Origin of the sequence: Paraburkholderia sp. MPAMCS5 (genome assembly GCF_036016995.1) — a bacterium.
Lineage (GTDB): Bacteria > Pseudomonadota > Gammaproteobacteria > Burkholderiales > Burkholderiaceae > Paraburkholderia.
In genome coordinates this window covers 113,578-170,316 of the sequence record NZ_JAYXBK010000010.1, presented here as the reverse complement: position 1 = coordinate 170,316, position 56,739 = coordinate 113,578, and the positions used below count along the sequence as shown (strand labels likewise).

Sequence of the window (56,739 nt, the reverse complement as noted above, 5' to 3'; positions counted from 1 at the left end):
GGGCCAAAGCCAAGATCGTTGCTGACGTGCAGGGGCAAAACGGGCAGTGCTACGCCGATGATGACGAAGCCGCAGAGCACTGCGACCATCACAGGAGCTAGCGTTGCGACGACGGATTGCTCCGCATGTTCCGTTGTGGGTATCACTTGATTTACATCCTGTAACCGGGCTTTTTGTAAAGCGTTTCGGGATGCGCCTTAATGTCCGGAAGGTAGACTTCGTCCCTCCATCGTTCCGACGCAACTTCTTCAAATGAGACGGAGACCGAGTCGGGGCCATAGCCGAGAATTTCCATCACATCACGGGTAATCGCCTCTGCGAGGCGCTGCTTCTGCTGCTCGGTTTTTCCGGGCCAGGCTTTGACAATAACGTGGGGCATCTTGAGATCCTTGATTCGTTCGTAGGCGGACGCGATCAATACGCTTGGCTCGTCGGCCTGAAAAGTATTTCGTTGACGTCAATGTCCTCCGGCTGGCTTATCGCGAAGGCCACCACACGAGCGAATGAACTGGCAGGGATCGCCTTCTCGTAGGTTTTTGCCATACCTGCAGCAATGTCTGCGTCCGTGATCGTGTCAATCAGTTCCGTCGCGACGGCCCCGGGGGAGACGATTGTTGTGCGAATGTTCCACGGCTTGACCTCTTGACGAAGTCCCTCGGAGATCGCCCGGACCGCCCATTTCGTGCCCGCATATACGGAGCCGCCGGGTCCAACCTTGTGACCTGCGACTGACGAGACGTTGATAATCTGGCCGGACTTCTGCGCCTGCATGTACGGCAGCGCGGCAGCTATGCCGTACAGCACACCCTTGATGTTCACGTCGATCATCCGGTCCCATGCAGACCGTTGCAACGCTCGAAACGGGCGAGAGTAGTTTCTTTTCCCATCGGGATCCGAAAATTGTTAGGTGGATGAGCGAACGCAAACTCGGTCTTTGATCGGTCGGCGGTCATCTGAGCGGGTGAAGCGAAGCTTCACCCATGCTTACCTGCTTACCTCGACGTCGCATCTCGCCTTCGATACGAAGCAGCCCGTCGAAAGGTCGGTGCATGCGCCATTGCGCGCACCCTGCCGATGTCGTGGCGCTGAAACCGCGCCTCTCGCCTGCAACCTTCTGCCTTACTCGCTTCAAGCCGCTTGTTGTTTGAATTCGGTACTTGAAAGCAGCTGGCGCCGTAGGAGTCCGGTGTCTCAAGCTTAGCGGCCATTTAGAGCGCTCATCGGCCTCTCAATCGAAGGGCCGCTATTGGCCGACTGCACGCATTCATGGAAGCCGCCCGAGAACTGCCGTTGAGGATTTCAACGGCAGTTCTACAGCACCTTCACTGAACTGGTGCTCTCGGCCAGGTGCGGTCAGTCGACGTGAGTGCCTGAATCGCCGACAATCCATCTGTTGAGATGGTTGATAAACAATTTGCTTAAGTACCGGGAATCTTAATGGCTACAGAATCGAGCCCTGTGCTGGTTCGCCCAACCCAGGAAGAGGACTGGGAAATTTTGAAGACCGTCCGCCTTGCCGCGCTGCGGGACAGCCCAACCGCGTTCGGGTTGAGCTACGCGACTGCGGCGGCGTATAGCGAGCAGCAGTGGCGCGACCGTGCTTCACATCAGACGCAGCCTCAATTTCTAGTTGCCACACACCGAGGTCAAGCAGTCGGTCTTATCGGCGATTCGATAAACCCGTCCGGCGAATACAACCTTATTGCCATGTGGGTTCACCCGACGTGCCGAGGCATGGGAATCGCAGGTCTCTTGGTCAATACAATCCAGGCGCGCGCGGTTGAACGCGGACATCGGAGAATCGTGTTGAGCGTCTCGCCAGACAACGCTCACGCTGTGGGTCTATATCGTCGGCACGGTTTCAAATTCTTGCCCGAATGGGAGCCGCTGGCCAGTCAGCCTGGCGTCAACGTGCAAAAGATGGAATGGACGAGCGGTCGCTGACTCCGGGCAACTAGCGAAATTGAACGTCCGCTATGGAGAAAGCTGAAGGTCCCTTGAGGGTCGGGAGGGTGAGTTCGCTGAGCGGGCGTTGCAGTCCTGCCGCGCGAAGCCGCCAACGTCAGCATTCCGCCAAACTGCTGACGTTGAACGCGACCCGCCCCAATGTCCGCATAGGCCGAAAAGCGGCCGTCCCGCACCCGGTAGTTTCCGAAAGGGACCGGCCATTCGAATGGCCACTGCAACGCTTGGGTCAACGGCCGAGAATCGCCGACTATTGAAGTTCACACAAAGCTAACCCGCCAGCGATCCTGGTTTTATGAGCTGTACCTGAACAAAAAAATACTGTATAAATGTACAGTAAATATCGGCGGCTTGCCGCCCGAAACAAAAGTAAAGTTAAATCTCACGTACTCGAAAGCGGCCTGCGGTATTAATAACAAGCTGTACTGCCGCTGAATCTTTAGCAAAGGCACACGTTGTGTCCCAAAGAATTTTACGACTCCTCGATATCTTACGCAGACGGGTATCGGTAATCATGTCGTTCTGTGTACTAGGCCGGACGCCGTGAGCAATCCGCCATCGCGTCGCATCGCGCATGTAGACATGGATGCTTTCTATGCCTCGGTCGAACTGCTCCGCTATCCTGAGTTGCGGGGCAAGCCTGTTGTAATCGGAGGTGGCCGCAACGCCATACCGGAAGTTCTCTCAGACGGTACGCGACGGTTCGCAAAACTCCGTGATTACGCCGGACGCGGTGTCGTGACGACCTCGACGTACGAAGCGCGTGCGTTCGGCGTGTTTTCGGCGATGGGCATGATGAAGGCCGCACAACTCGCCCCCGACGCAGTTCTTCTGCCAACCGACTTCGACTCGTATCGGCGCTACTCACGTCTATTCAAGGACGCGGTTCGAACATTCACAGACCAAATTGAGGATCGAGGAATTGACGAGATTTTCGTTGATCTCACACTGGTAGATGGCGAATCGCTTGCGCTCGGCTCCCGCATCAAAGATGCCGTTAAAGAAGCCACCGGCCTGACCTGCTCTATTGCGATTGCACCGAACAAACTACTGGCAAAGATCGGTTCCGAACTCGATAAACCCGACGGACTGACAATTCTCTTTATGTCGGACATTGAGTCACGAATCTGGCCGCTGGCTGCAAAGAAAGTTAATGGAATTGGGCCTCGCGCTAACGACCGCCTCGCCGGTCTCGGTATCGTGACCGTAGGTGACCTGGCGGCCGCTGACCTTGGACTACTACAGGAAAACTTCGGACGCACCTATGCCGCATGGCTCGCGCGAGCAGCGCACGGCTTGGACGACCGGGAGGTTGTCGTATTGTCTGAGCCAAAGTCAATGAGTCGCGAAACGACCTTTGAACGAGACATGCACGTCGAGCGAGACCGCGCATTCCTGACTCCCGCGCTGACTCAGCTTTGCGAAAGGGTCGCACAGGATCTAGATCGCAAAGGCTATTGCGGCCGCACCGTTGGAGTAAAGGTCAAATTCTCGGATTTCAAGATCGTCACTCGAGATATATCGCTGCCCGCAGGGATTCGCGACTCTGCTGCCATCCGGCGAGCCGTTAGCCAGTGTCTGAAGCGAATCGAGCTGGATCGGCGGATACGGCTGATCGGTGTGCGCGTCAGCGCACTGGAGCATGTCTCGCACGACCACGCGGGAATGGATCCCGTTCAAGGCGAACTCCCGTTCGACCCCTAATACCCGCCTCATTTCATCTGCACAGGATTGTGATTGCACCTAGGGTCCACATTGCGTGGATGGAATGGCCCGATGAACTTCGCAAACCTGTCTCGTGCACGATCACACAGCCCAAATGTATCCTAACCCCGAAAAACCTCGAAAATGAGCTGCTCAGGATACAGCCCTGGCTCTTTTTGTCTCCACAATATTTTTCTCTCGATAATTTTCTTATACATAACAATGACTTGCTAGATCAGACTGAAAAGACAGGCCTCCCACACTCGCCATACTCGATGTATATCGATCTCACCGGGTTACCGGATGAGCCGCGCGACATCGCCGCGCGCATCAAGCAGGCGGTGAATCGCGCAACCGGCCTCACCTGCTCGATTTGCGTCGCGCCGAACAAGCTGCTCGCGAAGATCGGCTCGGAACTCGATAAGCCCGACGGTCTCACGATTCTCACGCCCGCCGACGTGCCGCTGCGCGTGTGGCCGCTGGCGGTGCGCAAGGTCAATGGAATCGGCCCGAAGGCGGCGGAAAGATTGACGGCGCTCGGCATTGCCACGGTTGGCGACCTGGCTGCGGCGGACGCGGGCTTGTTGCAGGATCACTTCGGGCGCAGCTATTCGGCGTGGCTGATGCAGGTCGCGCAAGGCCACGACGAGCGGCCGGTCGTGGTGGAATCGGAGCCGAAGTCGATGAGCCGCGAAACCACTTTCGAGCGCGATCTGCATCCGCGCCATGATCGCCCGGCGCTGTCCAGTTCGTTTACCGGCTTGTGTGTGCGAGTCGCGGAAGATCTCGTGCGCAAAGGCTATGTGGGCAAAACCGTCGGCATCAAATTGCGCTACGACGATTTCCGCACGGTGACGCGCGACCTCACGCTCGACACGCCGACCGCCGACGCTGCGGAAATACGCCGCGCGGCCACGGAATGTCTGCGGCGTGTCGAACTGAACCGCAAACTGCGCCTGCTCGGCGTGCGCGTGAGCGCCTTGTCTCTCGCGAGCGCGCAGCCTCCGGCGAGGCGTCTGCCGGTTCAGGCAGACTTGCCTTTTACGAGCGACGAATAAGCCGCCGCTTTCGGTTCGGACGTATTGGCTACATTTGTGGCTACATTTGCACCCGTGTTTGCGGGCGTATTTGCGGGCGTATTTGCGGGCGTATTTGCGGGCGTATTTGCGGGCGTATTTGCAACCGCGTTTGCAACCGCGTTTGCATCCCCACTCGCACCGGCATTCGAACGCGCCGGCGGCACGACGCGTTGCGCACGCGAAGCCGCAATCGAAAACGCAAAAGTATTGACGCCGTTCGCGCTATGCACGGACACACTGCCGCGATGCATCTCGGCAATCGCCTTCACAATCGCGAGACCGAGGCCGTGATTTTCACGGCTGTTCGTGCGCGATACTTCGGCGCGATAAAAACGGTCGAACAGATGTTCCAGCACGGCGGGCTCGATCTGCTCGCCGGGATTGGCCACTTCGATTCGCACCTGCTGCGCTTCCCGCACGATCCGCACGCTGATCGTGGCGCCCGGCTCGCAATGCTGGATCGCGTTGATCAATAGATTCGCGCACGCGCGGCCGAACAGCGAGCGGTTGACGTGCGCGGCGGCGTCGCCATGAAGGCGCGCATGCACGCGCGCTTCTTCGAGCGGAATCTCCAGAAACTCCAGCGTATGCGCGACTTCCGCCGCGAGCGACACTTCCACGAGACCGGTTGCGCGCTCGCCCTGATCGGCGCGCGCGAGGAACAACATGTCGTTGATGATCGCGCGCATGCGTTCGAACTCTTCCAGATTCGATTGCAGCGTGTGGCGCAAATCGTCGACGGAGCGATTGCGCGTCAACGCGACTTCGGTCTGGCCAATGAGGATCGTCACCGGCGTGCGCAATTCATGCGCGACGTCCGCATTGAACGATTCGAGGCGGCAATACGCGCCGTCCAGCCGTTCGAGCGCGCCGTTGAACGAGTTCGCGAGATCGTTCAACTCGTGCGGCAGCGACGCGGTGTTCAGCCGCTGCGAGCGATTGTTCGGACTGACGGCGGACGCGTCGCGCGTGAGGCGCGTGAGCGGCGCGAGACCGATGCGCGTCACCGAGTAACTGAGCAGCAGCACCGCGAGACTGCCGAGCGCCGACAGCGCGGCGAGCGCGAAGCCGAACGCGCGCATCGTGCGAATGTTCGGCGAATAGCTCGACGCGACCTGCAATTCCATGGGCGGACGCGTCGAATAGCCGGGGATGGACACCGTCGTGGTGAGCATGTCGTCGCCGCCGTTGGCCGGCTTCACGCGCGCGTAGCCGCCGGGCCATGAGTTCACCACCGATCCTTGAATCGGCTTGCCGTAGTTGTAAGACGGTTCGATGCTCGTGACCGCGTACATCGTGCTGCGGTCGTGCGGCGTCATGTCGGTGAGCTTCTCGCGCGCCATGCGCCATTTTTCGGGCGTGAGCCCGTGATTGCAGATAAGCCGCGCGATCTGCGCGCGGTCGTCGAGCGACTCGCGCAAATGATTGTCGAGCTGCGTGCGCAACACCGCGAAAAGTCCCGCGCCGACGAGCGTAAACACAGAAAGCGCGGCGAGCGCGAACATCAATGCAAGCCGCCGCGCGATGGAACGGTTCATGACTGCTCTGCCTCTTCGCGCACTTCGAGCACATAGCCCATGCCGCGCACCGTGTGCAGCAGCTTGGAGGGAAACGGGCCGTCGAGCTTCGCGCGCAATCGTTTGATCGCGGTTTCGACCACATTCGTATGACTGTCGAAATTGACGTCCCACACGAGTTCGGTGATCGCGGTTTTCGACAGAATATCGCCTTGCCGACGGGCCAGAACGCTCAGCAACTGGAACTCCTTCGCGGTCAGATCGAGGCGCACGCCGTCGCGCGTGGCGCGCCGCCCGATCAGATCGACAAACAGATCGCCGACGGAAATCAGCGTGGACTCCTGCGAGCGCGTGCGCCGCGCGAGAGCGTGCAGGCGCTCGACCAGTTCGAGAAATGAAAAGGGTTTGGTGAGGTAGTCGTCGGCGCCTTCGCGCAGACCGCGCACGCGGTCGTTCACATGGTCGCGCGCGGTGAGCATGATGACCGGCGTGGACTTGCGCATGCGCAGCGCCTTCAGCACGCTGAAGCCGTCGCGCTTGGGCAGCATGACGTCGAGCACGATCACGTCGTAATCGAACTCCGTGGCCAGATGCATGCCCTCCTCGCCATCGAGCGCGACGTCCACGACCCAGCCCTGCTCTGTCAAACCGGAGCGCAGGTAGTCCACCACCTTGTGCTCGTCTTCAACAATCAGCAATTTCATGCGCGTCCCCTAGTGTCTGCATTATACGAAACGCCTTGCGATGATTCGCCGCGCGCGAGCGCGCCTCACGGCGCGGCGGCGCCCACCTGAGTCGTGCCGTTGGACTGCATGCCGTGCTGCGCGACGCCCGACATATCGTGGCCCGCGGCCTCCCAGCCGCCGCCCAGCGCCTTGACGAGCGCCACGGAAAGCGTCATTTGCTGGCCGCGAATCTGCGCGTCCTGGCGCTTGCTGTTCAGCAACGACTGCTGCGCGGTGATCACGTCGAGATACGCGACGAGACCGCCCGAATAGCGGTCGTTCGCGAGGCCGAGCAGGTGCTCGGCGTCCGCGACGGCTTCTTCCGACTGCTTCGCCGCGCCGTCGAGCACGGCAAGCCCCGTGATGCCGTCCTGCACCTGCTGGAACGCGTTGAGCACCGTTTGCCGATAGTTGGCCTCGGTCGCCCGGTAGCCTTCGCTCGCGTACTTCACGTTGGCCGCGCGACGGCCTCCGTCGAACAGCACCTGGCCCGCTGCCGCGCCGAGCGTCCACATCAGCGTGGGCGCGCTCAGCAAGCTCGCGAACTGCGTGCTTTCCCAGCCGATGCCGGGGCTCAGCGTCAGGCTCGGGAAAAACGCGGCCTTGGCGACGCCGATCTGCGCATTGGCCGCCGCCATCGCGCGCTCGGCCGATGCAATGTCGGGCCGGCGCTGCAACACGTCGCTCGGCACGCCGAGCGCAATGGCGGGCACCTGGAAGCGCTGCATCTGGGGTTCGATCGCGAACTGCGGCGCGGGCACGCCGACGAGCGCGGCGATCGCATGCTCGTATTGCGCGCGCTGATTGACGAGAAGTTGCGCCTGCACGCGCGTGGTGTCGAGCAGCGACTTTTGCTGCAATACGTCGAGCCCCGACACCGAGCCCAGCTCGTGTTCGGAACTCACGTAATCGAGCGCCTTCTGCTGCAGCTTCACCGACTGGTTCAACACGTCGATTTCGGTGTCGAGTTCGCGCAGCGAAAAATAGTCGCTGGCGACTTCCGTGGTCAGCACGAGCCGCGCATTGGCGAGATCGTCAGCCGATTGCTCGGCAAAGGCGCTCGCGCCTTCCACCTGGCGGCGTATGCGGCCGAACAGATCGGTGTCGTAGCTGATCGTGGGGCCGAGTTGCAGATTGTTCTGCACCGTCGATGTGGTCGGCACCGCGTAGTTGGTGCGCGGCCGGTTCTGCGAAATTCTGAAGCGCGACGCCGACGCCGCGAGATCCACTTCCGGCACTCGCTGCGCGCTCGCATTCGCGAGCGTCGCCTGGGCCTGCGCATAATGCGCGCTGGCGGCGACGAGCGTCTGATTTTGCGCGAGCGCCTGCGTTTCTAGCGTGGCGAGCGTCGTATCGTGATAGACGTTCCACCAGTCGGGGTCCATCGGCGAGTGAGACGGCGCCGCGACGCGCCAGTACGAATCGGTTTTCCACTCGGGCGGCACTTCCGCTTGCGGCTGCTTGTAGTCCGGTCCCACGGTGCACGCGGCGAGCAAGACCACACTCGCTGCCGAGCTTGCAGCGGCAGCGAGTGTGATGACAGCCCGGCTTGCGCGGTTCTCCTTCACGACGCCCCCTTCGCAGTCTGTTGCGGCTGCTCGATCTGCACATGATCGCCGTCCGCAATCGAATCGCTCGGGTTGATGATGATCCTGTCGTTCGCGTCAATGCCGCTTTCAATTTCGAGCGATTGCCCGAAATCCTGCGCAATCACGATCTGGCGTAACTGCACATTGCCGTGCGCGTCCACCACGGCGACACGCGGACCCTCGGCGCGGAACAACAACGCATTGCCCGGCACCATCCACTGTGCGTGCACGACGGAAGGCAACGCGACCTGCACATAAGCGCCGGGACGCAGCTTGTTATCCGGATTCGGCAGCGTCACCTCGACTTGCAGCGAACGTGTGGGCACGTCGATCGCGCCCGAAATGTGCGTGACGGTCCCATGAAACTGCTGGCCCGGCAATTCCGCCTGCGTGACCACGGCGTTCTGTCCGACCGACACGTTTTGCGCATACGCTTGCGGCAACTGCACATACACGCGCAACGGGTCCGACTGCGCGAGCGCGAAAAGCGCGCGGCTCGTGCCGCTGCCCGCGTCGATCAGATCGCCCACATCCACGTTGCGCTGCGTGACCACGCCCGCGAACGGCGCGACGATCCGCTTGAACGATTCGAGCTGGCGCAGGCGCTGCACGTTGGCGTCGGCGGCGGCGAGATTGGCCACGCCTTGCGTGTAGGTGCTTTGTCTTTCGTCCAGTTCCTGCTGCGATACGGCATCGCGTTGACGAAGCTGCTGCCAGCGCTCCAGCGAGCTTTTGGCCAGCGCGAGACTCGAACTGGTCTGCTGACGCTGCGCCAGTGCCTGCGCCAGTTCCTGATCGATTTCAGGCGTGTCGAGTTCGGCGAGCAATTGCCCCTGCTTCACGCGCGTGCCGATGTCGGCGTACCAATGCAACAGATAACCGGTCGAGCGCGCATAGATCGGCGACTCGACATTGCCGCGCAACGTGCCCGGCAACGTCGTGCTGCTGCCGCCTTCGGCAGCCTTGGGACTCACCACGTTCACATACTGCGTGGCGTTCTGTTTCGTGGTCTGCTCGACGGCGCGGTTCTGCATGAGGTTCGCCACCACCGTGCGCAACGCGCCCAGCGCGAGCAACACCAGCACGATCACGATGGCGATTTTCGCGCGCTTCCATTCGCGATTGCGCGGCGGCAATGCGTGGCCGCTTTCGGTCTCTCGCGACGGAATCGCCAGCGATGCATGAGTTTTTTCGGTCATCTCAGTTAGCCATCTCGGTTAGCTATCTCCGTCGAACTGGGTAGCCGTTTTCTTCAATTGAGTTGATTCAGCCTAAGCGGGTTGGGCGTCGCCATGGTCGCCGTCGCCGTCCGTATCCTTGCGATGACGGCGCGCGAGACGCGTATGAATGCCCGCGAATACCAGCGGCACGAAAAACAGCGTGGACACCGTCGCAAACAGCAATCCGCCGATCACCGCGCGGCCGAGCGGCGCGTTCTGCTCGGCGCCTTCGCCTAGACCGAGCGCCATCGGAACCATGCCGATGATCATCGCGAATGCCGTCATCAACACGGGGCGAATGCGGCTCGCGCCTGCTTCGAGCGCGGCCGTGAGCGGCGGCGCGCCGGCGGAAAGCCGCTGCCGCGCGAACGCGACCATCAGGATGCTGTTGGCGGTGGCGACGCCCATCGTCATGATCGCGCCGGTCAGTGCGGGCACGCTCAGATGCGTGCCCGTCAGGAACAGCATCCACACAATGCCGGCCAGCGCGGCGGGCAATGCGCTCACGATGATGAGCGGATCGACCCACGACTGGAAGTTCACCACGATCAGCAGATACACCAGCACGATCGCCATCGCCACACCGAGACCCAGACCGATGTACGAGCTGCGCATGGTCTGCACCTGGCCGCGCACGGTGATCTGGCTGCCTCGCGGCAGGGTTGCGCGCGCGCGCTCGACGAGCTTGTCGACCTGATTCGCGACGCTGCCCAGATCGCGCTTGTCGACGCTCACATACAGATCGATCACGGGCCGGATGTTGTAGTGCGTGACGACCGCGAACTGGTTTTTCGGCGCCACGCGCACGAGGTTGCCGAGCAACTGCGTGGGCCCGGTCGCGGACGCGGACACCGGCGTGCGCAATAGGTCGTCGATAGAAGAAATGCGGTACTGCGGCGTTTGCACGGCCACGTTGTACTCGACGCCGTTGCGGTCGTTGTACCAGAAGCCCGGCGACGTTTGCGAGCTGCCCGATAGCGAAACCAGCAGGTTCTGCGCGACATTGCTCGCCGTGAGATTCAGTTGCTGCAAGCGCGTGCGGTCCATCTGAAGATTGAGCGCGGGCTCGTCGAGCTTCTGCTGGATATGCGTGTCGACCGTGCCCGGAATCATGCGCACCTGCTTTAACAAGGTGCGCGCGACGTCGAAGTTGCCTTGCTGGTCGGCGCCGGAAATTTGCACGTCGACGGCTGCGGGCAGGCCGAAGTTGAGAATCTGCGTGACGATGTCGGCCGGCTGAAAGAAGAACTCCACGCCGGGAAAACGTTGCGGCAGCATGGCGCGCAGCTTGTCGATATACAGGGCGGTCGGCTCGTGGCCTTCCTTCAGCGCGATCTGAATCTCGCCGTCGAGTGTGCCGATCGTCCCCGAGTTGCTATACGAAAGATTGATGCCGCTATACGGCAAACCGAGGTTATCGAGAATCGTGCCGAGATCTTTCGCGGGCACGACCTCGCGAATCACTTTCTCCACTTCGTCGGCAAGCCGCGCCGTTTCCTCGATACGCGTGCCGGTCGGCGCGCGCATATGCAAGCGGATATTGCCCGCGTCCACGCTTGGGAAGAAGTCTTCGCCGAGCACGAAGGCAAGCGTCATGGAGAGCACGCAGAAGCCGAGGAAGAGGCTGCCGAAACGGCCGCGGCGCACGAGCAGGCTGCTGAGAATCACAATGTACGTGGCGCGCATTTTCTCGAAGCCGTTGTCGAAGCGCCGGTAAAGACGCGCGAACAGACTCGGCGTTGCATCGGCCTTCGGCTTATGGGCGTGCCCCATCAGCAGCATGGCCAATGTGGGCACCAGCGTGCGCGACAGAATGTACGAGGCGAGCATTGCGAACACGACCGCTTCGGCCAACGGCACGAACAGATAACGCGCCACGCCGGTCAAAAAGAACATCGGCACAAACACGATGCAGATGCACAGCGTGGACACGAGCGCGGGAACCGCGATTTCGCCGGCGCCTTCGAGAATCGCGTCGTGCAGATTCGTGCCCATATGCAAGTGCCGTTCGATGTTTTCGATCGTCACCGTGGCGTCGTCGACGAGAATACCGACCGCGAGCGCGAGACCGCCGAGCGTCATGATATTGATGGTCTGCCCGAGCGCGTGGAGCGCGATCAGCGAAGAGAGAATCGACAGCGGAATCGAAATCGCGATGATGCACGTGCTGCGCCAGTTGCCGAGAAACAGCAGAATCATCGCGGCGGTCAGCGCGGCGGCCACCACGGCTTCGCGCACCACGCCCTGCACTGCCGCCTTCACGAAGACCGACTGGTCGAACAAGGTCGTGATGTTCAGATCCGGCGGCAACGCCGCGCGCGCGCCCGGCAGCAAATTGTGCAGCGTGTTCACAATGGAAAGCGTCGACGCACTGCCGTTTTTCAGCACCGAAATCAGCACGCCACGATGCCCGTTCTGCCGCACGATATTGGTTTGCGGCGAAAAACCGTCGCGCACGTGAGCGACTTCGCGCAGGTACGTCGTCGCGCCGTTGAGCGTGCGCACGGGAATATCGTTGAGTCCTTCGAGCGTCGGCGGCGAGCCGTTCATGTTGATCGTGTATTCCTTAGGTCCGATCTTCGCCGTGCCGGTGGGCAGAATCAGGTTTTGCGCATTGAACGCGCTCATTACGTCGAGCGGCGTGAGGCCTTTGGCGAGCAGCGCGCGCGTATTCAGATCGACGGAAATGAGCCGCGATTTGCCGCCATACGGATAGGGGACGGCCGCGCCGGGAATCGTCACGAGCTGCGGGCGCAGGAAGTTGAGCGCCGTATCGTTGAGTTGCTGCTCGGAAAGTTTCGTGCTCGACAAGCCGAGCTGGATCACCGGAATGCTCGACGCGGAATAGCTGATCACCAGAGGCGGCGTGGCGCCCGGCGGCATCTGCTTTAACTGCGCCTGTTCGACGGCCACCGTCTGCGCAATCGCGGTCTGAATGTTCGCGGTGGGCTGCAAAAACACCTTCAGGATCGTGATGCCCTGGAGCGATTGCGACTCGATGTGCTCGATGTCGTTGACCGTGGTCGTCAAACTGCGTTCGTTGACGGAGGCCATCCGATGCGCCATGTCCTCCGCGGACAAGCCGTTGTACGTCCAGATGATGCTGACCACCGGAATGTTGATCTCCGGCAGCACATCGACCGGCGTGGTGAACAGCACGAAAGGCGTTGCCAGCAGGATCAGAATGGCCATCACGATGAACGTGTAGGGCCGCTTGAGCGCAACGTTGACGATCCACATGAAACGCGCCTGAGTAAAAGTGCAACTGAATGCAGGTGAATGCAGATTAAAGGTGGTGTTACGCAGCTTATGCTAGATCGCTGGCACCAACACCTGCATGGCGCGAAAATGGCCCAATTGTCAGGAAGGAAATAGTAAGGAAAGAATGCTGCGTGGCGGGCGTCCGGCGCGGCCAGTCGCCCTTTTTATTTCAATTTGCCTACGCTTTTTCGCGCCTTTACTTCGCAAACAGCGACGACATATCGGCAAATGCCTTGAATTCGAGCGCATTGCCCGACGGGTCGAGGAAGAACATCGTGGCCTGTTCGCCGACTTCGCCCTTGAAACGCACATGCGGTTCGATGATGAAGTCGAGGCCCGCCTTCTTCAGCCTGTCCGCCGCAGCCTGCCATTGCTCCATGGAAAGCACCGCGCCGAAGTGGCGCACCGGCACGGCGTGACCGTCGACCTTGCTGGTCTGACGGTGCCCGACTTCTTCCGGCGCGAGATGGGCGACGATCTGATGCCCGTAAAAGTTGAAATCGATCCACTGATCCGAGCTGCGTCCTTCGGGGCAGCCGAGCAATTCGCCATAAAATTCCCGCGCCGCAGCGAGGTTATGGACGGGAAACGCCAGATGGAACGGCGGCAAGACGGTTTCGGCAACGCTCATGATGTAGGGACTCGCGGTGGGTGATGGACTGGCCAGGCGGACTTGCGAATGCTGGCTTGGCTGGCAGCGCTAATGCAGATTCACTGGCAGTTTAACCATAAGCAAAAATGGTGGAAAACGATATATATTTGAGCTGACCATCACCAGAATCGATTGATAAAAACCATGCTCAGCGAGCTGAAGACTTTTATTTCCGTTAGCCGGTACGGCACTTTTTCCGGCGCGGGCGCTCGCATCGGCCTGACCCAATCCGCTGTCAGCGCGCAGATGCAGCGGCTCGAAGAGGAACTCGGCTTCGCGCTTTTCGACCGCACGGGGCGCTCCGCCACGCTGAACGACGCGGGGCGAGAAACACTCGCGCTCGCCGAGGAAATCATGGCGCTCTACGCGCGCCTCTCCGAGCGCGGCGCGGTGGCGGCGGAAAGCGGCATGCTGCGCGTGGGCGCGATTGCATCGGCGCAAGTGTCGTTTCTCGCGGACGCATTGGCGCGCTTTCGCGAGGACCGCCCAGGCTGGCGAATTCGCGTGGTGCCGGGCGTCTCGCTCAATCTGCTCGGACAGGTCGACTCCGGCGAACTCGATCTCGCCGTCATCATCAAGCCGCCGTTCGCTCTGCCCTCGGAACTGGAATGGCGCACGCTCGTGACCGAACCGTTCGTGCTGCTCGTGCCCAAAGCGCTCGCGCGCGGCAAGCGTTCATGGCGCGAACTGCTGAAGAGCGAGCCGTTTATCCGCTACGACCGCACCTCGTTCGGCGGCCGCCTGGTCGACCGTTTTCTGCGGCGCTCGCGGCTCAATGTGCAGGACGTGCTGGAACTCGACGAATTGCAGGCAATCGCGCAACTGGTCGCGCGCGGCATCGGCGTCGCGCTGATTCCGGACACGGCGGGTCTCGGCAAATGGCCCGCGGGCGTCGCCGCGTTTTCGCTGGAAGACGCGACGTTTCATCGCGAGATCGGCCTCGTGCAGCGTCCGCGGCATAGCCGGCAGGCGGTGGCCGGCGCGCTGGCCGATTGCATCGAAACCGCGGCCAGCGAATAAAACGCGGCACGTAGGGTCAATTGTGCCGATCGACGCCCGCTCAACTGTATCTGTGCGACCGGGCGAGCGGCGCGCACAATCGACGTTCCGCTTGCCCGCCCCGAGGCTCGACCCATGACCGCCGCCCCCTTCCTTACCGCCGATGTCCTGATCGCCTACAGCGCCTACTTCGTCGGCACGGCAAGCCCCGGTCCCAGCAATCTGGCGATCATGTCGCTCGCGATGAGCGCGGGCCGCCGCTCGGCGCTCACGTTCGCGCTGGGCGTGGTGTCCGGATCGTTCTTCTGGGCGCTGCTGGCTTCGCTGGGTTTGTCGGCGGTGCTCGCCGCTTACTCGCAGTGCCTCTTCGCCATCAAGATTGCCGGCGGTCTTTATCTGCTGTGGCTCGGCTTCAAATCGGCGCGCTCCGCGTTTTCGCCGCGCGAGCTGCCGGCGGGCAACGCGCGCCGGGACGAGCCGCTCAAGCGGCTCTACTTGCGCGGCCTGCTGCTGCATCTTACGAATCCGAAAGCCATTCTGGTGTGGATGTCGATCGTTTCGCTCGCCATGTCGAACGCAGGCAGCGCGTCGCATGTCGCGCCCGTCGTGCTCGGCTGCATGTGCATCGGCGTGTCGGTGTTCAGCAGCTATGCGCTGCTGTTTTCCACGGCGTCCGCGCGGCGTGTCTATCTGGCCGTGCGGCGCTGGCTCGACGGTTCGCTCGCCATCATGTTCGGCATTGCGGGCTTCAAGTTGCTGACGTCGAAAACCTAGACCCGCTGCTTCAATTCGCGGCGGGCTGATCGACACCGGCCGCGCGCAGCGCTTCGTGCAAAGTGCCGAAAATACAGCTCGCGCCGATCAGCGGCGTGATGCCGTGCCGGTCCATATCGGAGCGCAAATAGCGGTTCACGCGCGCGAAAATCACTTCAATTCCGCTGCGTTTGAGCATGCCGCACAAATCGCCCACCGAACGCGAGGCCGAATAATCGAGGTCGGTAATTGCGCTCGCATCGATCACGAACCAGCGCACCGGACTCGGCGCGCCATCGATCAGGCGGCGCGTATCGTCGGCAAAAAAGTGGTCGTTCGCGTAGAACAGATCGGCGCCGAAGCGGTAAACGATCAGCCCCGGCGCGGTTTGCGTGCCCGGCAACGCGGGCACCGGCACCCAGATGCCGTGATCGTCGGGCGCGAGGATCATCGTATGAGGACGGTAGCTGTGGCGCACGTGGCGCAGCAACGACAATGCGACCGCCACCAGAATACCGTGCTCGACGCCGATCAGCACCACGGCCGCGGCGGTGAACACGGCGAGCGTGAATTCACCCGGACTTTCGCGGCGCATCGCGAACAAGGTCTTCAGGTCGATCAGTCCGATTGCGATGGTAAACACAATGCTCGCGAGAATGCAGCGCGGCAGATACTGCAAAAAGCGGCTGAAAAAAAGCAGCACCACGACCACCACGGCTGCGAACACGAGCTGCGCGAACTGGCTGCTCGTGCCCGCGCGATCGGCCATTGCCGTTTGCGTGGGACTGCCGTTGACCACGAACGCGCCCGAAAACGCGGCCGCCGCGTTGGCTGCGGCGATGCCGAGGAGGTCCGCATTGGTGTCGGCCGCTTCGTGATGGCGCTCGGCAAACACGCGGCTCGCGGCGGCGCTCTGCGCGACGATCATCACGAAACAGGACGCGGCGACCGGCATGAGATCGAGCATCTGCTGCCATGTCACCGAGGGCACGGCGAGCGGCGGCAATCCGCCCGCGACCGGACCGAGCACCGCGACGCCATGCGCGGCCAACCCGTAGAGATCGCTCGCGGCGATGCCCGCCACGACCGCGATCAGCGGCAACGGCAAGCGCGGCAAGAAGCGCTTGAAAAACAGCACGGCCACGACGACGAGTACGGAAAGCACAAGCGTCGGCACGTTGAGCTGCGCCCATTCGCGCGCGACCAGAGCGAGTTGGTCGATGCTGCGCGCCGCGTGTCCGGGCACGCCGAGCATGTCGCCCAACATCGCGATGCCCACTTGCACGCCGACGCCCGCGAGAAAGCCGACCAGCACCGTGCGCGACAGGAAGTCGGCGAGAAAGCCCAGTTTGAAAATGCGCGCGACGAATAGCAATGCGGCCGTGAGCAGCGCGACCATCGCGGCGAGCGACGCATATTCGGCGCTCGAAGGCGGCGCCATGGTCGAAAGACGGCTCGCGAAGATCGTGGCGGTGGCGGAATCGGCAGCCACGACGAGTTCCCGCGACGCGCCGAAGAAGGCAAACGCGATGAGCGGCAGAAAGACGGTATAAAGGCCGGTGACCGCCGGCATGCCCGCAATGCGCGCGTAGCCGAGCACCTGTGGAATATCCATCGACGCGAGCTGCGCGCCCGCCAGCGCGTCTCGCGCCGCCGTGGCGCGGTTCAACGGAAGCACGCCCTTGAGCACGCCCACGCGCGCCAGATTCGCCAGAAAGTCTCGCATATACGATGCCGCCCCAAACTCAGGTTATCGTGCATCGTGCCGCGATTCGGCCCTTCAAGGCAAGACCTGCGAACAGACCGGCAACCGCCGCAAGCGAGCAGCGGCACTCACTGGCCGGCTCCGTCGAAACGCTCTGCGTTCAAACTCAACGTTTGAAGTGGCCTGTCAGCGGATCGACATGGCGGGCGAAACCGAACAACGCCGCAATGCAGATCGGACAGGCGATGATGAAGATGGCCAACATCTCGCACCCCGTAAACATTTTTTATTGCAGACAAGTCTACGCGATAAGCAAGGAGATTGAATGGGGAGAAACCGCAAAGCACTGTTGCGGCTTGTTACACGGACGCGAGGCGACGGCGCGCATTTTAGCCCTTCAAATAAGGGCTAAACGCGCTGAGTGCCGCGATAGGGCGCGCCGCGAACATGAATGTGGACGCGCAAACGTTTTCGCGCGTACTGCATGTATTGCACGTATTGCGCATTTGAAAGACGAACGCCGGGATCGGTGAGAAACCGTAAGGCGCGCTAAGCCGCAAACTCGCCGCGATCATAGGCCTCGCAATACGCTTTCCAATCCGCCGCGACTTGCGCCTCGCATTGTGTGGCGAGTTCGATCAGCGGCACCTGCCAGTCCTTGCGATTGCCGAACGCGATCAGGTCGTCCGCAATCGACGACTTCTGCCGCCCGCCGCTGCGCAAATGCGCCCATGCACTCAATTCCGCCATGCTGTTGACCACCCCTTCGAGTCGCGGCAGCTTGCCGTTCCAGTCCTGCAACGCAACACGATCTTCCGACGGCTGCAAACTGCGCAGCACGTACGAGCGCTGATTGAATTCCACCGCATGCAGAAAGGCCTGCGAGACCGCCTGATTGCGCCGCTGAATCTCGACGACGCGCTGCGCCTCGGTCTGCCATGGCGGCTGCGGCGTCTGCACATGCGGCGCCACGGAAGAAGGCAGCGCCTCTTTCAGATCGATCAGATAATTGCCGTCGGGCGAGCCCTTTCCTTCCACCAGAATCACATAGCGATCCACACCGAGGCTGCCCGTGCCCGCGATGCGCCGCGCGACGTCGAGCACGCGATAGAAATCCGGATCGCTCTCTCCAGCCGCGAACTGCTGCATGAACTGGGTGACCGCGGCGCGCCGTTCGTCGCTTACGGGCAGCGCCTTTTTGCCGTCCACCTTGAGCACGCGGGTTTTCCCTTTGAGCGTGGTGCGCCGGTCGAGATGCGCGGCACGCGTGCGGCTTGCCAGGGCATCGAAGAGATCGCGCACCATGCCCGACGACGTCTCGCGCTCGGTCCAGCGCGCCTTGCCGAACGCGAGCGCCGCACCATACGACTCCACCGCCGTATGGCAGAGCGCGAGGGCCTGCGCGCGGCTCAACTTCAGATCGCCCGCGCCGACCAGCATGCTCGTCAGCAAGCGCACGAGTTCGACCAGATTAGGCGCAAGACAGGCTTCGTCGAAATCGTTGTTGTCGAAATAGATGAGGCGATTGTCCGCCTTATAGCTGCCGAAGTTCTCCAGATGCATGTCGCCGCAAATCCAGACCGCCGGCGCATTGTCGAATAGCGTGGCTTGCGGCAGCCGTTCGTAAAACAAATGACAGGTGCCGCGCAGGAACACGAACGGCGACGTGCGCATCGCCCTGTATTTCATGACGAGACGTTCGGGATCGCGGCCTGCGTTGAAGCGGGCAATGGTTTGCGCAAGATCGATCATGTATGTCCTTTTTGCACGCGTTGAAACCCGCGCGTTAAAACCCGTTTGCACTCAACTCGCCTGTGCGCCGAACTTCTTGCGATAAGCGCCGGGGCTCGTCAAGGCGATGCGCCTGAAATGCCGCCGCAGCGATTCTTCCGAGCCGAAGCCGGCGAGTTCCGCGACGCGCGCCATCGACAACGTGGCCGGCGCTTCGAGCAGCTCGCGCGCAATGGCCACGCGCTCGCGCACGAGCCATTCGTAGGGCGCCATGCCGGTCGCATCATGAAACTGCCGCTGCAAGGTGCGCGTGCTCATGGACGCGCGATCCGCGAGCGAGCGCAAGGTGTGCGGCAACGCGGGATGACGGCGCGCCCAGTCCATCAGCCGCGCGAGGCGTCCGCTGTCGTCGTGCGGCATGGGACGCGGCACGAATTGCGCCTGACCGCCCTCGCGATGCGGCGGCACCACGAGCCGCTGCGCGACCCGGTTCGCGACGGCGCGGCCATGATCGCGGCGCACGAGGTGCAGCAGCATGTCGAGTCCCGCCGCCGATCCCGCAGACGTGATGATCTGCTGCTCATCGACATAGAGCGCGTCGGGCTGCACATGCAGATGCGGATACCTTTCCTGCAATTTCGCCGCATAGCGCCAGTGCGTGGTGACTGTTTTGCCGTCGAGCACGCCCGCCGCCGCCAGCACGAAGACGCCCGAGCAGATCGAGCACAGGCGCGCGCCGCGCCGGTACGCGGCGCGAATTTTTTTGAGCAGCGGTTCGGGCGGGACTTCGTCGGCATCGCGCCAGCCGGGAATCACGATGGTGTTCGCGCGATCCAGCAATCTGAGCGTGTACGGCGCAGCAAGCGTGATGCCGCCCGCCGCGCGAATCGGCCCGGCTTCGGCCGCGCACACGGCGAAGCGATACCAGTTCACGTCGAGTTCGGGGCGCTCGAGCGCGAACACCTCGGTCACGCAGCCGAATTCGAAAGTGCAGAGCCGGTCATAGGCCAGCGCGACGACAAGATGATTGTGCATGGCGTAATCTTACCGCCCGGCTTGTTTCTTCGATGCGCCTCTTCACGCGGGCGCGGCGGCGCTCAGCTCGAAGCCCTCGTCGAGCCAGCCGGTCACGCCGCCGATCATGACTTTCACGGGGCGGCCCAATTCCGCCAGCCGCATGGCCCCACGCGTCGCGCCGTTGCAATGCGGCCCCGCGCAGTAGGTGACGAACAAGGTGCCGGGCGCGTATCCGGCGAGTTTCGACGCGACGATCTTGCCATGCGGCAAATTCACCGCGCCGGGCACATGACCGCTTGCGAACAATGCGGGGCTGCGGACATCGAGCAGCACGAAGTCGACGGCGTGCGCACCGCGTGCAAAGGCGGCACGCACATCGGCGCAGTCGGTTTCAAAGGCAAGCGACGCGCTGAAATGCGCGAGCGCAGCGGCGCTTGCGGCGGCGGGAACGGCGGACACTTCCGACATCGTGTGGCTCCTTCGCGTGTTGGGATGGAACCGATTATGGAAGTTCGAGACGATCCACGACAGTGGCCATATCGACAACTTCCGGTAACATCGCGCCACACGCCGGAGCCGCCGTCAGCGAATGGAAGACGGATGCCGCGCGAGCGCCGTCACCTGCATCGTCATATACGGAAAGAGTGGCAAGGCCGACAGCATGGTGTGCAATTCATCGTGCGAGTCCACGTCGAACACGCTGTAGTTCGCATACTCGCCGACCACGCGATGCAGTTGCTGCCACTTGCCTTGCCGTTGCAGTTCCTGCGCGTAAGCCTTTTCGCGCGCCTTGATTTCGTCGGCCTGAGCAGCCGGCATGTCGTGCGGCAGGCGCACGTCCATTCTCACCAGATACAGCATGTCTTCTCTCCAGATTGATTTTGGGTTGAACGCGCTCACGCATTCTTGTCGCGGCGGTAGAACGCGAGCTTGTCCTCGTCGATATGAAGACCCAGGCCCGGGCCTTCCGGCACATGAAGATCGAAGTCGCGATATTGCGGGCGCGCTGTGACGATGTCGTCTTTCAACAGCAGCGGGCCGAATAGTTCGGTGCCCCAGGCAAGTTGAGGAAGCGCGCTGAAACCGTGCGCCGATGCAACCGAGCCAATGCTGCCCTCCAGCATCGTGCCGCCATACAGGGACACGCCGGCCGCATCGGCAATCGCGGCGGTGCGCAACATGCCGTAGATTCCGCCCGACTTGGCGATCTTCAATGCGAACACGTCCGCGCACGCGTCGCGCACGAGCTCGAGTGCGTCTTCCGGTCCGGTCACGGCTTCATCAGCCATGATCGGCACCGTGAAGCGCGCCGCCAGCCTCGCGAGCGCCCCGCGCTGCTCGCGCGGCGTGGGTTGTTCGATCAGGTCGATACCGGCGGCCTCGAGCGCTTCGATGCCGAAGGCCGCATCGACCTCGTTCCAGGCCTGATTCACGTCCACCGTCACCTTCGCGCGATCGCCGAGCGCGGCCTTGATGGCCGACACGTGCGCCACGTCGTCGCGGACGCCGCGCCGCCCGATCTTGAGCTTGAATGTATGGTGGCGGCGTTCGGCGAGCAGCATTTCCGCTTCTTCGATGTCGCGTTGCGTGTCGCCGCTCGCGAGGGTCCAAAGCACCGGAAGGGTTTTGCGCACCGCGCCGCCCAGCAGCGTCGCGACGGACACGCCGAGGCGCTTGCCTTGCGCGTCCAGCAAGGCCGTTTCGATCGCGCACTTGGCGAAACGGTTGCCGCGCGCGACCTTGTTGAGCTTGAGCATCGCGCTGTTGATCTGCGTTGCATCGTGGCCGATGAGCGCGGGCGCCAGATAGGTGTCGATGGTCAGCTTGATGCCTTCGGGACTTTCGTCGCCGTACGACAGACCGCCAATCGTGGTGGCTTCGCCAATGCCCTCGATGCCATCGCTCGAATGCAGACGAACGATCACGAGAGTTTGCTGGCGCATCGTCGCCATGGCGAGCTGATGCGCGCGAATGGTGGGGAGATCAACCAGAATCGCTTCGACGGAGGTGATGTGGGCGTTCATACCTGGAATGACAAAGTGGAGGGGTTGCCCAAGTATTGCGCGCCTCACACTCGCCTGTCCAAGACCATCGACGTCTAGTGCCATACCACCGAGGTATAGCCCAGGCTAAACCATCCGTCACTCCGCCCGCTCGGCGGGCGCCCCATGCGGTATCTGTTCTTCCTCGTACAGCCGGTAGATAAGTTCGAGCATTTCACGAATGTCACGCGATTCGTCGAGCGAACGCATGCTCATGATGATCGGCGAGACGAGCGTTGGGTCGTCGAGTTCCTTGTAGCTGACGTCGTCGCGCTTCAGGCCATACACGCTGCTCGGCACGACGGAAATGCCTTCGCCCGCCGCGACGAGACCGAGCGCGATCTGCAATTCCCTCACTTCGTAGATCCGCCGCGGTTTGAGCGCGCGATCATGAAAGGCCGCGAGGACCTGGTCCGCGTAACTGGGGCGCGGCGCTTTCGGGAAAATGATCAGCGTCTCGTTCACCAGGTCGCTCAGCGCGAGCACGGGTTTGTCGAGTGAAAGCGGATGGCCGTCCGGCAGCGCGACGATCATCTTCTCCTCGCGAAGAATCACGCGCCGGATGTTCGCGTCTTCGTGCCGAATCCGGCCGAAGCCGACATCGATGCGGCCGTCTTTCAGCGCTCTGATCTGGTCCATTGTCGACATCTCGTGAAGACTCAATTCGACGGTGGCGTTTTCGTCGCGAAAGCGCCGGATGATTTTCGGCAGCATTCCATACAACGTGGAGCCCACGAATCCGACCGAGAGACTGCGCTCGATATTGCCCACGCGCCGCGTCATGGATTCGAGGTCGGCAGTTTGCGCGAGCAGCTGCGCGGCATGCGAATAAAAGAACTTGCCCGTCTCGGTCAGCTTGAGCGGCCGCGAGTTGCGCTCAAGCAGTTGCACGCCGAGATTGTCTTCGAGTTGCTGTATCTGACGGCTCAACGGCGGCTGCGCAATGTTCAGACGTTGCGCGGCGCGCGTGAAATTGCGCTCCTCGGCCACCGCGACGAAATAACGAAGGTGCCGCAGCTCCATTTCAATACCTCCGCGATATAGACCAATACTAAATCAGTGTTGGACGGGCCTTTGAGGTGTCCATTATTCTGCATTCACACTCTGTTTCAGCACCACATTATACCTTCCAGACATATTCAACCCAGTGCCGAATCGAGGGTAAACCCCGCCAATAGTTGAGAGATTGAGGAGCAGACATGAGCGTCAAGGTGTTCGATACGAAGGAAGTCCAGGACCTGCTGAAAGCGGCCACGAACGTCGCGAGCCAGGACGGCAACGCTCGCGCGAAGCAGATCGTGCAGCGCCTGTTGAGCGACCTGTTTAGAGCCATCGACGAGCTCGACATCACGCCCGACGAAATCTGGGCCGGCGTCCACTACTTCAACAAACTTGGTCAGGATGGCGAAGCAGCGTTGCTCGCCGCGGGCCTCGGTCTCGAGAAGTATCTCGACATTCGCATGGACGCCGAGGACAGGGAGGCCGACATTCACGGCGGCACGCCGCGCACCATCGAAGGTCCGCTGTATGTGGCCGGTGCGCCGGTGCGCGACGGCGTGTCGAAGATCGACGTGAATCCCGACGCGCAAGCCGGTCCGCTCGTGATTCGCGGCACCGTGACCGGGCCGGATGGCAAGCCCGTGGAAGGCGCGCTGGTGGAATGCTGGCACGCCAATTCGAAGGGCTTCTATTCGCACTTCGACCCGACCGGCGCGCAAAGCGAATTCAATCTGCGCGGCGCGGTGAATACCGGCGCGGACGGCAAATACGAATTTCGCACGCTCATGCCGGTGGGCTACGGCTGCCCGCCGCAGGGCGCGACGCAGCAGTTGCTCGACACGCTCGCCCGCCATGGCAACCGCCCCGCGCACGTGCACTTCTTCGTCACGTCCGGTCAGCATCGCAAGCTGACCACGCAGATCAACATCGAAGGCGACCCATTGATCTGGGACGACTTCGCCTACGCCACGCGCGAGGATCTGATTCCGCATGTGGTGGCAAAGACCGGCGGCGCGGCGCTGGGCATGAAGACCGATGCCTATCAGGAAATCGAGTTCAACATCGAGTTGACTCCGCTGGTTCAGGGCAAGGACAACCAGATCGTTCACCGCCCGCGCGTGTCAGCCGCAGCGTAATGCCCCGCATGCGGCGGCAGTTTAATCACACAGCCGCCGCCTGATTTCCCGCCAGATTCATTCGACACCAATGCAGCGCCATGGCCTGGCGCCGCATGGGGAGAGCACACATGTCCGCCATTATCGATAAAGCCGCGCAGCTCGATGAACTGCTGCACACCGCCGTCCAGGACGACAAGGAAACCGGCATTTTCCGTTGCCGCCGCGACATCTTCACGAACGCCGATCTGTTCGAACTGGAGATGAAGCACATCTTCGAAAGCAACTGGGTGTACCTCGCGCACGAAAGCCAGATTCCCGAGAACAATGATTACTACACGACGTGGATCGGCCGCCAGCCGGTGGTGGTCACTCGCGACAAAAGCGGCGAGCTGCACGCGGTCATCAACGCCTGCGCGCACAAGGGCGCGATGCTGTGCCGCCGCAAGCACGGCAACAAAGGCACATTCACGTGCCCGTTCCATGGCTGGAGTTTTTCCAACACCGGCAAGCTGCTGAAGGTGAAGGATGCGAAAACCACTGAATATCCAGTGCAATTCAACACGCACGGCTCGCATGACCTGAAGAAGGTTGCGCGCTTCGAGAGCTATCGCGGCTTCCTGTTCGGTAGCCTCAATGCCGACGTCATGCCGCTTGCGGATTATCTCGGCGAGACGCGCGTCGTGATCGATCAGATCGTCGATCAGGCCGCGAACGGACTCGAAGTGCTGCGCGGCAACTCCTCGTATATCTACGACGGCAACTGGAAGATGCAGATGGAAAACGGCTGCGACGGCTATCACGTCAGCACCGTGCACTGGAATTACGCCGCCACGATGGACCGCCGCAAGGTGGACGGCACCAAGGCAGTGGACGCGAACGGCTGGAGCAAATCGGTCGCCGGCGTATACGGATTCGACCACGGCCACATCCTGCTGTGGACCAACACGATGAACCCGGACGTTCGCCCGGTCTATCAGTACCGCGAAGAGATCAAGGCACGCGTGGGCGAAGTCAACGCGGACTTCATCGTCAATCAGACGCGCAATCTGTGCCTGTATCCGAACGTATTTCTGATGGACCAGTTCAGCACGCAGATTCGCGTGATACGGCCGCTTGGCGTGGATAAAACCGAAGTCAGCATTTTCTGCTTTGCGCCGAAGGGCGAGAGCGCAGCCGATCGCGCCAACCGCATTCGCCAATACGAGGATTTCTTCAACGTCTCGGGCATGGGCACCGCCGACGATCTCGAAGAATTCCGCGCCTGTCAGGCTGGCTATGCCGGCACGACGGCGTTATGGAACGACCTCTCGCGCGGCGCGCCGTTGTGGGTCGACGGTCCCGACGAAAACGCGAAGCGCATGGGCCTGATGCCACGCATTTCCGGCGAGCGCAGCGAAGACGAAGGTCTCTTCGTATGCCAGCACGAATACTGGGTGAACGTGATGCGCGACGCGCTGAAGAAGGAACAGGCGGAGGCGCTGTCATGAGCTTCGACTACCCGACCATCTGCGCTGCCCTGTATCGCGAGGCGCGTCTGCTCGACGACCGCAACTGGGACGAGTGGCTCGCCTGTTATGCGGACGACGTGACGTACTGGATGCCCGCGTGGGACGACGACGACCAGCTCACCGACGACCCGCAGAGCCAGATCTCCCTGATGTATTACCCGGACCGCGGCGGCCTCGAAGATCGCGTGTTCCGTATCAAGACCGAACGCAGCGGCGCCTCGATGCCCGAGCCGCGCACGAGCCACAACGTCATCAATGTGGAAGTGCTGGGCGAGCGCGACAGCGAAGTGGACGTGCGCTACAACTTCGACACGCTCAGTCACCGCTACCGCGTCACCGACCATTATTTCGGCACGATGTTCGTCACGTTGCGCCAGGCGGGCGACGCGTTGCTGATCGCTCGCAAGAAGATTGTGCTGAAGAACGACTACATCCGTCAGGTACTCGACATCTACCACGTTTGACGCCGTGTACCGCGACGAGACTGGAACACCAGGAGGCAACATGTCCAGCTACAACATTGCGCTGAATTTCGAAGACGGCGTGACTCGCTTTGTGGAATGCAAAGCCGGCGAGAAAGTGCTCGATGCAGCCTTTCGCGCGAAGATCAATCTGCCGATGGATTGCTCCGACGGCGTCTGCGGCACCTGCAAGTGCCGCGCCGAAAGCGGCGCTTACGATCTCGGCGACGACTATATCGAAGACGCGCTCAGCGACGGCGAGAAAGACAGCGGGCTCGTGCTCACCTGCCAGATGGTGCCGCAAAGCGATTGCGTGATCGCGGTTCCGGCGTCGTCCACGGCGTGCAAGACGGCGCACAGCGCGTTCGCCGCGACGGTGTCGAAAGTCGAGCCGCACAACGACGCTGCCGTCGTGCTCGAACTCCACGTGGATGCCAACGCGCCCGTATTCCTCGCGGGTCAATACGTGAATATCGATGTTCCGGGCAGCGGCCAGCATCGTTCGTATTCGTTTTCTTCCGCGCCGGGCGAATCGAAAGTCAGTTTTCTGATCAAGCGGATTCCCGGCGGCGTGATGAGCACCTGGCTCGATTCCGCGCAGCCCGGCCACAAGCTGGCACTGACAGGACCGCTCGGCAGCTTCTATCTGCGCGCCGTCGAGCGGCCGTTGCTGTTCCTCGCGGGGGGCACGGGCCTCGCGCCGTTCCTGTCGATGCTGGAAGTGCTCGCGCGCGCCCATTCGCAGCAGCGCGTGCATCTGATCTACGGCGTGACGCGGGAACTCGACCTCGTGCAGGTCGATGCAATCGACACCTACCTCGCGCGCTTGCCGAACTTCAGCTACAGCACGGTCGTGGCGGATGCGGATTCGAATCATCCGCGCAAGGGCTGGGTCACGCAGCACATTCCCGCCGACGCGTTGAATGACGGCGACGTCGACGTGTATCTGTGCGGACCGCCTCCGATGGTCGATGCCGTGCGCCAGCATTTCGACGACAACGGCGTCGCGCCCAACAGCTTCCACTACGAGAAGTTCACGCCCAACGCAGCCGCGAGGACCGTATGAATACGCAACGATTCGCGGGCAAGGTGATGGTCGTCACCGGCGCGGCGCAAGGCATCGGGCGCGCGGTGGCGCTGCGCGCAGCCGCGGAAGGCGGCAAGGTGCTGTTCGTGGACCGCGCCGGCTTCGTCGCCGACGTGGCGGCCGAGGCGAAAGGCGCGGACACGGCAGGCTTCGTTGCCGATCTGGAGACGTATGAAGGCGCGGCATCGGCGATGGCTTTCGCGGCGCGCACGTTCGGCGGCATCGACATTCTCGTGAACGGCGTGGGCGGCGCGATCCGCATGCGCCCGTTCGCCGAGTTCGAGCCCGCGCAGATCGACGCGGAAATCCGCCGCTCGCTGATGCCCACGCTGTATGCGTGCCACGCGGTTTTGCCGCATCTGCTGGCGCGAGGCGGCGGGACTATTGTCAATGTGTCTTCGAATGCGACGCGCGGCATTCGGCGCGTGCCGTATTCGGCGGCCAAGGGCGGCGTCAACGCGATCACCCAGTCGCTCGCGATGGAATATGCGCAGCGCCATATCCGCGTGGTCGCGACCGCCCCGGGCGGCACCGAGGCGCCCGCGCGACGCGTGCCGCGTAATGCAGCCGGCGACAGCGAGCAGGAAAAAGCGTGGATGGGCGAAGCGGTCGAACAGGTCACGGAGTCGACGTTCTTCAAGCGCTACGGCAGCATCGACGAGCAGGTGGGACCGATTCTGTTCCTCGCGTCCGACGAGGCCAGCTATATCACCGGCACGGTGTTGCCGGTCGCGGGCGGCGACGAGGGATGACCGCCGGGGTGACGGCCGTGCTCGAACCCGCTCACTAGCGCTCGACGAGCGGCTCGTAACGATCGACGAATAGCGCGTCCGACATGCAAAACACTTCGCCCTCGGACGAAGTGATGATCCAGTCGCCCACCTGCACGGTGTGCCACCCTTCCGGCGTGGCGACCGACCAGGCGCCATTCCGTTCCTCGACGGCGGGATGGTCTCCGGGCGCGAACCACTGCGTGGCTTCGATAACAGAACGGCGTTTCTGAAACTTCATTCAACCTCCATGGGGCGTCGGCAGCCGTCGTCTTACGAAGGCAGCCAGCCGCGGTCGATAGGCCATGCCAGCAGTTTCCGGTACACCGCAACAAGACTGTGTGTCAGCGTGACGCCGGCCCGTCCCCATAACGGAGCAATCAACGCGTACGTCACGCAGGCGACAGCGGCAGCGCCCACCATGTCGAGCGGAAAATGCACGCCGACGAAGATGCGCGCCCACGCCACGGCGAGACCGGCGATCAGCAGCGGCACGCCGTAGCGGCGCACGCCGCCGAGCAGCAAGGTCAACGCGGCGCTCGCGAACACGGTGCCGTGATCGCTCGGAAACGACGAGTCCGGCGCATGCTCCACAAACGTATGCCCCAGCCCGATCATGAACGGCCGCGGATGCGTCCACGCGAGACCGATGAGCTGATTGATGCCGAGCGCCAGCAAGGCGACACAGCACACGCGCACGGCGACGGCGCGCTGGCGCTCGCCGCCCGCGAGCCACATCGCGGCCAGCGCGGCGGGCACGAGGTAGATCAGATAATCGGCAATCAGCCGCGCCGCGTCGATCTGCCACGGTGGCGTCGACGGCGTGGCGTTGATCGTCAGAAAAAGTGTGCGGTTCAATGCTTCTAATGCATTCATGCCTTGATTTTCGAGTGATCTGTAATGAGTTGGCCCGATCTTAACGGCCAAAACTTATGGAAGACTTAGCTGCAAGCGGGATGACGGCCGCAATACGTAGACTAAACTACCTGGATGGCGGAGTTCGCTGCTCCCGATTGCCGGTGACGCTTCAGGGGAAAGTCATGGAACGTGAACTGAAAATGCAGTTTGCAGCACGACAGGCGAAGAAATTGCATGACTCGCCTCTACTCGCGTCGCTACTGACCGAGGCGCCCCGCACAGAACATCTGCTCAGCACCTACTTCGATACCGACGACCTCGCGCTGCACCGCCTCGGCGCCTCGCTGCGCGTGCGCTCGACAGGCGAGCATCATATGCAGACGCTGAAGACCGCCGGGTCGTCGCGCGCGGGACTTTACGAGCGCGAGGAAATCGAGTGCGAGGTGTCGGGCAACACGCCCGAACCCGCGGCGCTGCCAATCGGCGATCTGGAAGACGCCGACATCGGCAAGCTGTTGCGCGAAGCGGACCTCGTCAATCGCCTCAAGCCGATCTTCGTCACGCAAGTGGAGCGGTCCATTTCCTTACTGCATCTTCCCCAAGGCGACGAAATCGAACTTGCGCTCGATGAAGGCGTCGTCAAAGCCGGAGAGGCCGCCGTTCCGATTTACGAAGTCGAATTCGAACTGAAGCGCGGCGAGCCCGATCGCCTCTATCAGTTCGCGCTCGATCTGCTGGACACCCTGCCTTTGAGGATCAGCTACCTCAGCAAAGGCAGCCGCGGATACGAACTGGTTGTACAGGAACATAGCGAGCCGGTTCGTGCGCAACCGCTCAAACTGAAAAAAGGCGATACCGTTGAACAGGCATTCCGGCGCATCGCCGACAATTGCCTCGCCCAGATACACGGCAACGAGCGCGGCGTCGTGTCGGGCCACGATCCTTCGAGCGTGCACCAGATGCGCGTGGGACTGCGGCGCCTGCGTTCCGCATTCAATCTTTTCGAGCGCGTGATCGCGGCGCCGCCCTCCTTTCAGGACGAACTGCGCTGGATAGCGGGCGAGCTCGGAGGGGCGCGCGACTGGGAAGTGATCGCCAACTCGACGCTGCCCATGGCCTTCGACGGCGCGCCCGAGGACACCCACGCGCGGGAAGTCACGGAAGCGGCGCGAGACATCGCCCGGCAGAACCGCACTCGCGCGGCTGCGGCTGTGGACTCGGCGCGCTATACGCGGCTCATCATCGAGCTTGCGCGCTGGCTCAATCAGGCAGGCTGGCGTGAAGGTCTGAACGACGACCGACGTTCCGCGCTCGGGAAGACAATCGTCAAGTTTGCCGGCAAGACGCTATGCAAGCGGCACGACACCCTGCTCACGCGCGGCGACAAGCTGCCGGATCTGGACCCGGAGCGGCGCCATCGCGCGCGCATTGCAGCCAAGAAACTGCGCTACGCCACGGAGTTTTTCGCGTCGCTGTATCCGAAGCAGGCTGTGCGCCACTACTCGGAGGCGCTCAGCGCGCTTCAGGACGACCTCGGCTGGCGCAACGACGCCGTCGTCGCGGACGGCCTCCTCAAAACACTCGCCGCCGAGCGCGCGGAGACGGCGACCGGCGCGGGCTATGCGCGAGGCTATCTCGCGGCGCGCGTCGCGGCCGACCATGACGCGCTGCAAAAATTATGGAAGCGCTTTCACCGCCTGTCGCCGCCACACTGACCTGCTGAACGAACCCGTCGGCGCTTCGCCGAAAGTGAATGCCGCGCCCCGATTGCACGCACAAACCGTATATACTGTTTATACCGTATTTCACCAACGAGACCGACAATGACTCAAGCGACTACAAAAAAGCCTACCAAGAAGGCATTTCATTTTCCCAAGGCAGCCGCTGCCGCAGCCGCCGAAGAAACAAAAACGCAAGCCGTAGCGCCGGCTGCGGATGCTGTCAAAAAGAAGGCTACTGCAAAGAAAGCGCCGAAGGCCGCAGCCGCCGTCGAGCCCGCTCAGGCCAAAACCGAGGCCTCGTCGGCCAAAGCCGCTAACGGCGCGAAAGCCCGGCGCGTGAAAAAGGACCAAGTGGTGCGCGACAGCTTCACCATGCCGAAGTCCGACTATGACAAAATCGCGGCGCTCAAGCAGAAGTGTCTGGCCGCAGGCATTTCCGTGAAGAAGAGCGAACTCCTGCGCGCCGGGCTGCTGATGCTCGAATCGGCGGCGGACAAGCGTCTGCTGGCTGCTGTCTCCGCTGTGGAGCAGGTGAAGACCGGGCGGCCCACCAAGCACTGAGCCGGCTCGTTCCGATCCTCGGCCATGAAGTGCTCATGCCGTTCAATGGAGCGGCACGAGCCACGCGTGATCCTGCATGACCACGCGCGCTTCATTTAGTTAGGTCTCCGTGCATATAGTGCGCGGCAATTCCACTTCGCCATTTGCGATGTTCCACGACGATAGCCGTATTCAATTGGAATTCGGCTTGCCTGCATCCTCTAATGGGCCTTATGCAGTGCAATCCTCAGGAATGGATTGGCGCGTCTGATTCAAGCAGCGCGTCGAGTCGGCGAAACGTCCGCTCCCCCCTAAGTTCGTTGCACTGACAACTCTGCCACAGTGCTGTCCTGCAACAAAAACCGGCGGGGAGACAATCATGAAAGCATTGCGCGTGATGGTGGCGAGTCTGTTTTGCGTCGGTTGCGTGGCCGAGGCATATGCGGCAGACGTCGTCGGAGCCGGCAGTACGTTCGCCGAACCTCTTTATATGCGATGGGCCGCCGACTATCGAAAGTCCGGCGGCGGCAAAGTGATCTATCACGGCACGGGTTCCGCCGATGGGATCAAGCAGATTCTCGCCCATGAAGTGGACTTCGCGGGATCGGACGCGCCGCTCACCGACGACCAACTGGCCGCCGACGGCTTGCAGCAATTCCCCACCGCGGTAGGCGGCGTGGTGCCGGTCGTCAATCTGCCCGGCATCAAGGCGGGACAACTCACGCTGTCCGGCGAGGTGCTGGCCGCGATCTTTCTCGGCAAGGTTCTCTACTGGGACGACCCTGCCATCGCGCGATTGAATCCGAACATCAAAATGCCGGACACGCCGATCGCCGTGGTGCGTCGACAGGACGGTTCGGGCACGACGCTGATCTGGACGCACTATCTCGCGCAGGTCAGCGCGGAGTGGAAACGCAAGGTCGGCGAAGGCACGAGCGTGCGCTGGCCGCGTGGCATCGGCGGCAAAGGCAACGAGGGCGTCGCCACTTACGTCGGCTATCTGCCGGGCGCAATCGGCTACGTCGCGTGGGACTTCACGAAGCAAAACCGCTTGACATACACGGCCATGATCAATGCAGCCGGCTCTCCGGTTCAACCTGGCGTCGCGACATTCAAGGCGGCGGCGGCCAGCGCCGACTGGTCGAGTTCGCGCTATCGGCTGCAAACCAGCGAACCGGGCACGGACGCATGGCCCGTAATGGGCGCCACCTACGTTCTGCTTCATGTCACGCCCGACAAGGCGGGCCGCAACGAAGCCACCTTGAAGTTCTTCGACTGGGCCTTCAGCCATGGCGTGCCGACAGTCAATGCGCTGGACTATGTGCCGCTGCCGGATCTGATCGTGACCAGGATTCGCTCGCAATGGCCCGCCAGCACACCCGAGGCCGGACCGCGCAAAGCGGTCGCCGTGCAGTGATGCGGCTTTCCGGCGGCCAGCGCCAGGTCAAGCTGCGTCGCCGCGATTGTTGACAGTCGGCAAGCGTGCGGATAACGTTGAGTGATCCTCACTTCGACGTGCCATCTGATATGAGCAGCAACGCGTCTTCGACTAACGCCATCGAACTGCTTCAACGCCACTCGCTTGCGATGCTGGTACAGGAAAGCCTGGAACGCAGCATCGTGTCCGGCGAGTTCGCGCCCGGTGAAAGACTCAACGAAGTGGAAATCGCCACGCGGCTCAACGTGTCGCGTGGCCCGCTGCGCGAGGCGTTTCGCGCGCTCGAACAGGCCGGTTTGCTCAAGACCGAAAAAAACCGCGGCGTCATGGTGCGAATCGTCTCGCTTCGCGAAGCAGAAGAAATCTACGAAGTCCGCGCGATGCTGGACGAATCCGTTGCACGCAGGCTCGCAAACCATATGACGCCCGACACGCTGGCCGCGCTCAAGGCCATCATCGTGTCGATGAAAGCGGCCCGGAAAACACGCGATATTGCGCGCTATACGGCACTGAACGTCCAGTTGCACGACGCGATGGTGGCCGGCGTCGGCAATCAGCATCTGATCGGAACGTACCGGCATCTGGTGCGCCAGCTCGGGCTGCTGCGTCAGGCGGCGCTGCAGGCAGACCGCGGCGCGTTGAGCGAATCCGTCGCGGAACACGAGAAGATCGTGAATGCGCTCGCGGCCGGCGACGAAGCACAAGCGGTCGCCCTGGTGCGCGAACACGTCGCGCACGGTCTCGGCAGAATGCGGCTCGCGCACGAGCATTGGGCGGCCTCGACGGGATCGTCGCCGGCAGCGCTGACCGACGCTTGACGACCTCGAACGCGCCCCGCCGCTCGCGCTCATTGCATGGCGCGAGCGGCGAGCGCATTTCTACGCAAGCGCCTTCGGCGACACTTGCGCAATGCCCATCGCCTTCAATGTCTCGGCAATCGCGGCGACCGCGCCCGGAATGCCCGCTTCGCCGAAATGCCCGATACAGCCCACGCGAAACGTTTCTATCTGCGTGAGCTTGCCCGGATACAGAATGTAGCCGCGCGCCTTCACTTCCTGATAGAAGCGCGTGAAGTCGTAGGCGGGATCGTCGGGGGCATGGAATGTCACGATGATCGGCGCCTGAATCGATTGATCGAGAAACGGCCGGAATCCCAACTCGGCCATTCCCGCGAGCAGCGCCCGGCAATTGCGCGCATAACGTGCGCCGCGCGCTTCCAGGCCGCCCTCTTCCACGTATTGCGCAATCGCTTCGTCGAGCGCCGCGACGACATGCGTGGGCGGCGTGAAGCGCCATTGCAGCGTGCGGTTCATGTACGTCCATTGATCGTACAGGTCCATCGCGAGCGAAGGGCTGTTGCCTTCGCAGCGCTCGAGCGTGCTGCGCCTCACGATCACGAAGCCCATTCCCGGCACGCCTTCGAGGCATTTTCCCGACGCGGCAATCACGGCATCGAACGGCGTCTCGCGCGCATCGATGTCGATCGCGCCGAACGAACTCATGGCGTCGACGATCAGGCTGCGCCCGTGTTTCGCGACCACCACCGCGATCTCATGCAATGGGTTGAGCACGCCCGCACCCGTTTCGCAATGCACGAGCGCGACGTGCGTGATGCTCGGATCGGCGGCCAAGGCGCGCTCGACATCCGCGGCTTTGATCTGCACATCCTCGGCGTAGTCGAGCGTGCGGTGACGCCGCCCAAGCGCGCGGCAAATCTTCGCGATGCGCTGGCAATACGCGCCGTTGTTCGGCACGAGCACATGTCCGTCGCGCGGCACGAGCGTGCCGATCGCGGCTTCGACGGAAAACGTGCCGCTGCCCTGCAACGGCACACATTCATGCGTCGCTTCGCCATGCACGATTCGCAGCGTTTCCCTGCGAATGCGCGCGGTGATCTGATTGAAGTCGCCGTCCCACGAACCCCAGTCGCGCAGCATCGCGTGACGCGTGCGTTGCGAGGTGGTGAGCGGCCCGGGCGTCAGCAGAATCGGCTGGCTCGACAACTCCACGGCACTTTCAGCGGTATTTCTCACGGCGTTTTCCACGATCTCTCCTTGAATGGCTCGATGAAGATGGTTGATCAGCCATGGCGCTGCGTGCGCCATGCCTGGGTTCGATGCAATACGCCGTGCGATATGCCTGCAAACAGCACACAGGCACACGCCGCGGTCACTAGCACGAGCGTCGCCATGGCGGCAGCGGGTCCGATCTGGCCGGCGTCGTCGAGATTGAGAATGGCCACCGAAGCCGGCTGCGTATCCGGCGAATAAAGAAAGGCGACGGCGGACACCGTCGTCATGCCGTTGACAAACAGATAGCGCGCGATCTGCAGAATGGACGGCAGGCACACCGGCACCGTGACGCGCAAAAACGTCTTGTAGAAAGGCACTTTCAGCGACGCGGACACGGCTTCGAATTCGTTGTCGATCTGCCGCAACGCGGTCACCGCCGTCAGATGACTCGACGAGTAGTAATGCACCACCGTCACGACGGCAAGCAGCGCAAGCGTGCCGTACAACCCATTCAGCGGATTGGCGGGCGAATTGAACAGAAAGATATAGCTGATGCCGAGCACGAGACCCGGCACGCCCATCGGCAGAATCGCGCACAGGTTGATGAAGCCGCGCAGCCACCGCGGCCCGCGCGTTTTCTCCACCAGATACGCGCCGCCGAACACGATCGCCGTGCCTCCCAGCGCCACGCACGCGGCCATTTTCAGGCTGTTTTTATAGGCGTCGAAGATACCCGCGCCGATCAGCCCCATCTTGTAGTGCTGCAACCCGAGGCTCATCTGATACGGCCAGAACTTCACGAACGAAGCGAACACCGAAATGCCCACCACGGCGATCAGCAACAGACAGACGGCCGTGCAATACGCGAGCATCGCCAGGTCGAATCCGCGCGAGGGCTTCGGCTGATAAGGCGTCGAGCGCGCGCCGAGTTGCGACTGCTGCTTGCGGCGAATGAAGAAGTCGACGGCGAACGCCACCAGCGCCGGGCACAGCAGCAAGAGACTCACCACCGCGCTGCGATTGAAGTCCTGCAAGCCGATGATCAGCTTGTAGATGTCCGTGGAAAGCACCGTGTACGGGCCGCCGATCACCACCGGCACGCCGAAGTCGTTGATGCAGATCGTGAAGGACACCATGGTCGCGCTAATCAAACCGTACTTCGCGCCCGGCAGTGTGATCGTCATGAACTTGCGCAGGCGGCTCGTGCCCATTGCATCGGCGGCTTCGTAGAGACGGCCGTCGGAAAGCGCCAGCGCCGTCACGAGAATCATCAACACATGCGGAAACGCTGCGTAAACAAGGCTGCAAACGATGCCATAAAAGCCGTAGATCGAATGCCCATGCAACAGCGGCTTCAACAGCCCCGAGTTGCCGAACCAGTAGATAAACGACACCGCCGAGAGCAACGTGGGCGCGAGCAGCGGCAGAAGCGCGACCGTGCGCACCGCGTTTTTCATCGGCATGCACGAGCGCGTGAGCGCATAGGCAAACGTGAACGCGAGCGGAATGACAATCATGGTGACCGTGCTCGCCACCGCCACGGAGTGCAGCGCCGAGGTCCACACGCCGTCGTTGGTCAGATAGCCGCTGAAGTTCGCGAAGCCGATGAAATGCCCGTCGGCGTCCACGAAACATTTGCCTATCACGAGCGCGAGCGGCACGAGCAGGAACATCGCGAGCAGGACCGACATCAGCACGAGCGCAAGCTGTGCGATGCGGTCGTGCCAATGCGTGATTTGCCGCACTTCGTCGTGCGCGTCGCCGCCGCTGCGGCGTTCGATCAGAACCGCGCTCATTGCAGACGCTCCTTCGCTTCGGTGAAGACGCAGACGTGTTCGCGGCTGATCGCGAGGTCGAAACGCGCGCCGGCTTCCACGCCCGCGCGATGCATTTCATGAAACGAAAGATCGGCGACCACTTCCTGGCCCGCGAGTCCCTCCACCTTGAAACTCACACGGCAAAACGCGCCGAGAAATTCCAGCTTCTCCACACGCGCGGGCAGCCTGTTGTCCGGCGCGCTCCCCGGCGTGCCGATATGGATGTCCTCCGGCCGCACGAATGCGGACACCTGCGAACCCGGCAGCGGATCTCCTGTGCCGCATCCATAGCGCAGTGCAATCGAGCCTGCCTTGAGGCTGCCGTCGCGCATGACTTCGGCGGGAATCATGTTGACCTTGCCGATGAAATCCGCCACGAACGGCGAGGCCGGTTCGCGATAGATTTCATGCGGCGTGCCGATCTGTTCTATCACGCCGTGATTCATCACGACGATGCGATCGGCCATCGACAACGCCTCTTCCTGATCGTGCGTCACCATGATCGTCGTGACGCCGAGGCGCTGCTGCAACTGGCGGATTTCCTGACGCAAGCGCACCCGCACGCGCGCGTCGAGCGCGGATAGCGGCTCGTCGAGCAGCAACAATCCCGGCGACGTGGCGAGCGCGCGCGCCAGTGCGATGCGCTGCTGCTGACCGCCCGACAACTGGTTCGGATGCTTGCGATGCGAGTCCGGCAAGCCGACGAGTTCCAGCAGTTCATGCACGCGCGCGGCAATCGCCGCGCGCTTCATTTTGCGATTCACGAGTCCGTACGCGACGTTCTCGAAGATCGTGAGATTCGGAAACAGCGCATACGACTGAAACACGATGCCGTAGTCGCGAAGCTGCGGCGGCAGCCGCGAAATATCGCGGCCGTCCTGCATGATCTGGCCGGCGCTTTGCGTTTCCAGCCCCGCGATGATGCGCAGCAAGGTCGTCTTGCCGCATCCCGATGGGCCGAGAAAGCAGAGCATTTCGCCCTTCTTCACGCCAAGATTGATGCCCTGCAGAACGGGCGTGTCGTTGAACCGCTTGAAGACCTGCTGCACGCTCAAATACGCTGTCATGTGCTCCTCCGCCTGGCGCTCGTGTGCTTCAGCCGCGCCTCGATTGCGCCTCGATTGCGCCTCTAGTGCGGGACGCGCATCGTGCCGCGCCGCCGCATCGTTCAGTGCGCGCGACGCCGGCCCGCGCACCCGTTGAACTGCTGTTGCAGCCGGCCTTACTTCTGCTCCTTGCTGCCGTAGCGCTTTTGCCAGTCGTCGAGAATCGACTGACGGTTTTTCGCGGACCACACGAAGTCGTTCTTCACGAGCATCTGCGAATAGTTCTCCGGAATGCCCGACAGCTTTTTCGCCACGCCCGGATAGGCGACGATCGCCCACCATTGCGCGGTGATCTCGTTGGCCTCCTTGCTCGCCATGAAATCGGCGAGCTTCTTAGCGGCGTCGGGCTGCTTCGTCGTTTTCATGATGCCCGTCGCTTCCATGTCCCAGCCGAGGCCTTCCTTCGGAAAGATCAGATCGATCGGCGCGCCTTGCGCCTGCAGTTCGTGGCCGCGGAATTCAAATGAAATGCCGATGGGAAATTCGCCGGTGCCCGCGAGCGTGCAAGGCTTCGAACCGGAATGCACGTATTGCGCGACGTTCTTGTCGAGCGCGTCCATGTATTGCCAGCCGCGGTCGTTGCCGAAGGTTTGCAGCCAGGACGTGACATCCAGATAGCCCGTGCCCGAGGACACCGGACTCGGCATCACGATCATCCCTTTGTAGACCGGCTTGGCGAGGTCTTCCCACGACGCGGGCTTCGGCAGATGCCGCTTCTCGGCTTCGACGCGGTTGTAGCAGACCGTCGCGCCCCACACGTCCATGCCGACCCAGTGCGGCGGCGTGTTCGAGTCGCTGTATTTGCGCGTGAGGTTGTCGAAATTCTTCGGCGTGTACGGCATCAGCATGCCTTGCAGGTCCAGCAGCGTCAGGCTCGATGCCGCGAGACCGAGCACGACGTCCGCGCGCGGATTGCCCTTTTCAGCGAGCAGTTTCGCCGTGACCGCGCCGGTCGAATCGCGCACCCAGCGGATTTCGATATCCGGATTCGCCTTTTCGAACGCGTCCTTGTACGGCTTCATCGCTTCGTCTTCGAGTGCCGTGTAGACGAGCAACTGCGTTTTCGCGTGAGCCGCGTCGACCGCGCCCAACGTCACCGAGGCAGCCATGAGGCACCGCGCCGCCATCTTCAGCAGCGCCTTGCAACGCTTGAATCCCGATTCTTCCTTCATCTCCACACCCCTTTTGATAAGTGCCGCCGCGGCGCGCGACGGGACATCGACGGAAACGGACCTCTACTGCGAAGGAACTGCACCTGCACCCGGCGTTTGTGTTGTTCTGGTTAGTTGTCTGTTGTTGACAATCTACAAAGAGTCAATTTTAATGTCAAGTATTGCCACACGATGCCACAAAACGCCTCACCGCCAATTCCCTGATTACCCCTGGTCAAAGGAGCAGTTCATGAGCGAAATGCCTCGGTCAATTGAAGTGAACGGCCGTCACTACAACTGGATGCACCGCCCTGTCGTGGTTGTCTGCGTGGACGGCTGCGCGTATGAATATCTGGAGATGGCCGCCGCGGCGGGCGTCGCGCCCTTCATCGGCAAGCTGCTGCGCCCCGACACCGCCCTCAAGGGCGAATGCGTGGTGCCGAGCTTCACGAACCCGAACAATCTTTCTATCGTGACGGGCGTGCCGCCCGCGGTGCATGGCATCAGTGGCAACTATTTCTTCGATCGCGAGAGCGGCACTGAGGTGCTGATGAACGATCCGAAGTACCTCGTCGCGCCGACCGTGCTCGCGCGTTTCGCCGACGCTGGCGCGAAGGTCGCCGTCGTGACCGCGAAGGACAAGCTGCGCCGGCTGCTCGGCAAAGGGCTCAAGGGCATCTGTTTTTCATCGGAGAAGGCGGACGAAGCGTCGCTCGAAGAGAACGGCATCGACCACGTGATCGAACTGGTCGGCCAGCCCGTGCCGAGCGTGTATAGCGCGGAGCTGTCGGAGTTCGTCTTCGCGGCGGGCGTGCGCCTGCTGGAGACACGCGACATCGACCTGATGTATCTGTCCACGACCGACTACGTGCAGCACAAGTGCGCGCCCGGCACGCCCGGCGCGAACGCCTTCTACCAGATGATGGACGGCTATCTGCAACGGCTCGACGAACTGGGCGCGATCGTCGCGATCACCGCCGATCACGGCATGAACGCGAAGCACAACGACGAAGGCGAACCCAATGTGATCTATCTGCAGGAGCGCCTCGACGAATGGCTCGGCGAGGACGCGGCCCGCGTGATCCTGCCGATCACCGATCCGTACGTGGTCCATCACGGCGCGCTCGGCTCGTTTGCAACCGTCTATCTGCCCGAATCCGCCGACGCCGAAGCGATACGCCGCAAGCTCGCGGCGCAGCCGGGCATCGAACTGGCGCTGACGGGCGCCGAGGGATGCGCGCGCTTCGAGTTGCCGCCCGCACGCATGGGCGACCTCATCGTGATTTCGGCTCAGGACGTGGTGCTCGGCACGCGCCGCATCAAACACGACCTGTCCGGGCTCGATGTGCCGCTGCGCTCGCACGGCGGCCTCGCCGAGCAGATCGTGCCGCTGATCTTCAGCCAGCCCGTCGCGAAGTCCGCCGCGCGACGCGAGCGGCTGCGCAACTTCGACGTGATCGACATCGCACTCAACCATCTTCAGTGAAGAGGAGCCGGACATGAACGCCATTGCGGATACCACGAAGCTCGACGCTCAGGTTCGTCACGAGGCGCTGCGCATCGACGGAGAAAAGATCGTTCGCGACGAAGTGATCGAAGTGCGCAACCCCTATGACGGAGCGCTGGTCGGCACGGTGCCGAAAGCCACGCTGCAAGACGTGCAACGCGCGTTCAAGGTGGCGCGCGCCTATCGCCCGACGCTCACGCGTTACGAGCGCGCCGCGATTCTGCGGCGCGCCGCCGATGCCGTGCGCGCGCGCACCGACGAGATCGCCGCGCTGATCACGGCGGAAGCCGGCCTGTGCCGCAAGGATTCGACCTATGAAGCGGGCCGCGTCGCCGACGTGCTGGTATTCGGCGCGAGCGAAGTGCTGAAGGACGACGGCCAGATTTTTTCCTGCGATCTCACGCCGCACGGCAAGAAGCGGCGCGTGTACACGCAGCGCGAGCCGCTGCTCGGCGTGATTTCGGCCATCACGCCGTTCAATCACCCGATGAATCAGGTCGCGCACAAGATCGTGCCGTCGATCGCGACCAATAACCGCATCGTCGTCAAGCCTTCGGAAAAAGTGCCGCTGTCGTGCTATCTGCTCGCGGACATTCTCTATGAAGCCGGTTTGCCCGCGCCGATGCTCCAGGTCGTGACCGGCGACCCCGCTGTGATCGCTGACGAACTGATCACGAATCCGGCCGTCGATCTAATTACATTCACGGGCGGCGTGTCGATCGGCAAATCCATCGCGGCGCGCATGGGTTATCGGCGAGCCGTGCTGGAACTGGGCGGCAACGACCCGATCATCGTGATGGAAGACGCCGATCTGGACGAAGCCAGCTCGCTCGCCGTCTCCGGTTCCTACAAGAACTCGGGCCAGCGATGCACCGCGATCAAGCGTATGCTGGTTCACGAAGCCGTCGCGGATCGCTTCACCGAGCTCGTCGTGGAGAAAACGCGTGCATGGACATATGGCAACCCGGCTGATAGCACGATCGACATGGGCACGGTCATCGACGAAGCCGCCGCGCGGTTCTGCGAGCGCCAGGTCGACGACGCGCTCGCGCGCGGCGCGCGCCTGCTCGTGGGCAACCGGCGCGAGGGCGCGCTGTATGCGCCGACGGTCGTCGATCGCATCACGCCCGACATGCCGCTCGTCAAGTACGAGACCTTCGGCCCCGTCTCGCCGATCCTGCGTTTCAGGAACATCGACGAAGCAATCCAGATGTCCAACTGCACGGATTACGCGCTGTCGTCTGCGGTGTGCACGAACCGTTTGGACTACATCACGCGCTTCATCACCGAACTCGAAGTGGGTAGCGTCAATGTGCGCGAGGTGCCGGGCTACCGGCTCGAACTCACGCCGTTCGGCGGCGTGAAAGACTCGGGGCTCGGCTACAAGGAGGGCGTGCAGGAAGCCATGAAGAGCTTTACCCATACCAAGACCTACTCGTTGCCGTGGTGATGCGGCCGGTGTGAGGCAGCAGCCGTGCCGCACCGCATCGAACGAGTCGCTAAGCGGTTTGTCCGCAACTGGAGGATGACATGCAGGTTGGCGTTCCGAAGGAAATAAAGAACCACGAATACCGGGTGGGACTGACGCCGTCGTCGGTCCGCGAAATGGTCGCGCACGGCCACGGCGTCACGGTCGAAACGGGCGCGGGAAGCGGCATTGGCGCGTCCGACGCAGTGTATGAAAAGGCCGGCGCGAAGATCGTCCCGCGCGCGCAGGACGTGTTCGCGAAGGCCGAGATGATCGTCAAGGTGAAGGAGCCGCAAGCCGGCGAGCGCGCCATGCTTCGCGACGGCCAGATCCTTTTCACGTATCTGCACCTGGCGCCGGACCCGGAGCAATGCGCCGATCTCGTGAAGAGCAACGCGGTCTGCATTGCCTATGAAACCGTCACCCAGGCCGCCGGCGGATTGCCGCTGCTTGCGCCCATGTCCGAAGTGGCCGGCCGCATGTCGATTCAGGCCGGCGCGTTCTGTCTGGAGCGCGCGCATGGCGGCAAGGGCATTCTGCTGGGCGGCGTCGCGGGCGTGCCGTCGGCGAAAATCGTGATTCTGGGCGCCGGCGTGGTCGGCTCGAATGCGGCGCAGATCGCCGTGGGCACCGGCGCGCAGGTCGTGGTGATCGACCGCAATCTCGACGCGCTGCGGCGCATGGACCGTCTGCTCGGCGCTCGCGTGATGACCGTGTTTTCGAATCAGGACAATGTCGAAAAGCACGTGCTCGAAGCCGATCTCGTGATCGGCGGCGTGCTGATTCCGGGCGCGGCCGCGCCGAAACTCGTGACACGGGCGATGATCGAGGCCATGCAGCCCGGCTCGGCGATCGTCGACGTGGCGATCGATCAGGGCGGCTGCTGCGAGACGGCGAGACCGACCACGCACGCGGAGCCGACCTACATGGTGGGCGACGTGGTTCACTATTGCGTCGCGAACATGCCGGGCGGCGTGCCGCGCACGTCGACCTACGCGCTGAACAACGCAACGCTGCCTTTCGCGCTGCAGATCGCCGACAAAGGCTGGCGCAAGGCGTTGCAGGACGACGCGCATCTTCGCAACGGCCTGAACGTCGCGTTCGGCAAAGTGACCTGCCGCGAAGTGGCCGAAGCACTCGACTACACGTGGGAAGCGCCGGAAACCGTCATGGCCATGTGATCGGCGGCTGCGGGTGCGGGCTGTGCCTGCGCTTCCAGCGGTGCTGGCGCGAACATTCGTCGCATGAGGCAAAAAAAGCCTTCATATAAGATGGATTCGTGCGTCGTTACCGTTGGGAGCCGGCTTCCTTCTGCTTGCGCTCGCCGCGCTGGGCGTCGCGCCGCATTCGGTGGCGATTCACACTTTCACGCATGCTACGGCCTGATCGTCGTGGCCGCATTGATCCGCGTGCTCGGCCCGTGGCTCATGCCGCAACTGACGATGGACTGAATCGTCATATCCGGACTATGCTGGGCGGCCGTGCTGCTTCTCTATTGCGTTCGATACGCGCCATGGCTTTGCCTCGCTCATGCCGATGGAAAACCAGGTTGAATTGCGCAAGCCGAAGTCCGCCTCTTCCTCGAAGCATTCAGGAGTGACCTCATGACAGAAACGTCCGCGCTGGCGGAATGGATATTCGAACAGATGGCCGATGCCGCCATCTACGCCGACCGCTCCGGCGCCATCGTGCGCTGGAACCACGCTGCCGCCACGCTGTTCGGTCATAGCGCCGCAGAAGCGCTCGGCCAGAATCTCGATCTGATCATCCCCGAACGTTTGCGGCCCGCACACTGGCGCGGCTTCGAAGCGGCCATGGCGAGCGGCGTCACGAAAACGCACGGCCGCGCGACGTTGACCAGCGCGATGCACAAGGAAGGCCGCAAGCTCTATGTGGAAATGACCTTCGCGTTAGTCGTCGATAACAACGGCCAGGCTTGCGGCTCGGTTGCCGTGGCGCGCGACGTCACGGCGCGCGTCGAACACGAACGGGACGTTGCGCGCCACGGCGGCGCTATCTAGTGTTGGCTTGACGCGCTCAGTCAGTGGGCTTAGTCAATAAGCTCGGTCAGTGGGCTCACCCCGCGCGCTCACTCCACATGCGCCTTGACATGCTCATGCCGCCCCGCTGCAAAACCGAACCACGCCGACACCACGCAGACGCCCGCGCACAGCGCCGCCAGGCTGTACAGCGAGCCGGTCGCATGGAGCAGCGAGCCGGCGATGAACGGTCCGCATGACGCGATCAGATAGCCGATTCCCTGTGCCATGCTGGAGAGTTGCGCGGCCACGTGCGAATCGTACGAACGCAAGCCGATGACGGTGAGCGCGAGCGTGAACGACGCGCCCTGCGCGGCGCCGAGCAGCAGCGCTGACATCCACAGGGTCGACAGAGGCCCGAAGAAGCAACCCATCAGGCCGACGCCGGTCAACAGCAACGCGATCACATTGATCGCGCGCTGATCCCGCAGACGCGCGAGCACGAACGGCAGCAGCAGCGACGAACCCGCCTGCGTCATCACGCTGAGCGACAGCATGAAACCGGCATCGACAGCGCTCATGCCGCGCATGCGAAGGACCGTCGGCAGCCAGCCGAATACGATGTACGCCAGCGACGATTGCGAGCCCATGAACAACGTGACCTTCCACGCCAGCGGATCTCGCCACAATCCGCGAACGACGTACACGCGTCTTCCTGTGTGGACGGCCTTCGCCGGCAGTCGCGCGCCCCATACCACCGTGGCCAACGCAACGGGCAACGCCCACAGCGCCAACGCCCACGCCCACGCGTTGCCGCCCGCGCCGCCCCAAAGATGCCCGACCGCATTGGCGGCCGGCACCGTGGCGGCCGCGGCGGCGGCGGCGCCCGCGCACATGGCGGCGCTGTAGATGCCCGTCATCAGCGCGACGTGGTGCGGGAAGTCGCGCTTGACCACGCCGGGCAGCAGCACATTCATCAAGCCGATGGCAAAGCAGGCCACAATCTGGCCGACATACAGCACCGGCCATGCGGGAACGACCCGCAACGCGGTACCGACGGTGAGCATCACCAGCAGCGCCAGCAATGCGCGCTCACTGCCGAGGCGCCGCGCGAGCATCGGTGCGAGCGGCCCGAACAGACCGAAGCACAGCGAAGGCAAGGTCGTCAGCACGCTCGCGCCGGTGCGCGAGAGATTCGTCGCCCGCACCGCTTCGAGCAGAATCGGACCGACGCTCGTAATCGGCGTGCGCAGGGAGAAGGCGATCAAGGCGAGGCTCGCCGCGAGCGCAATGCTGCGAGCGCGCGCATCGTGCGAATCGTGCGAATCGTGCGGCGTGTTGGCGTCCGCGGCGGCCCGCGACGTATCGCGGCGTTGGGCCGACGCAGCCGGGGCGTCGGCCCGCGCGCGCTGAGGATGGTCAGAGGTTTCTGGGGCTTTCATGGATAAAGTTCGTTATAGAGGTCACCCGAGGCAACCCTTGTCCGTCTTGCATTGTATTCGGCAATAGCATTGGGCACGCCGTATCCGGCGGCGGGAATACTGTGGATAAGGCATCGCGCATCGAGCAGCGCGCATTCGATCAGACTCCTCGGCCTGATCGCCCTCGCGCGGCATTGGGGTGTGCAGCCGGAAAAAAATTCCTGTCCACCAGCGGCGGCGGGCTTCGTCACGCGGCTCCGCTGCCGGAGCGCAATCGCTAACACATTGAAAATTAATTAAATAAACGCCTGGTTATGTCGATAACTGAGTCAGCCGCGTCAAACCGCGCGGTTGGACTTCATATGCAGAGCTCATACAATTCCTGGCTGGTGGCGATTTCGTTTGTCGTGGCGACGTTGGCGTCGTACACGGCACTCGACCTGACCGGCCGCATCTTCGTGCTGGCCTCGCCGCGTTTGCGGCTCGTCTGGCGTATGGGCGGCGCAGCGGCGCTCGGCATCGGCATCTGGTCGATGCACTTCGTGGCCATGCTCGCGTTTTCGCTGCCCGTTCCGCTCGGCTACGATTTCGCGGACACCACGTATTCGCTCGCGCTCGCCATCGGCGTGTCGTATCTGGCCCTCAGGCTGACCACGCAGGAGCGGCTCACGCCCGCGCGCCTCGCGGCAGGCGGCACGCTGATGGGCTTCGGCATCGCGGGCATGCATTACAGCGGCATGGCCGCGCTGCACATGTCGCCCGGCATCCGCTATCAGCCAGCGTGGTTCGCCGCGTCGCTCGCGATTGCGATCGGCGCGTCCACCGCCGCGCTCTGGATGGCGCGCGCGCTCAGCAACGACGACGCGCAGCACGTGCGGCGCAAGCGCTTCGGCGCAGCACTCGTGATGGCGATCGCGATCACCGGCATGCATTACGCCGCCATGGCCGCTGCCGAATTCCCGCTGGGCTCGGTCTGCGGCTCGGCGAACGGCGTAAACGCCGCGTGGCTCGCGACCTCGGTGATCCTGTTCACGTTTGCGATCCTGATCGTCACGCTGCTGCTGTCGCGTTTCGACGCGCGCACGAGCTTTCTCGTCGGCGCAGTGTCGAAGCTGAACGGCCAGATCGTGCGTCTTGCCACGCTCGACACGCTCACCGGCTTGCCCAACCGCGCCACGCTGACCGAGCGCATCGACGGGGCGATTCTCGCGGCGCGCCGCCAACGTTCGCTCTTCGCGATCCTGTTCATGGATCTCGACGGCTTCAAGACCATCAACGATTCGCTGGGCCACTCGGCGGGCGACCAGGTGCTGTCCGCGTTCGCGCAGCGCCTCCTGATCTGTGTGCGCGCCGGCGACACCGTGGCGCGCCTGGGCGGCGACGAATTCGTCGTGCTGTCCGAGAATCTGGCGTCGCGCAACGAAGCTGCCGCGCTCGCCGAAGGCGTGCTCGATCGCATGCGTCACGACACGTGGGCCGATTCGCAACCGCTTCAGGTAATGCCGAGCATCGGCATTGCGCTCTTTCCCGAGGACGGCGAAACCGTCGACACGCTGCTCAAGCACGCGGACGCCGCCATGTATGAAGCGAAGCGCGCGGGCCGCAGCACCTATCGCTTCTTCGAGCCGAGCATGAACGAGGCCGCGACGCGCACGCTGAAAATCCAGAACGCGTTGCGCGACGCGCTGGCCGAGCGTCATTTCACGCTGCATTTCCAGCCAAAATTCCACGGCACGGGCGACTCGCTCGCGGGCGCCGAAGCGTTGATCCGCTTGCATCATCCGGAGCTGGGCACGCTTGCGCCGCTCGAATTCATTCCGATCGCCGAGCGCTCGGGGCAGATCGTGCAAATCGGCTATTGGGTATTGCGCGAGGCATGCCGCCAGATTCGCGGTTGGGTCGCGCAAGGCCTGCCGCCGATCAAAGTCGCGATCAATCTGTCGCCGCGCCAGTTATTGCAAACGGATCTCGTGCCGACCATGCTCGCCATCGTGAAGGCCGAAGGCGTGCAGTGCGACCAGATCATGTTCGAGATCACCGAAACGGTGGCGATGCATGACGCGCCGCGCACCATCGAGATGCTTCGGGAATTCCAGGCGAGCGGTTTTGAAATCGCCATCGACGATTTCGGCACCGGCTATTCGAGCCTCGCCTATTTGCAGCGCTTTCGCGTGAAGCAGTTGAAGATCGACCGTTTCTTCACGAACGGTCTCGACGCGCATGGACCCGAAGGCAGCGCGATCGTTTCCGCGATCATCGCGCTCGCGCATTCGCTCGAAATGGACGTGGTGGCCGAAGGCGTCGAAACGGAAACGCAACTGCACATGCTGAAGGCAATGAGTTGCGACGAAATGCAAGGCTTCCTGCTCGGCAAACCGCTGACAGCGGACGACTTCGGAGACTTGCTGAGAGGCCGCGCGATGACGGCGGACGCCTGCTGATCCTGGCCGGCTGGGGTTGCGACCGGCCGGCGCAACGCCGGTCTCCGCCGCGCGCGACATGAGGCTCAGTCGCGGCCGGCGTCGGCCATCGCCGTCAGCGGCGTGGGCGCCTGAGCGCCGTCGCGCCGCGTGAGCTTGCCGTCCACCGAAGCGCCGCAATCCATGCGCAACTGCTGATAGTAGATGTTGCCCGTCACATGCGCGTTGTCTTGCAACTCGACGAAGTGATCGGCGATCACGTCGCCGACTATCTTGCCGTTGACCACGACATCGTAGCCGTGCACGTTGCCCTCGACCGAGCCGCGGTCGCTCAGCACGAGCAATGTCTGGTTGCCTGGCTCGCCGCTCACATTGCCCTTCACGTGGCCATCGAGGCGCAGGCCGTCGGTGAACTGAAGATCGCCCGTGATGCGCACGTCGTGAGCGATCAGTGTGGCGAGTCTGGCCTGCCGGATGCCAGGGGCTTTTTTCTTGCTGAACATAAAGACTCCAAAGATGAGATGGATTGCGCGAGACAGCCACGCGGCGACGCGACATCGCGCCTAGCGGCGTGGCGCGGTTTTGCTCTGGCCTCGCAGGAATTGCAGTTCGCCGTCGAGCCGGGCGACCTCGGCCGCGGCGCTATCCGCTGTTTTCTGCACCGCCGCGCGCGCCGCCGACTCCTGCTGCAAGGCAAGCCGCGTTCGCGCCAGTTCCGTCTGCCCGGCGGTTTGATCGACGGACGCGGGAGCGCATTGTGTGAGCGGCATCCCGGCGCGCCGCAGCAAATACGGTTTGCCCGCGATCACCGCGCCCGCGCCGGCCGCTGCGCTGAGTGCGCCCGCAAGCGCCCACACGGCGATGCGAAAGCGCAACCGGCGAGCCGGCCTGAGCGTATAGACACCCTGCGTCAGAGCGCGGGCGTCGCGAGTGAAAACGGGTTCAGCCATGAGCAGCAGAGGAAAACAGCGCGAGGTAAGCAGCGGGATCGACAGGCGCGCCGTTGACCAGCACTTCGAAGTGGAGATGCGGCCCCGTCGAGCGTCCCGTCGATCCGACGTCCGCGATGTATTGGCGCGGCAGCACGAGGTCGCCGACATGCACGACGATGCGCGACGCGTGACCGTAGCGCGTCATGAGCCCATTGCCGTGATCGATTTCGACCGCGTTGCCATAACCCGGCTTTTCGCCCGCGAACACCACGCGGCCGCCTGCCGCCGACAGAATCGGCGTGCCCGTTCTGGCGACGAGATCGAGACCCGGATGAAAACTCAGCCGATGCGAGAAAGGATCGATGCGATTGCCGAACGGCGACCCGAAACGCGCGCCGTCGGCGGGCATGCGACCGGGAAATGCGGCGTAGGCGATGGCGTGGCCGGCGGTCTGTTTTTCCAGCGCGCCCAGCGTGGCGGCGAGGCAGTCGAGTTGCGCCGCCGTGCGCCTGGCGTCGGCGGGATCGCGCGTGAGCGGAATCAGTTCGCTACAGCGCCGCGGCGGCAAGAAGGGACCGCCCTCGCCGGCGCCGTCGGTCGCGGAGGTGTCGGCGTCCGAAGCCGGAGCCACGGCAACGGGCGCGCGCGGCGCGGGACGCGGCGTATTCAGACGCGCTTCGAAGTCGCGTAGTGCACCGACTTGCCCGGTGAGACGCGCGATTCGCGGCTCGATCTGCGCCACCGACGCGTTGAGCTTGCCGATCTGGTCGATTGCGTAATCGCGCTCGATCCGGTTCGCCGTCCGCATGCCGGAATCGTCGCGCGCGGACCACCGCATGCCGATGGCGATGCCCACCGCCAGCGCGAGCATGGCGGCCACGCCGGCCGCACCGAGCGCGCGCGCCATTGCCCGGCGCCGCGTGACGAGGCCGACCGAGCCGCTCGCAAGCTGACGGCCTGCGCGAAACGCGGACACCATCAGCGTGTCCACGAGCGCGCCGCGCTCGCGCTGCGCGAGTGTGAGTCACGGCGCACAGGCGGCGTATGAAAAACCGGCACGAACCGGACGAACAGAACTGACTGCATGCGGCATCAACCGGACCGACGCCGGCTGCAATAACAATGAACGGCGCCGATTATCGCCTTGCAGCCGGAAGCAGCATCTCAAATAGACTGATGCTGGCCGCCCGCTTCACGCGACGCCCGTTCCAACGCGACAATGCGCGCCGCCAGATCGGCGCTCGCGCGTGTCATCGGCGCGCGCAGTTCATCGCGGATCAGGTCTTGCGCAGCCAGCAACGCCTTCACCGGCCCGGGGTTCGGTTCGGCGAACAGCGCCTCGATCAGCGGCGCGAGCGCGTAAAAAATGCGCCGCGCTTCGTCGAGCGCTCCCGCGGCAAGCGCGCGATGCAACGCGACGAACTGTTCGGTGCGGACATGCGCGGACGCCCCGTGGTGGCACAGCGCATCCCGAAATGACTTGACTTCTACGGCAGGCGATCTAATATACGCACAGCGTATATACGATAAGAAACTTTTCGACAGGTGCCTTCATGAGCGTCCCGCAACAAGCCTTCCTCCGCGACGCCATGCGTCGCCTGAACATGACGCGCGATACGTTCGCCGGCCGCATCGGCGTGTCGCGCCGGGCACTGGACACGTGGCTTTTACCGGACGACTCGCAGGAATCGCGGGCCATGCCGGAGATTGTGGAGCGCTTCGTGTCGGAAATCGTGGTGAGCGGCGAGCCCGGCGATAAATATACGCAAAGCGTAGATTCACAGTCGCTCGCCAGCCAGATGCTGTGGGAAGGCAAGCCGCAGTTGTTGTCTGTGGATCAGTTCTCGCGCGATTCGGTCGAGGCGCTCTTTCGCGTCGCGGACATCATGCAGCCCATCGCCCGGCGCCGCAAAATCTCGCGCGTGCTGGAAGGCGCGGTGCTCGGCAACCTGTTCTTCGAGGCGAGCACGCGCACCCGCGTGAGCTTCGGCGCGGCGTTCTGCCGGCTGGGCGGCTCGGTGTGCGACACGACCGGCTTCACGTTTTCGTCGATGGCCAAGGGCGAGTCGATCTACGACACGAGCCGCGTGATGAGCGGCTACGTCGACGCGCTGGTGATCCGCCATCCGGAGCAAGGCTCGGTGGCCGAATTCGCGCGCGCAACCAACGTCCCGGTGATCAACGGCGGCGACGGTCCGGGCGAGCATCCGAGCCAGGCCTTGCTCGACCTCTACACCATTCAGCGCGAGTTCTCGCGGCTCGGCAAGATTGTCGACGGGGCGCATATCGCGCTAGTCGGCGACCTCAAATATGGGCGCACCGTGCACTCGCTCGTGAAGCTGCTGGCGCTGTATCGCGGCATCAAGTTCACGCTGATCTCGCCACCCATGCTCGAAATGCCGAGCTATATCATCGAGCAGATTTCGCGTAACGGGCATGTGATCGAACAGACTCACGACTTGACGGGCGGACTGCGCGGCGCCGACGTGGTGTACGCGACGCGCATCCAGAAAGAGCGCTTTACCGACGAATCGTTCGAAGGCTACACGCCCGACTTTCAGATCAACCAGGCGCTGGTGGACAGCGTGTGCGGCAGCGATACGCTGATCATGCACCCGCTGCCGCGCGATAGCCGGCCGGGCGCGAACGACCTGAGCGTGGACCTGAATCACGACTCGCGGCTCGCGATTTTCCGGCAAACCGACAACGGCATTCCCGTGCGCATGGCGATCTTCGCGGTGCTGCTCGGCGTCGAAAAACTGGTTCAGCACTCCATGCGCGACGCGGCCTGGCGTCCGCCCGCGTATCTCGGTCCAGACGACGCGGTTTTTCACGGCATCGATTGAACCCCTCCGACTATTCGACGTGCACGCCGAGCCCCTCGCGGCCCGCGGCGATGTCGTCCTTCAACGTCAGTTCGGGAATCCGGTAAGCGCCGCCGTTCTGCGGACGGAACGGTATCGGCGCCGTGTTCCAGAGCGTGTCGAGGCGCTCGCCGAGCGCTTCGCGCACGTCGAGATATTTCGCTTCGTCCACGCGGCTCGTGCGATAGACCACGAACGGCGGCAGCACATCGAAGCCGGGGTAATACAGCACGCCGTGCTGGATCGGAAACAGCACATCGTCGATCGGACCGTTGATGCCGCGCGCGCTGTAGTGCGATTCCCAGCCGCCCGTGGTGACGACCAGCATCGCGCGTTTGCCGGCGAACATGCCCTCGCCGTAACGGTCGCCCCAACGCGCGTCCGAGTGCTCGCCCACGCCGTACGCAAAGCCGTACGCGTAAACGCGCTCCACCCATCCCTTCAAAATGGCGGGCATCGTGAACCACCAGAGCGGAAATTGCAGAATGACCGCGTCGGCCCACTTCAGCTTGGCCTGTTCCGCGGCGATGTCCGCGCTTTGCAGTCCGTTTTCGAACGCGTGCTTCGACGCGCGTGACGGATCGAAACGCTCACCCGCGCGATGGGCGAGGCTATCGTCCGCATCGAGCGACGCCTTCCAGTTCATCGCATACAGATCCGACACCTGAACCGTGTGCCCCGCGTCCTGCAATCGCTTCACGGAAAAATCCTTCAGCGATCCATTCAGCGAGCGCGGTTCAGGATGAGCATAAACAATAAGAACGTTCATTGAGCCGGCCTTCTTCCTATCTGAAAGCAACCACAATAGATCTGCGCACGGTATATTGGAAATGAATTGCTGATATGACAGGTATTACCGTGAATAATCTCCGTCAACTCGATCTGAATCTGCTCGTCACACTCGACGTCTTGCTCGCCGAGCTGAACGTGACGCGCGCAGCCGAACGCCTGAACTTCTCGCAGCCTTCGGTGAGCGTGCATCTCGCGAAATTACGCGACGTGCTAGGCGATCCGCTGCTGCTGCCGGGGCCGCGCGGAATGCGCGCCACGGCTCGCGCGGAAGCATTGCGCGAGCCCTTGCGGGAAGCGCTCGAAGCACTGGAACAGGCAGTGGCGCCCGCGCGTCCTTTCGATCCGGCGCAGGCCACGCAGACCTGGCGCATTGCCGCGACAGACTATGCCGAATCCACGATCCTCCTGCCGGCGTTACCGGGCTTGCGCGCGGCGGCGCCCGGCACGCGTCTCGCCATCGTCGAGGCAGCTCCGCCGCGCATCGCGAAGCAGGCGGAGCAAGGCGAGATCGACCTCGCGTTTCATACGAGCGAAGGCGCACCCGCCGGCTTGCGTCGTCGCGTGCTGTTTGCCGAGCGCTATGTACTCGCGGGCCGCGCGGATCATCCGCGTCTGAAACGGCGGCCGACTCTCGCGCAATTCTCGAAGCTGGAGCACGTGATCGTGTCGCCGGATGGCGGCGGCTTCACCGGCGCGACCGACGAAACGCTGGCTCAAGCCGGCCTCGCGCGCAAGGTCGTGCTTTCCGTGCCGCACTTTCTCTTCATGATCTCCGCGCTCGCGAGCACCGACCTTGTGGCGATGGTGCCCGCGCGCCTGGTTCGCGGCAACGCGGCGTTGCGCGTGGTCGAGCCGCCCATCGACGTGCCGGGTTATGAAATGGCGATGCTATGGCATGAGCGTTCGCATCGCGACGCCGCGCATACGTGGTTGCGCGCGCATATCGCGGATTCGGTCTAGCGCGCGCTGCTCGTCTACGCGTTGTCGCGGCCGACGGCATCCAGTTTCGCGAGCGTCTCGTCGTCCAGTTTCAGATGCGTTGCTTGCAGGTTCTCGCGCAAATGCTCCGTGGACGACGTCCCCGGAATCAGCAGGATATTGGGCGAGCGCCGCAACAGCCACGCGAGCGCGACTTGCATCGGGGTGGCGTCCAACGTTCGCGCAATGTCCGTCAGCGCGGACGATTGAATCGGCGTGAAGCCGCCCAGCGGAAAGAACGGCACATAAGCAATGCCCTTGCCCGCGAGTTGGTCGATCAGCGCGTCGTCGGCGCGATGCACGAGGTTGTAGTGGTTCTGCACGCACACAATCTTCGTGATGCGCTCTGCCTCGGCAACCTGCGCGGACGTCACATTGCTCACGCCGATGTGGCGGACCAGTCCGCGCTGTTGAAGCTCGGCGAGCGCCGTCACCTGCTTTTCGATCGATCCTTCTTTTGGTGCATGCACGTCGCCCATGATGCGCATGTTGACCACGTCGAGCGCATCGAGGCCGAGGTTGCGCAGGTTGTCGTGCACGCCGCGCTCGATGTCGGCCGGTTCCAGCGCCGGCAACCACGCGCCGTCGCTGCCGCGCACCGCGCCGACCTTGGTGACGATCACGAGATCGTCGGGATAGGGATGCAGCGCTTCGCGGATCAACTGGTTGGTGATATGCGGCCCGTAGAAGTCGCTGGTATCGATGTGATTGACACCCGCTGCCACCGCTTCGCGCAGCACCGTCAATGCGGCGTCGCGATTTTTCGGCGGGCCGAACACGCCCGGTCCGGCGAGTTGCATCGCGCCGTAGCCCATGCGCCGCACAAGGCGGCCGGCGAGCGGGAAAGTGTCCGTCGTGTCAAGACTCGGCATGGTGATCTCCTTCGTGAATGGATCGACAGCAGTATGGCCGGGATTGCATCGTTGAATAAAGCGGGCTAACGTGCACGGGTTGTTCAAATTGATGAACAGTCGCCATGGAATTAAACGACCTCACCGCCTTTGTTTCAGTCGCGCGCGCGGGCGGCTTTCGCGACGCGGCGCGCACGAGCGGCGTTTCAGCGTCGAGTCTCAGTATCGCCGTGCGCCGTCTCGAAGCGAAGCTCGGTCTGCGCCTTCTGAACCGCACCACGCGCAGTGTCGCGCCGACCGAGGCGGGCTTGCGTCTGCTGGAAAAGCTGACGCCGCTGTTCGGCGAGATGGAAGCCGCGCTCGACGTGCTCAACGTGTTTCGCGACACGCCGAGCGGCACGCTGAAACTGAACGTGCCGTCGAGCGCCGCGCGCATCGTGCTGCCCGGCGTAATCGCGCCGTTTTTGAAGGCCTATCCTGACATCCGCGTCGAAGTGCTGGTGGAAGACGGCTTTGTCGATGTGCTGTCGATAGGCTGCGACGCCGGCATTCGTTACGACGAGCGGCTCGAACAGGACATGATCGCCGTGCCGATCGGCCCACGGGTGCAACGCTTTGCGACGGCTGCCGCACCCGCTTATCTCGACATTCACGGACGGCCGCAGCATCCGCGCGAACTCCTTTCGCATGCCTGCCTGCGCGGCCAGTTCGCGGGCGGCGCGACGCCGACATGGTATTTCGAGCGCGACGGCGAGCGCGTGCAACTCAATCCGTCGGGCCCGCTGCTCGTGCGGCCGGGGGCGGCGATCGATCTCGCGGTGAGCGCCGCCGTCGAGGGTGTCGGCGTGATCCATCTGTTCGAGGACATGTTGCGCGCGCATCTCGACAGCGGCGCGCTGGAACCGATTCTCGAACCGTGGTGGCAGCGTTTTTCCGGGCCTTTTCTCTATTATCCGGGGCGCCGTCACTTGCCCGCGCCGCTGCGCGCGTTCGTCGATTTCCTGAGAGACCACAATGGATAAATTCGACGCGCCGCAATTTCGGCGTCTGGCCGTCAAATTGCGGTCATAATGATTCGCCGCCCTGAAACCACATGGACGTTCCGGACACTTCATCCACCGCACCATCATGACCGACACTCGCGTTAGCCCGCTGCGCAACTTCGCCGAATTCGTGCGCGTCGAGCGGGACCGATTCACCGAGCAATGGATGAACGCGGTTTTCGGCGAGGCTGGCCTTCTCGAAGCCGACAAGCTCACGTATCAGCAACTCGCGGACCACTTGCCGGAGATTCTCGACAGCTTGTGCACGGCGCTCGACACGGAAGATCTGGAGCGCGTCGAACCCGCCATCGAACGCGACGCGCGCAAGCACGGCATGGTGCGCTGGCGTCAGGGCTACCGGATCGAAGAGCTGGTCCGCGAACTCGACCTGTTCCACCAGGTTCTCGCCGACGCGCTCGACGAATACGCCGCGCGCGACCGTGCGTTCACACGCCGCCACGAAAGCCGCGCGCGTCGCATCATCGCGGAAACGATCAGCGTGGTCACGCTCACGTCGATCAAGGAAGTGGTCAGCGAACGCGACCGCAAGATCGACGAATACACCGGCAGGCTGGAGCGCGCGAATCACGAACTCATGCTGAAACAGCGGCTCGTCGGCGAACTGCACGAGTCGCGCATGCACATCACGCGCAGCGTCGTTCACGATCTGCGCAATTTTCTGAACGCGTTTTCCATGGCGCTGCAACTGATCGCTCGCGCGCCCGCGAAGGCCGACACCGCGCTGGCGCTGGCGAACCGGCAGGCCGCGGACATGAAGGCGCTCGTCGATCAGATGGTCGAATACTCGGTGATACTCGGCGACGGCGTACCGCTGACACTCGAAGAGGTCGATCTGCGCGAGCTTTACGAGGAACTCGCCGCGTCGTCGCGGCCGTCGATCGAGAGCAAGGGGCTGACGTTGCGCGCGGCGTTCGATCCCGCGCTGCCCGCTGTGACGTCGAACCGTCTCAAGCTCAAACAGATCGCCGTGAATCTGCTTTCGAACGCGACCAAGTACACGAAGTCGGGACAAGTCGAACTGAGCTTCGCGACGGACGGCGCGCAACACTGGTCGATCCGCGTGTCGGATACCGGCGTGGGCATTGCGGCCGCCGACGCCGACCGCGTATTCGACGAATTCGAGCGCGCCGCCGGCGAGGACATTCCCGGCAGCGGGCTCGGTCTCGCGATCGTCAACGAACTATGCCGCGAACTGCACGGGCACATTGATTTCCTCTCGCGTGAGGGCGTGGGCACGACGTTCACGATCCGCTTTCCGTTAGCGTTGACGCCGTCTGGAGAGTCATAAGGGCAGATCGGGCGCTAGGGCGTCGATCCGCTGAGGGCGAGACGCGGGCATGCGTTCACCGCGCCGCTCTTGCCGCTCATGCTGCTGAGGCCGCGCATCACGACTTCCGACGACATGCCGTCGCGACGCGCCAACTCCGCGAGGTCGAGCAACGCGGCGTAGCGCGCCGCGCAATCCGTCGGCGGGACGACCGCCAGAAGTTCGCGCGGTACGTCGTCATTGGCCACGAACCGCTGCACGGCGATCGCCAGTGCTGTCACCACGATCAACGTCGCCCATCTGCCCGCTTTGCGAATCGGGCGTGCTTCGGTGGCGCGCGGCTTGCGTCGATGCGCAGCGGCGAGACGCTGCATCGCCCGGGCGCGGCGGGGGTCAATCAGGCGCTTGCTGAATGGCATGGCGTGGCTCATCAGGACCAATGCGCCGGCACGTAGACATGGCCGACCCAATGGCCCGGCACCCAGACCACCGGACGCGGCGCGGGCGCAACATAGACTCGGCGCGGCGCGACATACACCACGGGCGGCGGCGGTGCGTACACGACACGCGGGGCGACATAGGCGACAGGTTTCGGCGTCACCACGACCGGCGGCGCGTACACCACCGGCTTAGGCGCCACGACGACAGGCG

General features: G+C 63.0%; 51 protein-coding genes and 4 pseudogenes (2 of these 55 cut by a window edge). 24 read left to right on the top strand and 31 right to left on the bottom strand.

Translation table 11 applies throughout. From position 1 onward, the window contains the following. The 3 genes and pseudogenes from VOM14_RS22080 to VOM14_RS22070 form a co-directional block, all read right to left on the bottom strand. On the bottom strand, window positions 1-146 hold the 5' end (the start) of the coding sequence (locus VOM14_RS22080) for an MFS transporter (RefSeq protein ID WP_327630866.1). The gene continues 1,045 nt to the left of window position 1, outside the view; only the first 146 of its 1,191 coding nucleotides appear in the window; the start codon lies at window positions 144-146; its stop codon lies beyond the left edge, outside the window. 5 nt (window positions 147-151) lie between these two features. Next, window positions 152-379: a tautomerase family protein gene (locus VOM14_RS22075; protein WP_327630865.1), complete on the bottom strand. Its 228-nt coding sequence runs from the start codon at window positions 377-379 to the stop codon at window positions 152-154. 35 nt (window positions 380-414) lie between these two features. Continuing rightward, window positions 415-837, bottom strand: a pseudogene (locus VOM14_RS22070) (SDR family oxidoreductase); the annotation flags it as partial. On the opposite strand from VOM14_RS22070, the pseudogene VOM14_RS22065 reads away from it, so the two are divergent. The 4 genes and pseudogenes from VOM14_RS22065 to VOM14_RS22050 all read left to right on the top strand — a co-directional run. After that, a pseudogene (locus VOM14_RS22065) lies at window positions 837-938 on the top strand (aldo/keto reductase); the annotation flags it as partial. The pseudogenes VOM14_RS22070 and VOM14_RS22065 overlap by 1 nt on opposite strands. A 499-nt stretch (window positions 939-1,437) precedes the next feature. Beyond that, on the top strand, window positions 1,438-1,944 hold the full coding sequence (locus VOM14_RS22060; protein WP_327630864.1) for a GNAT family N-acetyltransferase: 507 nt from the start codon (window positions 1,438-1,440) through the stop codon (window positions 1,942-1,944). Between the two features lie 564 nt (window positions 1,945-2,508). Then, a complete protein-coding gene (gene dinB, locus VOM14_RS22055) occupies window positions 2,509-3,669 on the top strand; it encodes a DNA polymerase IV (RefSeq protein WP_327630863.1) in 1,161 nt (386 codons plus the stop codon). Between the two features lie 275 nt (window positions 3,670-3,944). Beyond that, a pseudogene (locus VOM14_RS22050) lies at window positions 3,945-4,727 on the top strand (Y-family DNA polymerase); the annotation flags it as partial. Here VOM14_RS22050 and VOM14_RS22045 read toward each other — a convergent pair. The 6 genes from VOM14_RS22045 to VOM14_RS22020 all read right to left on the bottom strand — a co-directional run bounded on the left by VOM14_RS22045 (window position 4,694) and on the right by VOM14_RS22020 (window position 13,691). Next, window positions 4,694-6,286, bottom strand: a complete 1,593-nt coding sequence (locus VOM14_RS22045; RefSeq protein ID WP_327630862.1) for a heavy metal sensor histidine kinase — start codon at window positions 6,284-6,286, stop codon at window positions 4,694-4,696. The pseudogene VOM14_RS22050 and the gene VOM14_RS22045 overlap by 34 nt on opposite strands. Continuing rightward, window positions 6,283-6,969 carry a heavy metal response regulator transcription factor gene (locus VOM14_RS22040; protein WP_007176723.1) on the bottom strand — a complete coding sequence of 229 codons (687 nt, stop codon included), beginning with the start codon at window positions 6,967-6,969 and terminating at the stop codon, window positions 6,283-6,285. The genes VOM14_RS22045 and VOM14_RS22040 overlap by 4 nt, the downstream gene beginning before the upstream one ends. A 65-nt stretch (window positions 6,970-7,034) precedes the next feature. Next, window positions 7,035-8,558 (bottom strand): efflux transporter outer membrane subunit, encoded by a 1,524-nt coding sequence (locus tag VOM14_RS22035; RefSeq protein WP_442955573.1) that lies wholly within the window; start codon window positions 8,556-8,558, stop codon window positions 7,035-7,037. Beyond that, window positions 8,555-9,778 carry an efflux RND transporter periplasmic adaptor subunit gene (locus VOM14_RS22030; protein ID WP_327630861.1) on the bottom strand — a complete coding sequence of 408 codons (1,224 nt, stop codon included), beginning with the start codon at window positions 9,776-9,778 and terminating at the stop codon, window positions 8,555-8,557. The genes VOM14_RS22035 and VOM14_RS22030 overlap by 4 nt, the downstream gene beginning before the upstream one ends. 72 nt (window positions 9,779-9,850) lie before the next feature. Then, a complete protein-coding gene (locus VOM14_RS22025) occupies window positions 9,851-13,039 on the bottom strand; it encodes an efflux RND transporter permease subunit (protein ID WP_327630860.1) in 3,189 nt (1,062 codons plus the stop codon). 217 nt (window positions 13,040-13,256) lie between these two features. Next, the gene (locus VOM14_RS22020; protein ID WP_327630859.1) at window positions 13,257-13,691 is read right to left on the bottom strand and encodes a VOC family protein; all 435 of its coding nucleotides are present in this window, start codon (window positions 13,689-13,691) and stop codon (window positions 13,257-13,259) included. 165 nt (window positions 13,692-13,856) lie between these two features. On the opposite strand from VOM14_RS22020, the gene VOM14_RS22015 reads away from it, so the two are divergent. After that, window positions 13,857-14,732 carry a LysR family transcriptional regulator gene (locus VOM14_RS22015; protein WP_327630858.1) on the top strand — a complete coding sequence of 292 codons (876 nt, stop codon included), beginning with the start codon at window positions 13,857-13,859 and terminating at the stop codon, window positions 14,730-14,732. A 114-nt stretch (window positions 14,733-14,846) separates the two neighbouring features. Further along, window positions 14,847-15,485 (top strand): LysE family translocator, encoded by a 639-nt coding sequence (locus tag VOM14_RS22010; RefSeq protein ID WP_327630857.1) that lies wholly within the window; start codon window positions 14,847-14,849, stop codon window positions 15,483-15,485. 10 nt (window positions 15,486-15,495) lie between these two features. On the opposite strand, the gene VOM14_RS22005 is transcribed toward VOM14_RS22010, so the two are convergent. The 7 genes from VOM14_RS22005 to VOM14_RS21975 form a co-directional block, all read right to left on the bottom strand. Further along, window positions 15,496-17,190 (bottom strand): SulP family inorganic anion transporter, encoded by a 1,695-nt coding sequence (locus VOM14_RS22005; RefSeq protein WP_327630856.1) that lies wholly within the window; start codon window positions 17,188-17,190, stop codon window positions 15,496-15,498. Between the two features lie 528 nt (window positions 17,191-17,718). Further along, the gene (locus VOM14_RS22000) at window positions 17,719-18,921 is read right to left on the bottom strand and encodes a DUF2252 domain-containing protein (RefSeq protein WP_327630855.1); all 1,203 of its coding nucleotides are present in this window, start codon (window positions 18,919-18,921) and stop codon (window positions 17,719-17,721) included. 51 nt (window positions 18,922-18,972) lie between these two features. Then, complete coding sequence (ftrA, locus tag VOM14_RS21995) at window positions 18,973-19,935, bottom strand: transcriptional regulator FtrA (RefSeq protein WP_327630854.1); 963 nt, start codon at window positions 19,933-19,935, stop codon at window positions 18,973-18,975. Between the two features lie 42 nt (window positions 19,936-19,977). Further along, the gene (locus tag VOM14_RS21990) at window positions 19,978-20,385 is read right to left on the bottom strand and encodes a rhodanese-like domain-containing protein (protein WP_327630853.1); all 408 of its coding nucleotides are present in this window, start codon (window positions 20,383-20,385) and stop codon (window positions 19,978-19,980) included. A 114-nt stretch (window positions 20,386-20,499) separates the two neighbouring features. Then, window positions 20,500-20,778 (bottom strand): muconolactone Delta-isomerase, encoded by a 279-nt coding sequence (gene catC, locus VOM14_RS21985; protein ID WP_327630852.1) that lies wholly within the window; start codon window positions 20,776-20,778, stop codon window positions 20,500-20,502. A 35-nt stretch (window positions 20,779-20,813) separates the two neighbouring features. Beyond that, a complete protein-coding gene (locus VOM14_RS21980) occupies window positions 20,814-21,941 on the bottom strand; it encodes a muconate/chloromuconate family cycloisomerase (RefSeq protein WP_327630851.1) in 1,128 nt (375 codons plus the stop codon). Between the two features lie 117 nt (window positions 21,942-22,058). Beyond that, window positions 22,059-22,982 carry a LysR family transcriptional regulator gene (locus VOM14_RS21975; protein WP_327630850.1) on the bottom strand — a complete coding sequence of 308 codons (924 nt, stop codon included), beginning with the start codon at window positions 22,980-22,982 and terminating at the stop codon, window positions 22,059-22,061. A gap of 176 nt (window positions 22,983-23,158) precedes the next feature. Between VOM14_RS21975 and catA the strand changes: the two genes are divergently transcribed. The 5 genes from catA (at window position 23,159) to benD (ending at window position 27,884) form a co-directional block, all read left to right on the top strand. Beyond that, window positions 23,159-24,094, top strand: coding sequence for a catechol 1,2-dioxygenase (gene catA, locus VOM14_RS21970; protein ID WP_327630849.1), 936 nt, complete (start codon window positions 23,159-23,161; stop codon window positions 24,092-24,094). A 110-nt stretch (window positions 24,095-24,204) separates the two neighbouring features. Further along, complete coding sequence (locus tag VOM14_RS21965; protein WP_327630848.1) at window positions 24,205-25,563, top strand: Rieske 2Fe-2S domain-containing protein; 1,359 nt, start codon at window positions 24,205-24,207, stop codon at window positions 25,561-25,563. Continuing rightward, window positions 25,560-26,048, top strand: coding sequence for a benzoate 1,2-dioxygenase small subunit (gene benB, locus VOM14_RS21960; protein WP_327630847.1), 489 nt, complete (start codon window positions 25,560-25,562; stop codon window positions 26,046-26,048). The genes VOM14_RS21965 and benB overlap by 4 nt, the downstream gene beginning before the upstream one ends. Before the next feature lie 40 nt (window positions 26,049-26,088). Beyond that, entirely contained in the window at window positions 26,089-27,111 is a 1,023-nt protein-coding gene (gene benC / locus VOM14_RS21955; protein WP_327630846.1) for a benzoate 1,2-dioxygenase electron transfer component BenC, read from the top strand. Beyond that, on the top strand, window positions 27,108-27,884 hold the full coding sequence (gene benD / locus VOM14_RS21950) for a benzoate diol dehydrogenase BenD (protein WP_327630845.1): 777 nt from the start codon (window positions 27,108-27,110) through the stop codon (window positions 27,882-27,884). Before benC ends, benD begins: the two co-directional genes overlap by 4 nt. 34 nt (window positions 27,885-27,918) lie before the next feature. Here the strand turns inward: benD and VOM14_RS21945 are convergent, their stop codons facing one another. Both VOM14_RS21945 and VOM14_RS21940 read right to left on the bottom strand, forming a co-directional pair. Beyond that, window positions 27,919-28,143, bottom strand: a complete 225-nt coding sequence (locus tag VOM14_RS21945) for a hypothetical protein (RefSeq protein ID WP_327630844.1) — start codon at window positions 28,141-28,143, stop codon at window positions 27,919-27,921. Window positions 28,144-28,175: 32 nt separating this feature from the next. Continuing rightward, a complete protein-coding gene (locus VOM14_RS21940) occupies window positions 28,176-28,778 on the bottom strand; it encodes a phosphatase PAP2 family protein (RefSeq protein ID WP_327630843.1) in 603 nt (200 codons plus the stop codon). Between the two features lie 164 nt (window positions 28,779-28,942). On the opposite strand from VOM14_RS21940, the gene VOM14_RS21935 reads away from it, so the two are divergent. The 4 genes from VOM14_RS21935 to VOM14_RS21920 all read left to right on the top strand — a co-directional run bounded on the left by VOM14_RS21935 (window position 28,943) and on the right by VOM14_RS21920 (window position 33,277). Next, window positions 28,943-30,475 (top strand): CYTH and CHAD domain-containing protein, encoded by a 1,533-nt coding sequence (locus VOM14_RS21935; RefSeq protein ID WP_327630842.1) that lies wholly within the window; start codon window positions 28,943-28,945, stop codon window positions 30,473-30,475. 108 nt (window positions 30,476-30,583) lie between these two features. Then, window positions 30,584-31,042 (top strand): hypothetical protein, encoded by a 459-nt coding sequence (locus VOM14_RS21930; protein ID WP_327630841.1) that lies wholly within the window; start codon window positions 30,584-30,586, stop codon window positions 31,040-31,042. Window positions 31,043-31,400: 358 nt separating this feature from the next. Continuing rightward, entirely contained in the window at window positions 31,401-32,438 is a 1,038-nt protein-coding gene (pstS, locus tag VOM14_RS21925; RefSeq protein ID WP_327630840.1) for a phosphate ABC transporter substrate-binding protein PstS, read from the top strand. A 110-nt stretch (window positions 32,439-32,548) separates the two neighbouring features. Next, complete coding sequence (locus tag VOM14_RS21920) at window positions 32,549-33,277, top strand: phosphonate utilization associated transcriptional regulator (protein ID WP_327630839.1); 729 nt, start codon at window positions 32,549-32,551, stop codon at window positions 33,275-33,277. A 60-nt stretch (window positions 33,278-33,337) separates the two neighbouring features. Here the strand turns inward: VOM14_RS21920 and VOM14_RS21915 are convergent, their stop codons facing one another. The 4 genes from VOM14_RS21915 to VOM14_RS21900 all read right to left on the bottom strand — a co-directional run bounded on the left by VOM14_RS21915 (window position 33,338) and on the right by VOM14_RS21900 (window position 38,566). After that, on the bottom strand, window positions 33,338-34,468 hold the full coding sequence (locus tag VOM14_RS21915; protein ID WP_327630898.1) for a 2-aminoethylphosphonate--pyruvate transaminase: 1,131 nt from the start codon (window positions 34,466-34,468) through the stop codon (window positions 33,338-33,340). 71 nt (window positions 34,469-34,539) lie between these two features. Continuing rightward, on the bottom strand, window positions 34,540-36,267 hold the full coding sequence (locus VOM14_RS21910) for a putative 2-aminoethylphosphonate ABC transporter permease subunit (protein ID WP_327630838.1): 1,728 nt from the start codon (window positions 36,265-36,267) through the stop codon (window positions 34,540-34,542). Next, window positions 36,264-37,355 carry a putative 2-aminoethylphosphonate ABC transporter ATP-binding protein gene (locus VOM14_RS21905; protein ID WP_327630837.1) on the bottom strand — a complete coding sequence of 364 codons (1,092 nt, stop codon included), beginning with the start codon at window positions 37,353-37,355 and terminating at the stop codon, window positions 36,264-36,266. Before VOM14_RS21905 ends, VOM14_RS21910 begins: the two co-directional genes overlap by 4 nt. Before the next feature lie 155 nt (window positions 37,356-37,510). Further along, window positions 37,511-38,566 carry a putative 2-aminoethylphosphonate ABC transporter substrate-binding protein gene (locus VOM14_RS21900; RefSeq protein ID WP_327630836.1) on the bottom strand — a complete coding sequence of 352 codons (1,056 nt, stop codon included), beginning with the start codon at window positions 38,564-38,566 and terminating at the stop codon, window positions 37,511-37,513. A gap of 229 nt (window positions 38,567-38,795) precedes the next feature. Here VOM14_RS21900 and phnA point away from each other — a divergent pair, with 229 nt between their 5' ends. The 4 genes from phnA (at window position 38,796) to VOM14_RS21880 (ending at window position 43,541) form a co-directional block, all read left to right on the top strand. After that, window positions 38,796-40,031 (top strand): phosphonoacetate hydrolase, encoded by a 1,236-nt coding sequence (gene phnA / locus VOM14_RS21895; protein ID WP_327630835.1) that lies wholly within the window; start codon window positions 38,796-38,798, stop codon window positions 40,029-40,031. Window positions 40,032-40,044: 13 nt separating this feature from the next. Then, the gene (gene phnY / locus VOM14_RS21890) at window positions 40,045-41,502 is read left to right on the top strand and encodes a phosphonoacetaldehyde dehydrogenase (protein ID WP_327630834.1); all 1,458 of its coding nucleotides are present in this window, start codon (window positions 40,045-40,047) and stop codon (window positions 41,500-41,502) included. Between the two features lie 80 nt (window positions 41,503-41,582). Next, window positions 41,583-42,701 (top strand): alanine dehydrogenase, encoded by a 1,119-nt coding sequence (gene ald / locus VOM14_RS21885; protein WP_327630833.1) that lies wholly within the window; start codon window positions 41,583-41,585, stop codon window positions 42,699-42,701. Between the two features lie 423 nt (window positions 42,702-43,124). Further along, the gene (locus VOM14_RS21880; protein ID WP_327630832.1) at window positions 43,125-43,541 is read left to right on the top strand and encodes a PAS domain S-box protein; all 417 of its coding nucleotides are present in this window, start codon (window positions 43,125-43,127) and stop codon (window positions 43,539-43,541) included. 68 nt (window positions 43,542-43,609) lie between these two features. On the opposite strand, the gene VOM14_RS21875 is transcribed toward VOM14_RS21880, so the two are convergent. Next, entirely contained in the window at window positions 43,610-44,941 is a 1,332-nt protein-coding gene (locus tag VOM14_RS21875; RefSeq protein WP_327630831.1) for a CynX/NimT family MFS transporter, read from the bottom strand. A 341-nt stretch (window positions 44,942-45,282) separates the two neighbouring features. On the opposite strand from VOM14_RS21875, the gene VOM14_RS21870 reads away from it, so the two are divergent. Then, window positions 45,283-47,361, top strand: coding sequence for a putative bifunctional diguanylate cyclase/phosphodiesterase (locus tag VOM14_RS21870; RefSeq protein ID WP_327630830.1), 2,079 nt, complete (start codon window positions 45,283-45,285; stop codon window positions 47,359-47,361). A gap of 65 nt (window positions 47,362-47,426) precedes the next feature. On the opposite strand, the gene VOM14_RS21865 is transcribed toward VOM14_RS21870, so the two are convergent. From VOM14_RS21865 to VOM14_RS21850, 4 genes and pseudogenes are all read right to left on the bottom strand, one after another. Further along, complete coding sequence (locus VOM14_RS21865) at window positions 47,427-47,843, bottom strand: bactofilin family protein (protein WP_327630829.1); 417 nt, start codon at window positions 47,841-47,843, stop codon at window positions 47,427-47,429. A gap of 60 nt (window positions 47,844-47,903) precedes the next feature. Beyond that, on the bottom strand, window positions 47,904-48,290 hold the full coding sequence (locus VOM14_RS21860) for a hypothetical protein (RefSeq protein ID WP_327630828.1): 387 nt from the start codon (window positions 48,288-48,290) through the stop codon (window positions 47,904-47,906). After that, entirely contained in the window at window positions 48,283-49,251 is a 969-nt protein-coding gene (locus VOM14_RS21855; RefSeq protein WP_327630897.1) for a M23 family metallopeptidase, read from the bottom strand. The genes VOM14_RS21860 and VOM14_RS21855 overlap by 8 nt, the downstream gene beginning before the upstream one ends. 185 nt (window positions 49,252-49,436) lie before the next feature. Continuing rightward, window positions 49,437-49,721: pseudogene (locus VOM14_RS21850) on the bottom strand (dihydrodipicolinate synthase family protein); the annotation flags it as partial. A gap of 104 nt (window positions 49,722-49,825) precedes the next feature. On the opposite strand from VOM14_RS21850, the gene VOM14_RS21845 reads away from it, so the two are divergent. After that, window positions 49,826-51,118: an aspartate carbamoyltransferase gene (locus VOM14_RS21845; RefSeq protein ID WP_327630827.1), complete on the top strand. Its 1,293-nt coding sequence runs from the start codon at window positions 49,826-49,828 to the stop codon at window positions 51,116-51,118. Between the two features lie 10 nt (window positions 51,119-51,128). On the opposite strand, the gene VOM14_RS21840 is transcribed toward VOM14_RS21845, so the two are convergent. Beyond that, complete coding sequence (locus VOM14_RS21840) at window positions 51,129-51,905, bottom strand: NAD(P)H-dependent oxidoreductase (protein WP_327630826.1); 777 nt, start codon at window positions 51,903-51,905, stop codon at window positions 51,129-51,131. Window positions 51,906-51,979: 74 nt separating this feature from the next. On the opposite strand from VOM14_RS21840, the gene VOM14_RS21835 reads away from it, so the two are divergent. Beyond that, window positions 51,980-52,888, top strand: a complete 909-nt coding sequence (locus VOM14_RS21835) for a LysR substrate-binding domain-containing protein (protein ID WP_327630825.1) — start codon at window positions 51,980-51,982, stop codon at window positions 52,886-52,888. A 14-nt stretch (window positions 52,889-52,902) separates the two neighbouring features. Here VOM14_RS21835 and VOM14_RS21830 read toward each other — a convergent pair whose 3' ends face one another. Beyond that, window positions 52,903-53,778 carry an aldo/keto reductase family oxidoreductase gene (locus VOM14_RS21830; protein ID WP_327630824.1) on the bottom strand — a complete coding sequence of 292 codons (876 nt, stop codon included), beginning with the start codon at window positions 53,776-53,778 and terminating at the stop codon, window positions 52,903-52,905. A gap of 104 nt (window positions 53,779-53,882) precedes the next feature. On the opposite strand from VOM14_RS21830, the gene VOM14_RS21825 reads away from it, so the two are divergent. Further along, window positions 53,883-54,779, top strand: coding sequence for a LysR family transcriptional regulator (locus VOM14_RS21825; RefSeq protein ID WP_327630823.1), 897 nt, complete (start codon window positions 53,883-53,885; stop codon window positions 54,777-54,779). Between the two features lie 106 nt (window positions 54,780-54,885). Then, the gene (locus VOM14_RS21820) at window positions 54,886-56,109 is read left to right on the top strand and encodes a sensor histidine kinase (RefSeq protein ID WP_327630822.1); all 1,224 of its coding nucleotides are present in this window, start codon (window positions 54,886-54,888) and stop codon (window positions 56,107-56,109) included. Window positions 56,110-56,123: 14 nt separating this feature from the next. Here VOM14_RS21820 and VOM14_RS21815 read toward each other — a convergent pair whose 3' ends face one another. Next, a complete protein-coding gene (locus VOM14_RS21815) occupies window positions 56,124-56,507 on the bottom strand; it encodes a hypothetical protein (protein ID WP_327630821.1) in 384 nt (127 codons plus the stop codon). A gap of 11 nt (window positions 56,508-56,518) precedes the next feature. Further along, on the bottom strand, window positions 56,519-56,739 hold the final stretch of the coding sequence (locus VOM14_RS21810) for a hypothetical protein (protein ID WP_327630820.1). The gene runs 964 nt beyond the window's last position; only the last 221 of its 1,185 coding nucleotides appear in the window; its start codon lies off the right edge, out of view; it ends in the stop codon at window positions 56,519-56,521.

Bases quoted from the DNA above. Each gene is read 5' to 3' on its own strand.
- VOM14_RS22075 (WP_327630865.1), bottom strand. From the start codon at position 379: ATGCCCCACGTTATTGTCAAAGCCTGGCCCGGAAAAACCGAGCAGCAG.
- VOM14_RS22060 (WP_327630864.1), top strand. From the start codon at position 1,438: ATGGCTACAGAATCGAGCCCTGTGCTGGTTCGCCCAACCCAGGAAGAG.
- VOM14_RS22045 (WP_327630862.1), bottom strand. From the start codon at position 6,286: ATGAACCGTTCCATCGCGCGGCGGCTTGCATTGATGTTCGCGCTCGCC.
- VOM14_RS22040 (WP_007176723.1), bottom strand. From the start codon at position 6,969: ATGAAATTGCTGATTGTTGAAGACGAGCACAAGGTGGTGGACTACCTG.
- VOM14_RS22030 (WP_327630861.1), bottom strand. From the start codon at position 9,778: ATGACCGAAAAAACTCATGCATCGCTGGCGATTCCGTCGCGAGAGACC.
- VOM14_RS22025 (WP_327630860.1), bottom strand. From the start codon at position 13,039: ATGTGGATCGTCAACGTTGCGCTCAAGCGGCCCTACACGTTCATCGTG.
- VOM14_RS22020 (WP_327630859.1), bottom strand. From the start codon at position 13,691: ATGAGCGTTGCCGAAACCGTCTTGCCGCCGTTCCATCTGGCGTTTCCC.
- VOM14_RS22015 (WP_327630858.1), top strand. From the start codon at position 13,857: ATGCTCAGCGAGCTGAAGACTTTTATTTCCGTTAGCCGGTACGGCACT.
- VOM14_RS22010 (WP_327630857.1), top strand. From the start codon at position 14,847: ATGACCGCCGCCCCCTTCCTTACCGCCGATGTCCTGATCGCCTACAGC.
- VOM14_RS22005 (WP_327630856.1), bottom strand. From the start codon at position 17,190: ATGCGAGACTTTCTGGCGAATCTGGCGCGCGTGGGCGTGCTCAAGGGC.
- VOM14_RS22000 (WP_327630855.1), bottom strand. From the start codon at position 18,921: ATGATCGATCTTGCGCAAACCATTGCCCGCTTCAACGCAGGCCGCGAT.
- ftrA (WP_327630854.1), bottom strand. From the start codon at position 19,935: ATGCACAATCATCTTGTCGTCGCGCTGGCCTATGACCGGCTCTGCACT.
- VOM14_RS21990 (WP_327630853.1), bottom strand. From the start codon at position 20,385: ATGTCGGAAGTGTCCGCCGTTCCCGCCGCCGCAAGCGCCGCTGCGCTC.
- catC (WP_327630852.1), bottom strand. From the start codon at position 20,778: ATGCTGTATCTGGTGAGAATGGACGTGCGCCTGCCGCACGACATGCCG.
- VOM14_RS21980 (WP_327630851.1), bottom strand. From the start codon at position 21,941: ATGAACGCCCACATCACCTCCGTCGAAGCGATTCTGGTTGATCTCCCC.
- VOM14_RS21975 (WP_327630850.1), bottom strand. From the start codon at position 22,982: ATGGAGCTGCGGCACCTTCGTTATTTCGTCGCGGTGGCCGAGGAGCGC.
- catA (WP_327630849.1), top strand. From the start codon at position 23,159: ATGAGCGTCAAGGTGTTCGATACGAAGGAAGTCCAGGACCTGCTGAAA.
- VOM14_RS21965 (WP_327630848.1), top strand. From the start codon at position 24,205: ATGTCCGCCATTATCGATAAAGCCGCGCAGCTCGATGAACTGCTGCAC.
- benB (WP_327630847.1), top strand. From the start codon at position 25,560: ATGAGCTTCGACTACCCGACCATCTGCGCTGCCCTGTATCGCGAGGCG.
- benC (WP_327630846.1), top strand. From the start codon at position 26,089: ATGTCCAGCTACAACATTGCGCTGAATTTCGAAGACGGCGTGACTCGC.
- benD (WP_327630845.1), top strand. From the start codon at position 27,108: ATGAATACGCAACGATTCGCGGGCAAGGTGATGGTCGTCACCGGCGCG.
- VOM14_RS21945 (WP_327630844.1), bottom strand. From the start codon at position 28,143: ATGAAGTTTCAGAAACGCCGTTCTGTTATCGAAGCCACGCAGTGGTTC.
- VOM14_RS21940 (WP_327630843.1), bottom strand. From the start codon at position 28,778: ATGAATGCATTAGAAGCATTGAACCGCACACTTTTTCTGACGATCAAC.
- VOM14_RS21935 (WP_327630842.1), top strand. From the start codon at position 28,943: ATGGAACGTGAACTGAAAATGCAGTTTGCAGCACGACAGGCGAAGAAA.
- VOM14_RS21930 (WP_327630841.1), top strand. From the start codon at position 30,584: ATGACTCAAGCGACTACAAAAAAGCCTACCAAGAAGGCATTTCATTTT.
- pstS (WP_327630840.1), top strand. From the start codon at position 31,401: ATGAAAGCATTGCGCGTGATGGTGGCGAGTCTGTTTTGCGTCGGTTGC.
- VOM14_RS21920 (WP_327630839.1), top strand. From the start codon at position 32,549: ATGAGCAGCAACGCGTCTTCGACTAACGCCATCGAACTGCTTCAACGC.
- VOM14_RS21910 (WP_327630838.1), bottom strand. From the start codon at position 36,267: ATGAGCGCGGTTCTGATCGAACGCCGCAGCGGCGGCGACGCGCACGAC.
- VOM14_RS21905 (WP_327630837.1), bottom strand. From the start codon at position 37,355: ATGACAGCGTATTTGAGCGTGCAGCAGGTCTTCAAGCGGTTCAACGAC.
- VOM14_RS21900 (WP_327630836.1), bottom strand. From the start codon at position 38,566: ATGAAGGAAGAATCGGGATTCAAGCGTTGCAAGGCGCTGCTGAAGATG.
- phnA (WP_327630835.1), top strand. From the start codon at position 38,796: ATGAGCGAAATGCCTCGGTCAATTGAAGTGAACGGCCGTCACTACAAC.
- phnY (WP_327630834.1), top strand. From the start codon at position 40,045: ATGAACGCCATTGCGGATACCACGAAGCTCGACGCTCAGGTTCGTCAC.
- ald (WP_327630833.1), top strand. From the start codon at position 41,583: ATGCAGGTTGGCGTTCCGAAGGAAATAAAGAACCACGAATACCGGGTG.
- VOM14_RS21880 (WP_327630832.1), top strand. From the start codon at position 43,125: ATGACAGAAACGTCCGCGCTGGCGGAATGGATATTCGAACAGATGGCC.
- VOM14_RS21875 (WP_327630831.1), bottom strand. From the start codon at position 44,941: ATGAAAGCCCCAGAAACCTCTGACCATCCTCAGCGCGCGCGGGCCGAC.
- VOM14_RS21870 (WP_327630830.1), top strand. From the start codon at position 45,283: ATGCAGAGCTCATACAATTCCTGGCTGGTGGCGATTTCGTTTGTCGTG.
- VOM14_RS21865 (WP_327630829.1), bottom strand. From the start codon at position 47,843: ATGTTCAGCAAGAAAAAAGCCCCTGGCATCCGGCAGGCCAGACTCGCC.
- VOM14_RS21860 (WP_327630828.1), bottom strand. From the start codon at position 48,290: ATGGCTGAACCCGTTTTCACTCGCGACGCCCGCGCTCTGACGCAGGGT.
- VOM14_RS21855 (WP_327630897.1), bottom strand. From the start codon at position 49,251: ATGGTGTCCGCGTTTCGCGCAGGCCGTCAGCTTGCGAGCGGCTCGGTC.
- VOM14_RS21845 (WP_327630827.1), top strand. From the start codon at position 49,826: ATGAGCGTCCCGCAACAAGCCTTCCTCCGCGACGCCATGCGTCGCCTG.
- VOM14_RS21840 (WP_327630826.1), bottom strand. From the start codon at position 51,905: ATGAACGTTCTTATTGTTTATGCTCATCCTGAACCGCGCTCGCTGAAT.
- VOM14_RS21835 (WP_327630825.1), top strand. From the start codon at position 51,980: ATGACAGGTATTACCGTGAATAATCTCCGTCAACTCGATCTGAATCTG.
- VOM14_RS21830 (WP_327630824.1), bottom strand. From the start codon at position 53,778: ATGCCGAGTCTTGACACGACGGACACTTTCCCGCTCGCCGGCCGCCTT.
- VOM14_RS21825 (WP_327630823.1), top strand. From the start codon at position 53,883: ATGGAATTAAACGACCTCACCGCCTTTGTTTCAGTCGCGCGCGCGGGC.
- VOM14_RS21820 (WP_327630822.1), top strand. From the start codon at position 54,886: ATGACCGACACTCGCGTTAGCCCGCTGCGCAACTTCGCCGAATTCGTG.
- VOM14_RS21815 (WP_327630821.1), bottom strand. From the start codon at position 56,507: ATGCCATTCAGCAAGCGCCTGATTGACCCCCGCCGCGCCCGGGCGATG.